General features: G+C 63.8%; 47 protein-coding genes and 1 riboswitch. Of the genes, 36 read left to right on the forward strand and 11 right to left on the reverse strand.

What is annotated here, in order from left to right:
• Positions 1–11 precede the first annotated feature (11 nt).
• Both QYE47_RS13260 and QYE47_RS13265 read right to left on the reverse strand, forming a co-directional pair.
• The gene (locus QYE47_RS13260) at positions 12–374 is read right to left on the reverse strand and encodes a hypothetical protein (RefSeq protein WP_070383963.1); all 363 of its coding nucleotides are present in this window, start codon (positions 372–374) and stop codon (positions 12–14) included.
• Positions 371–748, reverse strand: a complete 378-nt coding sequence (locus QYE47_RS13265) for a glyoxalase superfamily protein (RefSeq protein ID WP_010954367.1) — start codon at positions 746–748, stop codon at positions 371–373. The genes QYE47_RS13260 and QYE47_RS13265 overlap by 4 nt, the downstream gene beginning before the upstream one ends.
• A gap of 100 nt (positions 749–848) precedes the next feature.
• Positions 849–1,066: riboswitch (cobalamin riboswitch) on the forward strand.
• 99 nt (positions 1,067–1,165) lie between these two features.
• Here QYE47_RS13265 and cobW point away from each other — a divergent pair.
• The 4 genes from cobW (at position 1,166) to QYE47_RS13285 (ending at position 7,681) form a co-directional block, all read left to right on the forward strand.
• Positions 1,166–2,233 carry a cobalamin biosynthesis protein CobW gene (cobW, locus tag QYE47_RS13270; RefSeq protein ID WP_003247913.1) on the forward strand — a complete coding sequence of 356 codons (1,068 nt, stop codon included), beginning with the start codon at positions 1,166–1,168 and terminating at the stop codon, positions 2,231–2,233.
• Positions 2,234–2,236: 3 nt separating this feature from the next.
• Entirely contained in the window at positions 2,237–5,998 is a 3,762-nt protein-coding gene (cobN, locus tag QYE47_RS13275; RefSeq protein WP_110159710.1) for a cobaltochelatase subunit CobN, read from the forward strand.
• A gap of 1 nt (position 5,999) precedes the next feature.
• A complete protein-coding gene (locus QYE47_RS13280; RefSeq protein WP_070383961.1) occupies positions 6,000–7,013 on the forward strand; it encodes an ATP-binding protein in 1,014 nt (337 codons plus the stop codon).
• 77 nt (positions 7,014–7,090) lie between these two features.
• The gene (locus tag QYE47_RS13285) at positions 7,091–7,681 is read left to right on the forward strand and encodes a VWA domain-containing protein (protein ID WP_019437000.1); all 591 of its coding nucleotides are present in this window, start codon (positions 7,091–7,093) and stop codon (positions 7,679–7,681) included.
• A 106-nt stretch (positions 7,682–7,787) separates the two neighbouring features.
• Here the strand turns inward: QYE47_RS13285 and QYE47_RS13290 are convergent, their stop codons facing one another.
• Complete coding sequence (locus QYE47_RS13290; protein WP_014590766.1) at positions 7,788–8,054, reverse strand: hypothetical protein; 267 nt, start codon at positions 8,052–8,054, stop codon at positions 7,788–7,790.
• Between the two features lie 342 nt (positions 8,055–8,396).
• On the opposite strand from QYE47_RS13290, the gene QYE47_RS13295 reads away from it, so the two are divergent.
• A complete protein-coding gene (locus QYE47_RS13295; RefSeq protein ID WP_019437001.1) occupies positions 8,397–9,722 on the forward strand; it encodes a sigma-54 dependent transcriptional regulator in 1,326 nt (441 codons plus the stop codon).
• Between the two features lie 329 nt (positions 9,723–10,051).
• Here the strand turns inward: QYE47_RS13295 and QYE47_RS13300 are convergent, their stop codons facing one another.
• Together QYE47_RS13300 and QYE47_RS13305 are read right to left on the reverse strand one after the other, a co-directional pair.
• On the reverse strand, positions 10,052–12,052 hold the full coding sequence (locus tag QYE47_RS13300; protein ID WP_014590768.1) for a U32 family peptidase: 2,001 nt from the start codon (positions 12,050–12,052) through the stop codon (positions 10,052–10,054).
• A 214-nt stretch (positions 12,053–12,266) separates the two neighbouring features.
• The gene (locus QYE47_RS13305) at positions 12,267–12,647 is read right to left on the reverse strand and encodes a RidA family protein (RefSeq protein WP_004577524.1); all 381 of its coding nucleotides are present in this window, start codon (positions 12,645–12,647) and stop codon (positions 12,267–12,269) included.
• 136 nt (positions 12,648–12,783) lie between these two features.
• Here QYE47_RS13305 and QYE47_RS13310 point away from each other — a divergent pair, with 136 nt between their 5' ends.
• Positions 12,784–13,476 (forward strand): tRNA (adenine(22)-N(1))-methyltransferase TrmK, encoded by a 693-nt coding sequence (locus QYE47_RS13310; RefSeq protein ID WP_014590769.1) that lies wholly within the window; start codon positions 12,784–12,786, stop codon positions 13,474–13,476.
• Position 13,477: 1 nt separating this feature from the next.
• On the opposite strand, the gene QYE47_RS13315 is transcribed toward QYE47_RS13310, so the two are convergent.
• The gene (locus QYE47_RS13315; RefSeq protein WP_019437650.1) at positions 13,478–13,738 is read right to left on the reverse strand and encodes a DUF2790 domain-containing protein; all 261 of its coding nucleotides are present in this window, start codon (positions 13,736–13,738) and stop codon (positions 13,478–13,480) included.
• Positions 13,739–13,857: 119 nt separating this feature from the next.
• On the opposite strand from QYE47_RS13315, the gene QYE47_RS13320 reads away from it, so the two are divergent.
• Positions 13,858–14,790 (forward strand): LysR family transcriptional regulator, encoded by a 933-nt coding sequence (locus QYE47_RS13320; protein WP_014590770.1) that lies wholly within the window; start codon positions 13,858–13,860, stop codon positions 14,788–14,790.
• Between the two features lie 116 nt (positions 14,791–14,906).
• Here the strand turns inward: QYE47_RS13320 and QYE47_RS13325 are convergent, their stop codons facing one another.
• A complete protein-coding gene (locus QYE47_RS13325; protein ID WP_014590771.1) occupies positions 14,907–16,058 on the reverse strand; it encodes an acyl-CoA dehydrogenase family protein in 1,152 nt (383 codons plus the stop codon).
• A 16-nt stretch (positions 16,059–16,074) separates the two neighbouring features.
• A complete protein-coding gene (locus QYE47_RS13330; RefSeq protein WP_070383960.1) occupies positions 16,075–17,148 on the reverse strand; it encodes an enoyl-CoA hydratase/isomerase family protein in 1,074 nt (357 codons plus the stop codon).
• Positions 17,149–17,476: 328 nt separating this feature from the next.
• Here QYE47_RS13330 and mnxG point away from each other — a divergent pair, with 328 nt between their 5' ends.
• The 19 genes from mnxG to QYE47_RS13425 all read left to right on the forward strand — a co-directional run bounded on the left by mnxG (position 17,477) and on the right by QYE47_RS13425 (position 38,906).
• Positions 17,477–23,341: a manganese-oxidizing multicopper oxidase MnxG gene (gene mnxG, locus QYE47_RS13335; protein WP_070383959.1), complete on the forward strand. Its 5,865-nt coding sequence runs from the start codon at positions 17,477–17,479 to the stop codon at positions 23,339–23,341.
• Between the two features lie 18 nt (positions 23,342–23,359).
• The gene (locus QYE47_RS13340) at positions 23,360–25,336 is read left to right on the forward strand and encodes a cytochrome D1 domain-containing protein (protein ID WP_070383958.1); all 1,977 of its coding nucleotides are present in this window, start codon (positions 23,360–23,362) and stop codon (positions 25,334–25,336) included.
• A complete protein-coding gene (locus QYE47_RS13345; RefSeq protein ID WP_014590775.1) occupies positions 25,333–25,989 on the forward strand; it encodes an SCO family protein in 657 nt (218 codons plus the stop codon). The genes QYE47_RS13340 and QYE47_RS13345 overlap by 4 nt, the downstream gene beginning before the upstream one ends.
• A complete protein-coding gene (locus tag QYE47_RS13350; protein ID WP_014590776.1) occupies positions 25,986–26,651 on the forward strand; it encodes an SCO family protein in 666 nt (221 codons plus the stop codon). Before QYE47_RS13345 ends, QYE47_RS13350 begins: the two co-directional genes overlap by 4 nt.
• 194 nt (positions 26,652–26,845) lie before the next feature.
• Complete coding sequence (locus QYE47_RS13355) at positions 26,846–28,336, forward strand: ABC transporter substrate-binding protein (protein WP_237141823.1); 1,491 nt, start codon at positions 26,846–26,848, stop codon at positions 28,334–28,336.
• A gap of 12 nt (positions 28,337–28,348) precedes the next feature.
• On the forward strand, positions 28,349–28,990 hold the full coding sequence (locus QYE47_RS13360) for a SurA N-terminal domain-containing protein (protein ID WP_014590778.1): 642 nt from the start codon (positions 28,349–28,351) through the stop codon (positions 28,988–28,990).
• Positions 28,991–29,238: 248 nt separating this feature from the next.
• Positions 29,239–29,772, forward strand: a complete 534-nt coding sequence (locus tag QYE47_RS13365; RefSeq protein ID WP_019437656.1) for a response regulator — start codon at positions 29,239–29,241, stop codon at positions 29,770–29,772.
• Between the two features lie 183 nt (positions 29,773–29,955).
• Entirely contained in the window at positions 29,956–31,629 is a 1,674-nt protein-coding gene (locus QYE47_RS13370) for a GspE/PulE family protein (RefSeq protein ID WP_070383956.1), read from the forward strand.
• The gene (locus QYE47_RS13375; RefSeq protein ID WP_070383955.1) at positions 31,613–32,392 is read left to right on the forward strand and encodes a hypothetical protein; all 780 of its coding nucleotides are present in this window, start codon (positions 31,613–31,615) and stop codon (positions 32,390–32,392) included. Before QYE47_RS13370 ends, QYE47_RS13375 begins: the two co-directional genes overlap by 17 nt.
• A 1-nt stretch (position 32,393) precedes the next feature.
• Positions 32,394–32,936, forward strand: coding sequence for a pilus protein (locus QYE47_RS13380; RefSeq protein WP_014590782.1), 543 nt, complete (start codon positions 32,394–32,396; stop codon positions 32,934–32,936).
• The gene (pilO, locus tag QYE47_RS13385) at positions 32,923–33,486 is read left to right on the forward strand and encodes a type 4a pilus biogenesis protein PilO (RefSeq protein ID WP_014590783.1); all 564 of its coding nucleotides are present in this window, start codon (positions 32,923–32,925) and stop codon (positions 33,484–33,486) included. Before QYE47_RS13380 ends, pilO begins: the two co-directional genes overlap by 14 nt.
• Complete coding sequence (locus QYE47_RS13390; RefSeq protein WP_014590784.1) at positions 33,486–33,992, forward strand: hypothetical protein; 507 nt, start codon at positions 33,486–33,488, stop codon at positions 33,990–33,992. Before pilO ends, QYE47_RS13390 begins: the two co-directional genes overlap by 1 nt.
• The gene (locus QYE47_RS13395; RefSeq protein WP_014590785.1) at positions 33,989–35,854 is read left to right on the forward strand and encodes a secretin N-terminal domain-containing protein; all 1,866 of its coding nucleotides are present in this window, start codon (positions 33,989–33,991) and stop codon (positions 35,852–35,854) included. Before QYE47_RS13390 ends, QYE47_RS13395 begins: the two co-directional genes overlap by 4 nt.
• Complete coding sequence (locus QYE47_RS13400; protein ID WP_014590786.1) at positions 35,851–36,330, forward strand: type II secretion system protein; 480 nt, start codon at positions 35,851–35,853, stop codon at positions 36,328–36,330. Before QYE47_RS13395 ends, QYE47_RS13400 begins: the two co-directional genes overlap by 4 nt.
• Positions 36,331–36,335: 5 nt before the next feature.
• Positions 36,336–36,710, forward strand: coding sequence for a type II secretion system protein (locus QYE47_RS13405; RefSeq protein WP_003247965.1), 375 nt, complete (start codon positions 36,336–36,338; stop codon positions 36,708–36,710).
• Complete coding sequence (locus QYE47_RS13410) at positions 36,685–37,212, forward strand: type II secretion system protein (RefSeq protein WP_014590787.1); 528 nt, start codon at positions 36,685–36,687, stop codon at positions 37,210–37,212. The genes QYE47_RS13405 and QYE47_RS13410 overlap by 26 nt, the downstream gene beginning before the upstream one ends.
• Positions 37,209–37,610, forward strand: a complete 402-nt coding sequence (gene csgE, locus QYE47_RS13415; RefSeq protein ID WP_010954337.1) for a curli production assembly/transport protein CsgE — start codon at positions 37,209–37,211, stop codon at positions 37,608–37,610. The genes QYE47_RS13410 and csgE overlap by 4 nt, the downstream gene beginning before the upstream one ends.
• Positions 37,607–38,020: a curli assembly protein CsgF gene (locus QYE47_RS13420; RefSeq protein WP_014590788.1), complete on the forward strand. Its 414-nt coding sequence runs from the start codon at positions 37,607–37,609 to the stop codon at positions 38,018–38,020. The genes csgE and QYE47_RS13420 overlap by 4 nt, the downstream gene beginning before the upstream one ends.
• A 34-nt stretch (positions 38,021–38,054) precedes the next feature.
• Complete coding sequence (locus QYE47_RS13425) at positions 38,055–38,906, forward strand: CsgG/HfaB family protein (protein WP_014590789.1); 852 nt, start codon at positions 38,055–38,057, stop codon at positions 38,904–38,906.
• A 172-nt stretch (positions 38,907–39,078) separates the two neighbouring features.
• Here the strand turns inward: QYE47_RS13425 and QYE47_RS13430 are convergent, their stop codons facing one another.
• Positions 39,079–40,053: an RHS repeat-associated core domain-containing protein gene (locus QYE47_RS13430; RefSeq protein WP_081343610.1), complete on the reverse strand. Its 975-nt coding sequence runs from the start codon at positions 40,051–40,053 to the stop codon at positions 39,079–39,081.
• 918 nt (positions 40,054–40,971) lie between these two features.
• Here QYE47_RS13430 and QYE47_RS13435 point away from each other — a divergent pair.
• From QYE47_RS13435 to QYE47_RS13455, 5 genes are all read left to right on the forward strand, one after another.
• Complete coding sequence (locus QYE47_RS13435) at positions 40,972–41,403, forward strand: hypothetical protein (protein ID WP_081343609.1); 432 nt, start codon at positions 40,972–40,974, stop codon at positions 41,401–41,403.
• 305 nt (positions 41,404–41,708) lie between these two features.
• Positions 41,709–43,619, forward strand: a complete 1,911-nt coding sequence (locus QYE47_RS13440; RefSeq protein ID WP_070383953.1) for a sigma-54-dependent Fis family transcriptional regulator — start codon at positions 41,709–41,711, stop codon at positions 43,617–43,619.
• A gap of 1 nt (position 43,620) precedes the next feature.
• Positions 43,621–45,354, forward strand: a complete 1,734-nt coding sequence (locus QYE47_RS13445) for an ABC transporter ATP-binding protein (protein ID WP_019437661.1) — start codon at positions 43,621–43,623, stop codon at positions 45,352–45,354.
• Positions 45,344–46,021, forward strand: coding sequence for a S8 family serine peptidase (locus tag QYE47_RS13450; protein WP_014590792.1), 678 nt, complete (start codon positions 45,344–45,346; stop codon positions 46,019–46,021). The genes QYE47_RS13445 and QYE47_RS13450 overlap by 11 nt, the downstream gene beginning before the upstream one ends.
• Entirely contained in the window at positions 46,014–47,306 is a 1,293-nt protein-coding gene (locus QYE47_RS13455; protein WP_019437663.1) for a tryptophan 7-halogenase, read from the forward strand. The genes QYE47_RS13450 and QYE47_RS13455 overlap by 8 nt, the downstream gene beginning before the upstream one ends.
• A 134-nt stretch (positions 47,307–47,440) precedes the next feature.
• Here the strand turns inward: QYE47_RS13455 and QYE47_RS13460 are convergent, their stop codons facing one another.
• On the reverse strand, positions 47,441–48,754 hold the full coding sequence (locus QYE47_RS13460; protein WP_014590794.1) for a hypothetical protein: 1,314 nt from the start codon (positions 48,752–48,754) through the stop codon (positions 47,441–47,443).
• A gap of 140 nt (positions 48,755–48,894) precedes the next feature.
• Complete coding sequence (locus QYE47_RS13465; RefSeq protein WP_014590795.1) at positions 48,895–50,388, reverse strand: aldehyde dehydrogenase; 1,494 nt, start codon at positions 50,386–50,388, stop codon at positions 48,895–48,897.
• A 402-nt stretch (positions 50,389–50,790) separates the two neighbouring features.
• On the opposite strand from QYE47_RS13465, the gene peaA reads away from it, so the two are divergent.
• From peaA to QYE47_RS13490, 5 genes are all read left to right on the forward strand, one after another.
• Positions 50,791–52,356 carry a quinohemoprotein amine dehydrogenase subunit alpha gene (gene peaA / locus QYE47_RS13470; protein ID WP_014590797.1) on the forward strand — a complete coding sequence of 522 codons (1,566 nt, stop codon included), beginning with the start codon at positions 50,791–50,793 and terminating at the stop codon, positions 52,354–52,356.
• A 48-nt stretch (positions 52,357–52,404) separates the two neighbouring features.
• On the forward strand, positions 52,405–53,835 hold the full coding sequence (peaB, locus tag QYE47_RS13475; protein WP_014590798.1) for a quinohemoprotein amine dehydrogenase maturation protein: 1,431 nt from the start codon (positions 52,405–52,407) through the stop codon (positions 53,833–53,835).
• 1 nt (position 53,836) lies between these two features.
• Positions 53,837–54,160, forward strand: coding sequence for a quinohemoprotein amine dehydrogenase subunit gamma (gene qhpC / locus QYE47_RS13480; RefSeq protein ID WP_014590799.1), 324 nt, complete (start codon positions 53,837–53,839; stop codon positions 54,158–54,160).
• A 31-nt stretch (positions 54,161–54,191) separates the two neighbouring features.
• A complete protein-coding gene (peaD, locus tag QYE47_RS13485) occupies positions 54,192–55,313 on the forward strand; it encodes a quinohemoprotein amine dehydrogenase subunit beta (protein WP_014590800.1) in 1,122 nt (373 codons plus the stop codon).
• Positions 55,314–55,447: 134 nt separating this feature from the next.
• Positions 55,448–57,121, forward strand: a complete 1,674-nt coding sequence (locus tag QYE47_RS13490; RefSeq protein WP_014590801.1) for a fatty acid CoA ligase family protein — start codon at positions 55,448–55,450, stop codon at positions 57,119–57,121.
• Positions 57,122–57,392: the final 271 nt, after the last annotated feature.

The following is a 57,392-nucleotide window of genomic DNA, read 5'->3' on the forward strand; positions in this document are numbered from 1 at the left end:
CCGGTTGGGGCTCAGCGCTGCGTCTGCAAGCGCTTGGCCCAGTCTCCGCCATGGCCGTGCGCGCAGGCTTCTTCACTGTCGAATCGCACATGCCAGGCCGGATGGTCCAGCTGAATGCCGGCTTGCTCCAGCGCCAGAGCGGTAAGTGCCAACATGCGCGCCTTCGCATCACCGACCACGGCCGCTGCCTTGTCAGCCTCTTGCTCGAATACCCAGGTAATACGCAGGCTGCCCGGAAAGTCCTCGGGGTGGAGGCGATGGGTAAGCCAACTGAAGCCGACAATCTCCGCCTTGGCGGCTTCGCAGGCATCGGTCAGGCACGCGACCAACTCCCGCTCCAGGCGGCCCATTTCGCGTTTGCCCAGTGCCTTCACGGGTTGGCCTCGTCATCGATCTGCTGGCAAAAGCGCAGGCGGTTGCCGAACGGGTCCCACACCTGCATCTGCAGGCCCCAATCCAGGCGCTCGGCCTCGGGCCGGGCGAAACCGTACTGTTTACCCTGCAATTCACGCTCAAGCGCGTGCAGGTCGTCGAGGCGGGCGAACACGGTCGAGCCAGGGCAGGCATCGCCATGGTGCTCTGAAAGGTGCAGGATCAGGCCATCACGATGGATCTGCATGTACAACGGCAAGTCCGGGCTGAAGCGGTGCTCCCAGTCCAGGCTGAAACCCAGGAAATCGAGGTAGAACTCCTTGGCCTTGTCGATCGAGAATATGCGCAGGACAGGTATGGCGGGGGCGAGGGGCATGGTGCGTCCTTGTCCGTTGAAAAGGTGCCACTTTAGCGCAGTTGCTCCCCTTATGGTCGACCAGCCGGCAGCAATGGTTGACCACCCGCCAGCCACTGCGTAGCCTTGCCCACTTCGAGGTTCTTCGGCCTGGCCGAAGCTAAGACGGGAACGCGGTACAAGCCGCGGCTGCCCCCGCAACTGTAAGCACCGACAACGGATCGACACAGCCACTGCGCCAGCGCGCGGGAAGGCGTCATCCCGCCAGCCCGCTGTTCGACTGAACAGGGATATGGAACGGTGCAAGCCAGGAGACCTGCCTCGTCACGTTTTCGACTTTCAACCGGGCGGGGTGATCCGGTGGCGAACAAGCCCGGCCGGCCTGGCCTGCGGCTGTCGTCCTGCATGCCCGCGCCACACTGCCAAGGGCAATGCGACATGAAAACACTGGCCAAGCTCCCCGTCACCATCGTCACCGGCTTCCTCGGCTCGGGCAAGACCACCTTGCTGCGCCACATGCTCGACAACGCCCAGGGCCGCCGCATTGCGGTCATCGTCAACGAGTTTGGTGAACTGGGCATCGATGGCGAAATCCTCAAGCAGTGCAGCATCGGGTGCACCGAGGAAGAAGCCAGCGGCCGCGTCTACGAGCTGGCCAACGGCTGCCTTTGCTGCACCGTGCAGGAAGAGTTCTTCCCGGTGATGCGTGAGCTGGTGGCCCGCCGTGGCGACCTCGACCACATCCTCATCGAAACCAGCGGCCTGGCCCTGCCCAAGCCATTGGTACAAGCGTTCCAGTGGCCGGAAATCCGCAACGCCTGCACCGTCGATGCGGTCATCACCGTGGTCGACAGCCCGGCCGTGGCCGCTGGCACCTTTGCTGCCTACCCGGACCAGGTCGATGCCCAGCGCAAGCTCGACCCTAACCTGGACCATGAATCGCCCCTGCATGAGCTGTTCGCTGACCAGTTGGCCAGTGCCGACCTGGTGGTGTTGAACAAGGCCGACCTGATCGACGCCGAAGGCCTGGCCAAGGTGCGTGCCGAGGTGGCCGAAGAACTGCCGCCGGCGGTGAAAGTGATCGAGGCCAGCAGCGGCAAGCTGCCACTGGAGGTGCTGCTGGGCGTGGGTGCCGAGTCTGAGGCGCATATCGATGGCCGCCGAACCCACCACGATTCGCACCACGACGGCGACGATCATGACGATCATGACCACGACGCTTTCGACTCCATCTCCATCGACCTGCCGGAAGCCGACGAAAGCCTGCTGCTCGATGCGCTGACCCAGCTGGTGGTGGAGTTCGGTATCTTGCGCGCCAAAGGCTTCGCCGCCATCCCGGGCAAGCCGATGCGCCTGCTGGTACAAGGTGTGGGCACCCGTTTCGACAAGCACTTCGACCGCGCCTGGCGCGCCGATGAGCCGCGTATCACCCGCCTGGTGCTGATCGGCCAGGACCTCGATGCTGCCCAGCTGGAAGCGCGCCTGCGCCAGGCACTGGGCGCCTGACCCATGCACCTGCTGCGGACCCAGCCCGGTGGTTTCGTACCGGATGACAGCATTGCCGACCTCGGCCAGACACCCGCCGAGCTGGTGATTCTCTGCAGCGGCGATTCACACCTGGCCTTGCTCGCCGACACCGCCGAGCAATTGCCCGAAGACTTTCCCAGCCTGCGCCTGGCCAACCCGATGCAGGTGCAGAACCATGCCTCGGTCGACCTGTATGTCGACCAGGTGCTGCGCCACGCCAAGGTCATCCTGGTGTCGCTGCACGGTGGCGTTGGTTACTGGCGTTACGGCGTCGAACAACTGGTCGAGCTGGCCGCCCGTGGCGTGCAGCTGATTCTGGTGCCGGGCGATGACCGCCCGGACCCGGAGCTGACCAGCCTGGGCAACGTCCGCGGTGAGCAGGCCGAGCGGCTTTGGCATTACCTGCGCCAGGGCGGCAAGGCCAACGCCATCAACCTGTTCAACTGCCTGGCCAGCCAATGGCTGGGCCGCGACTATGCCTGGGACGAGCCGCAGCCTTTGCCGCGCACGGCGGTGTATCACCCCGCCAAGGGCAGCGCGACACTCGAGGACTGGTACCCACACTGGCACCCCGAGCAGCCAGTGGCGCCGCTGCTGTTCTACCGTTCGCACCTGCAAGCGGCCAATACCGCCTTCATCGACGTGTTCTGCCAGCGCCTGCAGGCTGCCGGCCTGAACCCGTTGCCGATCGCCGTGGCCAGCCTCAAGGAAAGCGCTTGCCTGGAACAGGTCGAAGCCTGGCTGGACGAGGTCGGCGCCGAAGTGCTGGTCAATACCACCGGTTTCGCCTTGTCCAGCCCCGAGCGCCCCAACCTGCGCCCGTTCCGCCGCGACATCCCGGTGCTGCAGGCCATCTGCGCGCAGGACAACCAGCCCGGCTGGGAAGCCAGCGAGCAGGGCCTGGGCGCGCGCGACCTGGCCATGCACATTGCATTGCCGGAGCTGGACGGGCGCATCATCACGCGCCCGGTCAGTTTCAAGGACATGGCCTGGCGCAGCGAGCGCAGCCAGTCCGACGTTGTCTGCTACCGCGCCCACCCCGAGCGCATGGACTTTGTCGCCGAGCTGGCCCGCCGCTGGGTCGAGCTGGCCCGCCTGCCCAATGCCCAGAAACGCGTGGCGCTGGTGCTGGCCAACTACCCGACCCGGGATGGCCGCATTGGAAATGGTGTCGGCCTGGACACGCCCGCCGCCGCACTCAACATCCTCAAGGCGCTGCAGGCCGAAGGTTACCCGCTGGCCAAATTGCCGGGCAGCGGTACGCAACTGATCCACCAGTTGCTCGGTGGGGTGACCAACGACCTCGACCACCTCGACCAGCGCCCCTGTGCCCAGAGCCTGAGCCTGGCCGATTACCAGGTGGCCTTCGAGCGCCTGCCGCAGGCCAACCGCCAGGCAGTGCTGGAACGCTGGGGGCCGCCCGAACAGGACCCGATGTTCCGCAGCGGCCGGCTGATGGTTGCCGGCCTGCGCTTTGGCTTGACCTTCGTCGGTATCCAGCCGGCGCGGGGCTACCAGGTGGACCCCAGCGCGGTGTATCACGACCCTGACCTGGTGCCACCGCATGGCTACCTGGCATTTCACTTTTGGCTGCGTCACGCATTTGCCGCCGATGCGGTGATCCACGTCGGCAAGCATGGCAACCTCGAATGGCTGCCCGGCAAAGGCGTCGGGCTGTCGGCGCAGTGCTGGCCGGACGCGCTGCTGGGCCCGCTGCCGAACATCTACCCGTTCATCGTCAATGACCCGGGCGAGGGTGCCCAGGCCAAGCGCCGTACCCAGGCGGTGATCATCGACCACCTGATGCCGCCGCTGACCCGTGCCGAAACCTATGGCCCGCTGCGCCACCTGGAACAACTGGCCGACGAATTCTACGAAGCGCAGTTGCTCGACCCAAGGCGTGCCCGCGAGTTGCAGCGTGACATCCTCGAACTGGTCAAGGCCAACCACATTGACCGTGAGTTGCAACTGGAAGGGCAACTGGACGATGCGGCGCTCTGGCTGCCGCGCCTGGATACCTACCTGTGCGACCTGAAGGAGTCGCAAATTCGCGATGGCCTGCACGTGTTTGGTCAGTCACCTGAAGGGCGGCTACGCCTGGATACGCTGCTGGCATTGTTGCGGGTTGAGCGTGGCGACGGCCGTGGCGGTAATGCCAGCTTGCTGCGGGCTTTGGCCAAGGCACTGATACCGGGCTGGGACCCGCTCGATTGCGACCTTGGGCAGCCGTGGCAGGGCATGCGCCCTGAACAGCTGCAGGCCATGAGCAATGAACCTTGGCGCACCTGTGGCGACACCCGCGAGCGCCTTGAGCTGCTGGCACTGCAGGTGATCGGGCAGGCGCTGGAAGGCACAGCACAGTTACCCGACCTGAGTGAGTGGCAACCGGTGCACGCTGTAGTGCAAGCCCTGCGTGAAGCGGTCGCACCCAGCCTGGACGCCTGCGGCACGGCTGAAATGCATGGCCTGCTGGCGGCACTGGCCGGGCGCTTCGTGCCCGCCGGCCCCAGTGGTGCGCCAAGTCGAGGGCGCCTCGATGTGCTGCCCACCGGCCGCAACTTCTATACCGTGGACGTGCGCAACCTGCCCACCACCACAGCCTGGCGCCTGGGCTTCGCCTCGGCCAGCCTGATCCTCGAGCGCCATCTGCAGGACCACGGCGATCACTTGCGCCAGCTCGGTCTGTCGGTGTGGGGCACGGCAACCATGCGCACCGGCGGCGACGACATCGCGCAGGCCATGGCGCTGATGGGCGTGCGGCCTGTCTGGGCCACCGGCAGCCAGCGCGTCGACGACTTCGAAATCTTGCCGTTGAGCCTGCTCGACCGCCCGCGGGTGGACGTGACCTTGCGCGTTTCCGGCTTCTTCCGCGATGCCTTCGGTAACCTGATCCGCCTGTTCGACGCCGCCGTGCAGGCCGTGGCCGCGCTGGACGAACCTGACGACCTCAACCCCCTGGCTGCCCGTGTGCGCAGCGAGCGGGCCGCGCTGCAGGCTCAAGGTGTGGATGCCGAGCAGGCCGCACGCCAGGCTGGCTGGCGGGTGTTTGGTGCCAAACCCGGCGCATACGGTGCCGGGGTGCAGAACGCCATCGACGGGCGTTTGTGGCACAGCCGCGACGACCTGGCAGAGGTCTACCTCAACCACGGCGGCTATGCCTATGGCGGCAGCGACGACGGCACCCCGGCCCGCGCCCAGTTCGCCCAGCGCCTGGCCAAGGTGCAGGCGGTGCTGCAGAACCAGGACAACCACGAGCACGACCTGCTCGATTCCAACGATTACTACCAGTTCCAGGGCGGCATGCTGGCGGCCTCGGAAACCCTGTCCGGGGCGGTGGTGGCCAGCTACCATGGCGACCACAGCCAGGCCGACCGACCGCGCATCCGTACCCTCAAGGAAGAGCTGAACCGGGTGATCCGCGCCCGTGCGCTCAACCCCAAGTGGATCGACGGGGTCAAGCGTCACGGCTACAAGGGTGCCTTCGAGATGGCCGCGACAGTCGACAACCTGTTCGCCTTCGACGCCACCACGCACCTGATAGACGACCATCATTACCAGGGGCTGGCCGATGCCTATGTGCTCGACCCGGCGACCCGCGATTTCATGCGCGAGCACAACCCCGAGGCCCTGCGCGACCTCACCGAGCGCCTGCTGGAGGCCCAGCAGCGCGGCTTGTGGCAGGCGCCGGGCGACTACCGCGAAGCCCTTGAGGAACAATTGCTCGACGGCGAGGAACAGGCTTGAAATGAGTGAACCCGTACAATTTCCGCTGGCGGCCGTGGTCGGTGCAGACGACCTCAAGCTGGCGCTGTGCCTGACCGCCATCGACCCCAGGATCGGTGGTGTGCTGATCGAAGGGCCGCGTGGCATGGCCAAGAGTACCCTGGCCCGTGGCCTGGCCGACCTGCTTGGCGAAGGCCCGTTCGTCACCTTGCCATTGGGCGCCAGTGAAGAGCGGTTGGTCGGCACCCTCGACCTGGATGCCGCGCTGGGGCAGGGCAAGGCGCAGTTTTCCCCGGGCGTGCTGGCCCAGGCCGACGGCGGTGTGCTGTATGTCGATGAGGTCAACCTGCTGCCCGACACCTTGGTCGATCTGTTGCTTGACGTGGCTGCCAGCGGCACAAACCGCATCGAGCGTGACGGTATCTCGCATCGGCACAGCGCCCGCTTCGTACTGATCGGCACCATGAACCCGGAAGAGGGCGAGCTGCGCCCGCAGTTGCTCGACCGTTTCGGCCTGAACGTGGCGCTGGAGGGGTTGCCGGAGCCCGAGGCCAGGCAGCAGATCATTCGCCGCCGCCTGGCCTTCGACAGTGACCCTCAGGCGTTCTGCGCACACTGGGCCCAGGCCCAGGCGCAACTGCGCGAGCGCTGCCAGGCGGCACGCCAGGCCCTGGCCGACATTGCCCTGGATGACCAGGCGCTGGCCTGGATCACCGAGCGCTGCTACGCCGCCGGCGTGGACGGCCTGCGCGCCGACCTGGTGTGGCTGCGCGCTGCGCGCGCCCACTGTGCCTGGCGGGGGGCTGCAGCTATCGAAGAAGTGGATGTCGAGGCGGTGGCCGAATTCGCCTTGCGCCATCGCCGCCGTATGACGCCCCAGGCCAACCCACCGTCGGCGCCACAGTCGCCTGTCCAGCAGCCTGGTGCCGGCAACCCGGGTGAACAGGGTGGGCAGGGCGACTGGGGGGCATTACCGGCACAGCCGGTGGCCAGCGGCGCGCGCCGTGAGGTGCCGAACTGGGCAAAAAAGCCCTGAGCATCCCCCAGCCACCAGCCAAAGGGGCGGATGCCAGAGCGGGCATAGGCAAGCAGAACGGTAGCCGCCGTGGCCTCGTGCGAAGTGCGGCGGCCGGCCGGGTAGCCTGGCTGCCAACCTTGCTCAAAGGACGGCCACGCCAGCGACAGGACCTGTGCTGGCAGCAGCGCCAAGGCAGGCCGGCAGAGTTGTGGCTGGTGATCGTCGATGCCTCGGCTTCAACCCGGCGCCATCAGGCGCTGGCGCAGACCAAAGGGCTGCTGGCGGCGTTGTTCGACCAGGCCTATCGCCAGCGCGCCCGCCTGGCCCTGCTGACTGCCAGCGGGCGCACGCCACAGTGGCAGCGCCACGGGCTGAAGGCATCCGCAGCCTTGCAACCCTGGCTGCAGGCCTTGGGAGCAGGTGGGGGCACGCCGCTGATCGCCGCACTGGAACAGGCGCGGCACTGGCTACAGGCGCGGCAGCGAGCCCACCCGCAAGAGGCCTTGCGTTGCCTGGTGTTCACCGACGGTCGCCTGCAGCACAGCAATACCGTGCAGCCGATGCCATGCGCCACGTTGTTGGTCGATATGGAACTGGCGCCAGTGCGCCTGGGACGCGCGCAGCGTCTGGCAGAACAATTGCGGGCCGATTACCAGCACTTGCAACAATTCAAGGTGGTGGATTGAACTGGCAGGTTGCGACACTCTGTCGCAATTGGGAAAGTTGCCACAACAGCAACAGAGAAGTTGTACAAGTGCGTGACCATGCACGCACTTGTTGTGCCGGCCGATATTACTTTGGCATCGACCACGGTTGCAGGTCGTAGCCCTTTTCAGACAATTCGGCGCGCACTTCTTCGATCAGGCTGGCCCACTGGGCCGGGTCGGAGTAGATGCGCGACGACACTTGCTTGGCGCCGATGCGGGTGCTGGTCCGGTCGATCACTGCCAGGCTCAGTTCACCAGTACCGTTGGGTGCATCCCAGGCTACGCACTGGAAAGGTTCGAAGGCGTGGTCGGCAATCAGCAGTGCTTCGTTGACACGGAGCGGGGCATTCATGGTTCGGTCTCTCTATGGTCCCAAACATCGAAGTGAAGTCCGCGTTGCTTCAAAGTCGCCTCATTGATCGCGAAGTGCAGCGCGGGGTTATGTCTACTGATGCTCGTTGTTCGTGGGTAAGTCACACATTGGCTGTAAATTTTTTTTTAAGCGTCGACGCAGTTCTTGCCGGCGTCGTCATGGGATGTCGATAAAGTGCGAAAATTCCCATGGCGGTTTGTAAAAAAATGATTCGGCAGACAGACGGTACTGGGCACCGTCAACTTCGTTGCTACTGTTAAACGGGCGCCACAACTTGCTGTTTTATTTCAAAAAACCAAAAACTGGCGCCAAGGATCGGTTATGCAGCAGCCTGCCGCTCAACGCCGTTTGCTTATCGTCGACCCCTGCGACGATTGTCACCGCTTGCTACCTGGTCTGCGCAACGCAGGTTGGGATGTGGACAGCTGTATGCTCGGGGCCGCGTTGGACCACACGTGCGATGTCGGGCTATTGCGCTTGCAGGCTTCGCACCTGAGGCACCCGGACGCGGTCAAGGACATGATCAAGCGCAGCAACACCGAATGGATTGCCGTGCTCAGCGCCGACCAACTGCGCATGCCGGCGTTCGGTGATTTTGTGTGTGAGTGGTTTTTCGACTTCCATACCCTGCCGTTCGACGTCTCCCGCGTGCAGGTAACGCTGGGCCGGGCCTTCGGCATGGCACGCCTGCGCGGCAAGGGGGCCGTCAAGGTCGATGAGACGACCCATGAGTTGCTCGGCGAAAGCCGGCCTATCCGCGAGTTGCGCAAGTTGCTGGGTAAACTGGCACCCACCGAATCGCCGGTGCTGATCCGCGGTGAGAGCGGCACCGGCAAAGAGCTGGTGGCGCGCACACTGCACCGCCAGTCGCAACGCAGCGAGCAGCCGTTCATCGCGATCAACTGCGGGGCGATCCCTGAGCACTTGATCCAGTCCGAACTGTTCGGCCATGAAAAGGGCGCCTTTACCGGTGCCCACCAGCGCAAGACCGGGCGTATCGAAGCGGCCGACGGCGGCACACTGTTCCTTGATGAAATCGGCGACTTGCCGTTGGAGTTGCAGGCCAACTTGCTGCGTTTTTTGCAGGAGAAGCACATCGAGCGGGTGGGTGGCAGCCAGCCAATACCGGTGGATGTTCGGGTGCTGGCGGCCACCCATGTGGACCTGGAGCGGGCCATCGAGCAAGGGCGTTTCCGCGAAGACTTGTATTACCGCCTGAACGTCTTGCAGGTGGTGACCGCGCCGTTGCGCGACCGGCATGGTGACCTGTCGATGCTGGCCAACCATTTTGCCCATTTCTACAGCGTGGAGACCGGGCGTCGGCCACGATCGTTCAGCGACCATGCCCTGGCGGCGATGGGGCGGCATGACTGGCCGGGCAATGTGCGCGAGCTGGCCAACCGCGTGCGCCGCGGGCTGGTGCTGGCTGAAGGGCGGCAGATCGAGGCGCAGGACCTGGGGTTGCAGCTGCTCGACCCGGAACAACAGCCGCTGGGCACGCTGGAAGAGTACAAGCAGCGCGCCGAGCGCCAGGCGCTGTGCGATGTGCTCAACCGGCACAGCGACAACCTGAGCGTGGCGGCCAAGGTGCTTGGCATTTCACGGCCGACGTTCTATCGGTTGCTGCACAAGCACCAGATACGCTGAGCGGCGCTCTTTGAAGCCGCTCTTACAGGGAAACCACAAGCCCCCTGTAGGAGGGATTTACCCTCGAAAGGGCCGGGCCTGCTGGCCAATGTCCACCCGCCGTTCACTGCTGTCGCCGCTACCGTATTCGCGGGTAAACCCGCTCCTACAGGAAAAGCACAAGCCCGTGTAGGAGCGGGTTTACCCGCGAAAGGGCCGGGCCTGCTGGCCAATGTCCACCCGCCGTTCACTGTTGTCGCGGCTACCGTATTCGCGGGTAAACCCGCTCCTACACCTGATCGGGGTGGACACACATCGGTTTAGCGGCGAAGAGGCCCTGCCCGGCGAACTCAGTGCGGTCCGCGCGGGATGGTCTTGAGCAAGTCTTCGGGGCTGATATGCCCCACCACCTGGGCCACCGCGCTGCCCGGGGTCGGCAGGTCGATGATATGGCTCTTCATCTTGCCTATCACATGCATCTCGCACGGCTTGCAGTCGAACTTCAGGGTCAGCACTTCGTCACCCTGAATCAGCTGCATCGGTGCCACCTTGGTACGCACACCGGTCACGCCCTTGGCCTGCTTGGGGCACAGGTTGAAGGAGAAGCGCAGGCAGTGCTTGGTGATCATCACCGGCACTTCGCCGTGTTCTTCATGCGCTTCATAGGCCGCATCGATCAGTTGCACACCGTGGCGGTGGTAGAAGTCGCGGGCCTTCTGGTTGTATACGTTGGCCAGGAACGACAGGTGCGACTCGGGGTACACCGGCGGTGGCGTGGTCTCGGCCTTGCGCCCGCCACGCGGATGCGCCTGCACGCGTGCTGCAGTCAGTGCCTCGATGGCTTCGCGGCGCAGGGCCTTGAGCTGCGAGTTGGGAATGAAGTACGCCTGCGGGGCATCCAGTTCGATGCGGTCGGCGTGGTACAGGGTGGTGCCCAGCTGGCCGAGCAGGTCATGCAACTGCTCCAGTGCCTGCTGCGGCTTGTTGGCTACGCCGAATGGGCCGTCCAGGGCCACCTGCACGCTCACGCCTTCTTCACTGCTCAGGGTAAGCATCAAGCGTTGCTCGCGCAGGACGGCGTGCCACTCCACGCCGACCCGGCGTTCGGAGGAGGTGCGTTGCAGGGCCTGTTGCCAGTTGTGGTCGAGGTTGCGCGACAGCGGGTGGTTGGGCCGCAGCTTGTGCAGGCCTTCGGGCATTTCGTTGGGCTCGACGCGATAGCGGTAGCGCTTGTGGCCGTCTTCTTCGAATTCGCCACGCGGTTCGGCGATGTTGGCGCGGAAGCCCACCACTTCGCGTTTGACCAGCACATTGAGGCCGTCGCCGTTGGTCAGCGGTACGTCGGTCACCACTTGCATGTCACGCTTGCCGACCTTTTCCACTACGCCCACCGGCAGGCCGGTGAAGGTTGGCGAGTCGAAAGCGCCGATATCGACCTTGCGGTCGGTCACGAAGTAGTCGGTGCTGCCGCGGTGGAAGGTTTTATCCGGGTCGGGCACGAAGAAATGTTCGGTACGGCCGCTGGACGCGCGGGCGTACTGAGGACGGTCTTCAAGGATGGCATCGAGCTCTTTGCGGTAATGGGCAGTGATGTTCTTCACATAGCCCATGTCCTTGTAGCGGCCCTCGATCTTGAACGAGCGCACGCCGGCCTCGACCAGGTCAGCCAGGTTGGCGGTCTGGTTGTTGTCCTTCATCGACAGCAGGTGTTTCTCGAACGCAACCACGCGGCCCTGGTCATCTTTCAGCGTGTAGGGCAGGCGGCAGGCTTGCGAGCAATCACCACGGTTGGCGCTGCGGCCGGTCTGCGCATGGGAAATGTTGCATTGGCCGGAGAACGCCACGCACAGCGCGCCGTGGATGAAGAACTCGATGGCGGCATCGGTTTCGGCGGCGATGGCCCGGATTTGCTGCAGGTTCAGCTCCCGCGCCAGTACCAGTTGCGAGAACCCGGCCTGGTCGAGGAACCTGGCCCGTTCCAGGGTGCGGATGTCGGTCTGGGTGCTGGCATGCAGCTCGATCGGCGGGATGTCCAGCTCCATCACCCCAAGGTCCTGCACGATCAGCGCGTCAACGCCGGCGTCGTACAGCTGGTGAATCAGCTTGCGCGCCGGTTCCAGCTCGTTGTCGTGGAGGATGGTGTTGATGGTGGTGAACACGCGTGCATGGTAGCGATGGGCGAACTCGACCAGCTCGGCGATATCGCTGACTTCGTTGCAGGCGTTATGGCGCGCGCCGAAGCTCGGGCCGCCGATGTAGATGGCGTCAGCGCCGTGCAGGATCGCTTCACGGGCGATGGCCACGTCACGGGCAGGGCTGAGCAGTTCCAGGTGATTCTTTGGAAGGGACATGTCGTTATATTTTCGGGCTGTCACGGTTTAGGCGGGCATTGTAGCGGTGAAACGGGCTGGCGGCATCATTGGGGTGCCGAGAGGTGCGGGATTGGCTGCGGGTACGCGCAACTGTGGAAGCGGCCTTGCGTCGCGAAAGGGCCGCAGAGCGGCCCCGGCGATTTTGCGGTCAATCAACGATGTCGGGGGCGCTGCGCACCCCGACAAGCGCAGCTCAGCGCTTGGCAGCCATCGCCGTCACTTCCACACGCATGCCTTCAAAGGCCAGCGAAGCCACACCCACCGCCGCACGCACCGGCCAGGGCTTGCTGAAGAAGCGCTGGTACACCTCGTTGAACGCCGCGCGGTCGGCCATGTCGGTCAGGTAGATGGTCAGGTGCAGCACGCGGTCCATGCCGCTGCCGGCCTTTTCCAGGGCCACTTTCAGCGCCTGCAGGGTGCATTCGCTCTGCTCGACGATGCCGCCCAGCTCCAGGCTGCCGTCGGCGTGGGTCGGGATTTGTGTGGTGACCAGCACGCCGTTGTACTCGGCAACGTCCGAGGAAATCGACTCGGCGTCCGGGTCCGGGGTGTAGATGATGTCTGCATGTGCCATGGTGTGTCTGCCTTGCAACGGAAGGAAAACGGCAAGCCTACGCGAGCGCACCAGCCCGGTCGAGGGTGCCTCGGCGTTTGAAATGCGCGGCGTTCGCCGTCAGAATCGCGGGCGATTGCAAAACCAGAGGTTTACGTTGAACGAACAGACTTTGTCCAGGCGCCTGGAGCGCGTGGCCGCCCATGTACCGCAGGGGGCGCGCCTGGCCGACATTGGCTCGGACCACGGCTACCTGCCGGTGGCCTTGATGCTGCGTGGCGTGCTCGAGGCCGCTGTAGCGGGTGAAGTGGCACAGACGCCATTCGCCTCGGCACAGCGCAATGTGCGCAGAAACGGCCTGCAAGAGCAGGTAACCGTGCGCCTGGCCGATGGGCTGGCAGCGGTCGAGCCGCAAGACCGTATCTCGGTGGTGAGCATCTGCGGGATGGGCGGCGACACCATGTGCGAGATCCTCGAGGCCGGCAAGCAGCGCCTTGGCGGCGTCACGCGCCTGGTACTGCAGCCCAATGGCGGTGAGCGCGAACTGCGCCAGTGGCTGGCGGGCAATGGCTACCAGATCGTCAGCGAGGAACTGCTGCGGGAAAACCGCTTCGATTACGAGATTATCGTCGCTGAGCCGGGCAGGGGGGTGTATAGCGCTGAACAGCTGTACTTCGGCCCCGTGTTGATGCAGGAAAAAAGCGAGGCGTTTGTGGTGAAGTGGCGGCGCATGCTGCGGCAGAAGCAGCAGACCCTGGCCAATTTCCAGCGGGCCCGCGATGCGGTGCCTCAGGCGAAGATCGACGATTTCAATCAGCAGGTGGGCTGGATCACCCAGGTACTGGGCTGACTCACTGCTGCGAGCAGTTGCCCATTTCCCGGTAGTCGATTTCGCGCTTCTGGCCCTGATGGTCGACGTACACCATGTGCGCGGTGCCAACCTGGCAGTCGGCGGCGTTGCTGGCCGGTGTGATGGAGATGACCTTGGCCACGTCCAGCGGCATGCCGTATTCATAGGTGCTGCTTGCGGGCTGGTTTTCGCCTGCACCGGCAAAAGCACCGAACGAGGTGAAGGCAGCGGTAATGGCAAGGACAGCGATCGAGCGTTTCATGACAGGCTCCTTTTTTAATGGATGGCTAATGATCTATTCATTGGTCATCCACAATAAATGGGCTAAACCGTGATAGATTCCTGCCTTTAATGCAGGAATAAAACAAGGAGCACCCCTTCATGGACATGCTGCATGCCATGCGTACCTTCACCCGTGTGGTGGAATGTGGCAGCTTCGCTGCAGCTGCCAATGCTCTGGATATTTCTGCAGCGCAGGTTTCGCGCATCGTAGCCGAGCTGGAGAACCAGCTGCAGACCCGCCTGCTGCATCGCACCACCCGGCGCTTGCGCATGAGCGAGGCGGGAGAGCGGTTTCTGGAGCGGGCGCGCCAGATCATGCTGTTGACCGAAGAAGCCGTGGGTGAAGCGCGAGGGGCGCACCTTACGCCTCGCGGTCATCTGCGTTTGCACTGCCCGCACGGCATGGGGCTGTTGCTGATGCCGCTGGTGGCTGGCTACAACACGCTATACCCGGAAGTGGTGATCGAGCTGACGCTGTCGCAGCGCAACCCCGACCCGCTGGCCGAAGGGCATGACGTGGTGATTACCGTGGACGGTGCCCTGCCGGATTCGCAACTGATCGCTGTGCCGCTGGGCAACATTTTCAGTATCCCCTGCGCGGCCCCCGGTTACCTGGATACCCACGGTGTACCGGAGCGCCCCGAAGACTTGCACGGCCATCGCTGCCTGCGCATGGCTTACCCGATGTACGAAGGCGACTGGGTGTTCCCGCAAGGGGTTGACCAGTGCGTGATCGCGCCAAACGACAGTTTCTCTACCAACGTTGCCGACGCCATGCTGGTGGCCAGCGAGCTGGGCATGGGCATTGGCCTGCTGCCGTTCTACACCGCCAGCGAGGCGATCGGGCAGGGGCGCTTGTGCCGGTTGTTGGCACCGTATCGGCTGCGGGAGAGTGCGCTGTATGCGATGTATCCGTCACGCCACTACCTGGACGCCAAGGTGCGCACCTGGATCGACTACCTCAAGGAGCAGCTGCCGGCGCTGTTCGAAGGGCATGCCAGGGTAGTGGATGATGCGCGGTATTGGCGCTGAGGCGAGAAGTTTGCCGCGGTGACATTCCTGTGGGAGCGGGCACGCCCGCGAACACCGGCAAAGCCGGTGCCAGGCACAGCGTCGCCCGCTCCCCCAAGAACCGCGTTGCATTTGCGTTACAGCGGATAGTTTTTCAATTCCCGTGCAATCAGCATGCGCTGGATCTCGCTCGACCCTTCATAGATCTGGGTAATCCGCGCATCCCGGTAGTAGCGCTCCACCGGGTAATCTTCCAGATAGCCGTATCCACCATGCACCTGGATGGCCATCGAGCACACCCGCTCGGCCATTTCCGAAGCGAACAGCTTGGCCTGTGACGCTTCCGACAGGCACGGCTTGCCGGCGCTGCGCAGGCGGGCGGCATGCAGAATCAGCAAACGTGCGGCGTTCACCTGCACCTGCATGTCGGCCAGCAGGTTGGCGATGCTCTGGTGTTCGTTGATCGGCTTGCCAAACTGTATGCGGTCACGCGAGTAGACCAGCGCCGCTTCGAATGCGGCGCGGGCGATGCCCAAGGCCTGGGCGGCAATGCCGATACGGCCGCCTTCGAGGTTGGACAGGGCAATGGCCAGTCCCTTGCCACGCTCACCGAGGATATTGGCGGCTGGAATGCGGCAGTTGTCGAAGGTCACTGCGCAGGTATCGGAGGCGCGAATGCCCATCTTGTGCTCGCTGCGGTCAACCTTGAACCCAGGGTTGTCGGTGGGCACCAGGAACGCCGACAGGCCTTTCTTGCCCAGCTCCGGGTCGGTCACTGCGAAGACGATCGCCAGGCCGGCACGGCGGGCATTGCTGACGAACTGCTTGGCACCGTTGATGACCCACTGGCCATCCACCAGCTCGGCGCGGGTGCGCAGGTTGTGCGCCTCGGAGCCGGCCTGTGGCTCGGTCAGGCAGAAGCAGCCAATCACCTCGCCGCTGGCCAGGCGAGGCAGCCACTGCTGTTGCTGTTCGGCGGTGCCGTAGGCCAGCAGCGGGCCGCAACCTACCGAGTTGTGGATGCTCATCATCGCTCCGGTGGCGCCGCAGCCGGCGGCGATCTCTTCCACGGCCAGGGCATAGGCGACATAGTCGGTGTAGCTGCCGCCGAAGTCCTCGGGCACCACCATGCCCAACAGGCCCAGTTCGCCCATCTTGCGCACCACGCCATCATCGATCCAGCCGGCCTTTTCCCAAGCCTGGGCATGGGGTGCGATTTCGCCACGGGCAAAGTCCCGGGCCATGTCGCGAATCATGATCTGTTCTTCGCTCAGTTCGAGGTCTTGCATCTGTGTACTCCCGGGCTCACAGGCCTTCGAAGAATTGTTCGACCCGCTGGCTTTGCAGCGCGGCCAGGGTCGGCGGGTTCCAGCGGGGCTGCTTGTCCTTGTCGATGATCAGGGCACGCACGCCTTCGATGATGTCGCCGTGCTGGAACCACTGGCGGTCCAGGTGCAGTTCCATGGCAAAGCAGTCGTCAATGCTCAGCTCGCGCCCCCGGCGCAGCATCTCCAGCGTAACCGCCATGGCCAGAGGCGAGCGGGTTTCCAGCTGATCGGCGGTGGCCACTGCCCAGGCGTGGCTGTCGCCAATGCTCACCGCACGCAGTTGCTCGACAATGGCTGGCAGGTCGGGCAGGGCGAAGAAGTGGTCGATGGCCGGGCGCAGCTTTTCCAGTGGCGCATCATCCAGTGTCTGGGTACCGAGCCTGGCCAGCAGGTTTTGCAGGTCCTTGAGCGGGTGGTCGCTGAAGTCGAGCTGGTCGAGGCCCCGGTCGAGGGCTGCGAGCTGGTCGCTGGCCAGGTACCAGTCGGCCAGGCCGCAGTACAAGGCGTCGGCCGCCTGGATCTGGGCACCGCTGACACCCAGGTAGATGCCCAGCTCGCCGGGGATGCGCGAGAGGAAGTAGCTGCCGCCCACGTCCGGGAAGTAGCCGATGCCGACCTCGGGCATGCCCAGCCGGCTGCGCTCGGTGACCACCCGCAGGTCGCAGCCCTGGGCCAGGCCCATGCCGCCCCCGAGGGTGAAGCCGTCCATCACTACCAGTATCGGCTTGCGGTAGCGGTGGATGACCAGGTCGAGGGCGTACTCTTCGACGAAAAAGGTTTCATGCAGCGTGTCGCCGGCCTTGAAGCTGTCGTGCAGCGAGCGGATATCGCCACCGGCACAGAAACCCTTGGGGCCTTCGCCGCGCAGGACCACGGCGCGTACGTGCGGGTTGTCGGCCCACTGGTCCAGGTGCTGACGCAGGCTGCGCACCATGTCCAGGGTCAAGGCATTGAGACCGGCTGGGCGATTCAGGGTCAGATGGCCGATCTGGTTACGGACCTCGGCCAGTACATGGTCGGTTGCTGCCGGGGTATGAGCGTGTGCAGTCATTGCGTTCTCCCTGCTTTGTTATTGATTTTCCAAGTGAAGTCTGGAGTTCGCTGGAGGATCGCAGGATCCTGGCATGCGAATTTGCCTTGCACAATCGACAATTGTGCAAGGGTACCGTGCGTTTTTACCTTGTGTGAGGCCAGCGTGCGCCTGTGGAGCAGCCTTTACCCCCACGGGATTTCGTCCCCCGATTCGGGGGAACCTGCTGGGGGATCCTCCCCAATCCGTTGCGGTTGATCATGCAACTTGCTGATAAACATGAAATTTTTCTTCTGGCACACACCTTGCTCCAGCTCCCCGCAGAGATCCTGTGTCCCGGAGGTGCAGCATGTCGACGCCGCTGAAAGGCCCCATCCTGTCATCACTTGTACTGGCCTTGCTTGGCTGGGAAGCAACCAGCGAGGCGGCTGTGCAGTGCCAGCGCACCCTGGTCGCCAACGTGGTGGCACTGGATCAGCCACTGATGTTCAACCGCCTTGGCGCGCAAAACGCCAACGGCATGATGTTTGCCCTGCGCGAGGATGTGGTGGACGACAAGCTCGTCCCGCTGAGCATGGGCGGGGCCGCAGTGCCGGGCAAAGTTACCCTGCGCCCGGACAAGCGCCCGCGGCCTATCGTGCTGCGCGTGGCGGCCGGTGACTGCCTGACGGTCAACCTGACCAACCTGCTGGCCTACCAGGCCAACCCCAACAAGCATGGCATCGACCACGAGGAAACCGAGGTCGAAGGAGAAGAAGAGGAAGGGCCGGAAATCGAAGTGGAGAACGAGGGCGGTGAGCACTTCGTGGCCGACGAGCAGGTCAGCGACCGCCACGTGGGCTTCCAGGTTAACGGCATGCAGGCCGTCAACAGCATTGGTGACATCGCCGCCAACACCGGGCGCAACGGCAATTTCCTGGTGTCGCCGGGCAATACCCGCAGCTACACCCTTTACGCCGAACGTGAGGGCGCTTTCGCGGCAACCAGCCAAGGCGCCACCTTTGGTGGCGAAGGTGGCGCCGGCAACGTCGCCAATGGCTTGTTCGGCCAGGTGGTGGTGGTGCCCAAAGGGGGGCGCACTTACCGCAATACCCTCACCGAAGAAGAAATGCGCCTCGCTACCACCGGGCGTACCGCCACCGGCCAGCCGGTGATCGACTACCAGGCGCGGTATCCGCAGGCCGAGCCCTGGCTGAGCGAGGGCAAGGCCGGCAAGCCGATCATCGCCATGACCGATGGCAACGAGATCGTCAACAGCGAAACCGATGCCATTGTCATGGGGCCTAACCCGGACGGCAGCTTCCCGCGTTCTACCTACCCGCTGGAAAATATCAACAAGCGCAACCCTGCGCTGCCCAATCGCCTGGAAGCCTTCCGCGATTTCGCCTCGCAGTTCGCTGACGAAGTGGCCGCCACCCAGGCTTTCCCCGCCTACTGGGCGGACCCGGTGATGGGCCATGTACTGGAGCCGACGCGCGATTCGTTCATGATCAACTACGGCTCTGGCGGCATGGGCGCCGAGGTGGTGGCCAACCGCCTGGGCGTGGGCCCGATGCACGACTGCCTGTCGTGCGCCTACGAAGAGTTCTTCCTCAGCGCGCATACCGTGGGCGATATCGGCACGCTGGTGGATGTGCCGGCCAACGTCGGCCTGGAGCATATCCGCCCAGGCGAAGTTCCACCGGCCAGCGCCATCGGGGTGAAAGCCAGCATGGCGCTGTACCCTGCCGAACCTGCCAACGTGCACCACAGCTACATCGGCGATTTCACCAAGTTCCGCAACACTCACAATGGCCATGAACAGCACATTTTCCACCTGCATGGTCACCAGTGGCTGTTCAACCCCAATGACGATAACTCCGACTATATCGACGCCCAGGGTATCGGGCCGGGCATTGGTTATACCTATGAAATTGCCAACGGCGGTTCGGGTAACCGCAACCGGGTAGCGGGCGACGCCATCTACCATTGCCACTTCTACCCACACTTCGCGCAAGGAATGTGGGCAATGTGGCGGGTACACGATACCTTCGAGGAAGGTACCCGGCTGGAAGTGAGCGGGCAGGGTGACAACGGTTTCCACGCTACGCCGTTCGCCCTGCGCAGTGGCAAGCCGGCAGCTGGCGCACGGGCCCTGCCGGATGGCGAAATTGTCGCCGGTACGCCAATTCCGGCCATCGTGCCGCTGCCAGGCAAGGCCATGGCGCCGATGCCGGGCAAGGTGGTGGTGGTGCCCAAGTTATCCGAAGCACTGGTCGCTGCTCACGACGATGACGAGGACGGCGAAGACGAGGGCGATGACGAGCATGCCAATGACGCCCCCGTGCGCAAGGCTGTCGGCTCACTGGCGCTGGTCGACCGCAGCGATGCCAACCGCAATGCCGATGGCAGCTTGAAAAACCCCGGCTATCCGTTCTGGATCGGTGGCATGGAAAGCAGTGTCGGTAACCGCCCGCCAACCCCGCCGCTGGACATGCTTGACCCGGCCCTGGCGCAACAGCTCAAGGACAGCGGCAAGGCCCTGTGGGCCAACCTTGACCCGAACCAGGTCGATGGCTGGGACGGTGGCCTGGGCCGGCATGCGCTGGACGGGGTGTCTGCCGGCGGCGAAGCGCAGACCACCACCACCAAGCTCGACTTCTCCAAGGTGGTGCACAAGGCCAAGCCGATCTACATGCCTGAAGAAGGTACCGATGTCGAACAGGCAGCGATGGAGTTCCACGCCAAGCCCGAACACCCAAGCTTCGCCTTGATCCCCGGCAGTCAGCCGGTAGCCAAGGCATTCCGCACCAACGGTGCGCTGCCTACGGCAGGCGCGCCATTCTACGAGCCCTGCATGGACGATAGGGGCAAGCGCCTGACCCAGACGTCCGGCATGGGCGAGTTTGTCAGCGGTGAAAGCCTGACCGGCATGAACTTCCGTGGCACCTCGACGTTCACCGCCGACCGGCCGCGCATCTACAAGGGCGCCAACATCCAGTTCGATGCGGTGTACAACAAGGTCGGCTACCACTTCCCGCAGGCGCGTATCCTTGCGTTGTGGGAAGACGCCTGGCCGATCATCACCAAGCAGCGCCCGCCAGAGCCTCTGGTGATGCGCATGAACACCTTCGACTGCGCGATGTACACCCACACCAACCTGATCCCGTCGGTCTATGAAATGGACGACTACCAGGTACGCACCCCCACCGACGTGATCGGCCAGCACATCCACCTGCCCAAGTGGGACCTGACCGCCGCCGACGGCTCGGCCAATGGCTGGAACTACGAAGACGGTATCCTCTCGCCCGGTAGCGTGGTGGAACGGGTGCATGCCATCCGTGCCTACAACGACTGCACCGAGGGTGACAGCCGTGACGGCACTGCTGCCTGCCCGAAAGCCAGGCAGCACCCGTACTTCGGCCGCTTTGGCCGGGCTGACTGGCTAGGCGCACGTACCGCCATGCAGCGTTGGTTTGCCGACCCCCTGGTGAACGTCCACAACGTGGACCGTGGGCTGGGCACCATCTTCACCCACGACCACCTCGGCCCATCGACCCACCAGCAACTTGGGCTTTACGCCACCGTATTGGCCGAACCTGCCGGCTCCACCTGGTTCCACGCCGAAACCGGCGAGAAGCTCTACAACCCGGCCACGCGGCAGGATGGTGGGCCAACTTCCTGGCAGGCGGTGGTGCAGACCGGCGACCATGATGGCGATGGCAAGAACGACAGTTACCGCGAGTTCTTCCTGGAGTACAGCGACTTCCAGCATGCCTATGAAGCCGGCGTGTATGTGGGGGCCGGTCCCGACGGCGTGCCAAATGGCCAGGCGTATCCGCCTACTGCCGACAGCTTCCGCTACGCCATCAACCCGCCCGTGCGGCAGAAGGCTTCCAACCTGCTCGAATCGGTGGTGGAGTCGCGCGGCGGCCTGAGCCCGGGCTGCCCAAGCCGGCCATGCCCGCAGGCGATCTCGGTGGATGACCCTGGCATGTTTGTCGTCAACTACCGGAACGAGCCCTTGGCGCTGCGCGTGTTCGACCCGAACAAGGTCGGCCCCGACGGCAAGCGCGGCATGCAGGCAGACGGCCTGGGTGGCGACCTCAGCTTCGCCTTGCAGAGCCGTACCGACCGTGCCATCCCAGCCATGAACATGGCGCCCTCGGCGATCACCTCGGCAGTCGGCCCCACCGGTGGCACCACGCTGTTCCCGCCGCACATCAACAAGGCCGGCAGCGAGCCTGGCGACCCGTTCACGCCGATGCTGCGCACCTATTCGGGTGATAACGTTCGCCTGCGCCTGCACGCCGGTGGCTATGAAGAGGAGCACAACGTCACCCTGCACGGCGTGAAATGGCTGCAGAACGGCTCGGGCTTTGGCGGCAGTTCGAACTCGGGCTGGAAGGCCTCGCAGATGATCGGCATTTCCGAGCAGATGGGCTTCATGTCGCCGGTGTCGATGATTTCCAGTTCCGCGGCTACCAACGGCGATTACCTGTATTCCATGGACGCGGCGCTGGAAGGCTACTGGAACGGCATCTGGGGGGTGATGCGCAACTACACCGCGCAACGCCAGGACCTGTTCCCGCTGCCAAACAACCCGCAGCCAGTGGCCATGCGCAACACCGTGAACTTCGACGGCATCTGCCCGAAAACCACGGCCAACGCAAACGGAATCGGTACGCGTCCCACGGTCAAGCGCAGCTATGAGATCGTTGCTGCGCTGGCCAACGACATCCTCGAAAACCGTAATGGCGTGAGCATCAATGACCCGGCCGGTGTCGGCCAGCATGTCGGCGCCCCGCTCAAGGCCAATGGCGGCACTTTGGTGTTCAACAGCCGCAACACCAGCATCCCGCAGGTGACGGTGGTCGACGAGGAGGACGGTACCACCTTCACCGTGGGCGGCCATAGCGCTCCGCTGCATGATCCTACTGCCGTACTGTACGTGCGCAAGGCCGACCTTGACCCGGTCAGCGGCAAGCTCAAGGCGGGTGTACCGGTAGAACCGCTGGTGCTGCGCGCCAATGCTGGCGACTGCATCAGCATTACCCTGGAAAACCGCCTGCCGCTGGTCATGCCGGACCTGCCCAGCACCGCAGTGATGCAGAACGTGGTCAAGCGCGACCGCTTCGACAGCGAGGGCTCCACCGCCTTCAACAACAACCTGATGCGGCCGTCCAGCCATGTCGGCCTGCATGCGCAGTTACTGGCCTACGACATCACCAAGTCCGACGGTGCCAATGTGGGCGCAAACCCGGTACAGACCGTGCCACCGCGAGCTGGCAACAGCGGTGCTTATCCAAGCCGGGTGTACCAGTACTACGCCGGCCACTTGGAGCGTGAAGGCAAGCCGACCCTGCAGCTGGGCCGCACGGTGGACAACATAAACACCACGCCTATCGAGTTCGGCGGCCTCAACCTGACCCCGTCGGATTTCATCAAGCAGCCGCAAAAAGGCCTGGTTGGTGGCATGAGCATTCTGCCGCAGACCGCCACCTGGACCGAGGACGCCGCCAGCCGGGCACAGGCCACGGTGAAGGTCAGCGGGCAGCCCGACTACCGCGACCTGGTGACCGTGTGGCAACGCTCGATGAACATGCGCTGGGCTGACGGCCGTCCGGTCGAAGGCATCGCCACCGAAGGGAACGGCGTGCCGGGGGATCCGAAGGACAACGGCAACATGGCCATGAACTACAAGACCGAACCGCTGTGGTTGCGCTTCGGCCTGGCGCCGGATGCACCCTTCGGCCATGCCGATGGCTTTGGCTTCGCCGATGTACCCAACGCGCACATGGCCTACAGCAATGCCTTGGTCGGTGGCGACCCGCAAACCCCGGTGTTGTACGCCAAGCCTGGCCAGCCGGTACGCAGCCATGTGCTGATGCCCAGTGGCGGCAGCCGGGGTATCACTTACCAGCTCGATGGCCACCTGTGGCCCCTGCACAACTACCAGGCCGAGAAGAACGATGCGGACGGTTACCCGATGAAACTGTCCGGTATCGGTTCGGTGCGCTTTGGCTACAACCCGATGGCCATGTACATCGGCGCGCAGGAAAGCGTACTGCCAGCGGCGCACTTCAGCTTCATGCTGCCGAGTGCCGGCGGGGCCAACGCGGTGGCGGGTGACTACCTGTTCCGCGACTACGCCGCCTTCGGCAACGTTTCGGGGCTGTGGGGGATCTTGCGGGTGACCAATGAAGCGCCGCCGGCAACGGCCCCGGCGCAGTGACGGAAGGGGAACGCGAGCATGAACAAAAAGACTCGCCCTGCTTACTTGGGGGTAGTGCTGGGGGTAGCGCTGATCGGCCTGGGCGTGGCGTACGAAAAGCTATGGTGCGACCCGCGCGAGTTGTTGCAGGAACGGGGCGGCTCGCAGGCCTTGCACCGGCTCAGCCGGGACGGCGTGACCGTGGAGTTCGAGGCCCGGCCATTGGCCGGCGGCGAGCTGAAGGAGGGCGGCTTCGCCAACATCCGCTTCAAGCTCAGCGACCAGACCAGTGGCCAACCGCTGTCGGGCATGGCCCCGGGGGCGTGGATCGACCCGGCACAGTCGGCCCCGGCAGGGGACCGCGAGCAGAGCTGCAAGGCGCGGGTGGCGCTGTTTCTCAAGAGCAGCATCGGGGCCCGGCCGCTGCTCGACCTGAACAGCTACTTCTTGCTGATGCTGAACAATGACGCCAGCCTGACAGTGATCGACCCGACGGTGTCGGTGGGGGGCGTGACCAGCACCATGGCCCGCATCGAGCTACCAGGGCGGCCCATGGACTGGGCGGCCACCAGCGACGACAAGCAGGTTTTCGTGTCGATACCCGAGCGGGGCAAGGTCTCGGTGATCGATACCGAAACCTTTACCCGCGTGGCCGACCTGGACGCCGGCGACCAGCCGCTGCGCGTGGCCTTGCAGCCGGACCAGCATCGGCTGTGGGTTGGCAACAACAGCAGCGACCCGGGCAAAGGCGGGGTAACAGTGATCGACGTGCCGGGGCGCAGCACCATGAAGCACTTCAACACCGGTACCGGGCACCACGAAATCGCCTTCAGCGCCGACTCGCGCTATGCCTACGTCAGCAATCGCGACAGCGGCACCCTGAGCGTCATCGACATCCCGGAAATGCGCCTGGCCAAGACCATCAAGGTGGGCCCGCACCCGCTGTCGGTCAGCTATTCGGCGTTGTCCCAGGCCGTGTACGTGGTCGATGGCGAGGAGGGCAGCGTACGGGTGTTCGATGCCCGCAGCCATCAGCTGCGCCACACGGTCCAGGCCGAACAGGGCCTGGGGCCGATGCGCTTCAGCCATGATGGCCGCTACGGCATCGTGCTCAATACCCTGGAGAACCAGGCCCTGGTCATCGACGCCAGTACCGACAAGCTGATCCACCACATCCCGGTGGCGGCCGAACCGTACCAGCTGACGTTCACCAAAGGCTATGCCTATGTGCGTGGCCTGGCCTCGCCGAAAGTGAGCATGATCAATCTGGCCAGCCTGGGCGAGGGGCGTTCGCCCATCGTGCAAGGCTTCGAGGCGGGCCCGGCAGCGCCGCGCCAGGCCGGTGACCTGCCATTGGCCCAGGGGCTGTCGGTATCGCGTGATGACAATTCGGTGTTCGTGGTCAACCCGGTGGACAACAACACCTACTTCTATGCCGAAGGCATGAATGCGCCGATGTCCGGCTACAACAACCGCGGCCACCAGGCCCGCGCCGCCATCGTCGTTGACCGCAGCCTGCGCGAAATGGCCCCCGGGGTGTATGGCTCGACGGTGAAGCTGCCCGCCGCCGGCAAGTTCGACGTTGCCTTCCTGCTCAACCAGCCGCAAATCATTCATTGCTTCAGCACCGAGGTGGCCGCAGGGAGCGATGCCAGCAAACGCAAAGGCGCGCGTGCCGAGTTCATCGGCCTCGACCAGCCGCTGCCGCAGCACAGCGACTTCACCGCGCGGGTACGGATTGTCGGTGACGACGGGCAGCCGCGCCTGGGCCTGAACGACTTGAGCCTGCGCTACTTCCTGGCGCCATCGTCAATGCCGCGCAACCTGCAGCTGCAAGAGGTGGGCGAAGGTGTCTACCAGGCGGCGCTGAACTTGCCTGAAGCCGGTGCCTGGTACCTGCATGTGCAGTCGCCCTCGTTGGGGCGCAAGTTTGCCGAAGAAAACTACACCAGCCTGCGCGTTCTGCCGGCTGCTGCAATCAACGCCTCCCAGACTGACGTGAGGAATGTGCGATGAACGCCAAGCCTGCTTGCACACTGTTGGCCCTTAGCCTGGCATTCGCCAGTCACCTGGCCATGGCCCACGCCGGTCACGAGCATGACGGCCATGCCGGGCAGCCCCCGGCGGCGCATCAGGAAAAGGCCAGTGTGCGTTTTGCCGATGTGTCGCTGCTGAACCAGGAAGGCATGCCGGTACGCCTGGAGAAGGACCTGGTGGGTGACCATCTGGTGGTCATGGGCTTCATTTACACCAGCTGCACCACGGTATGCCCGGTGGTGTCGTCGATCATGGGCAAGGTCCAGCAGCAGCTGGGCGGCCGGGTAGGCGAGGAGGTTCGCCTGGTGTCGATCAGCGTCGACCCTCAGCGTGACGACGCCAAGCGCCTGCAAAACTATGCCAAGGCATTCCAGAAAGGGCCGGGCTGGAGCTGGCTGACCGGTACCCCGTACGCCATCACCGAAACCCTGAAGGGGCTGGGCAGCTTCAACGCCGACCTCAGCCAGCACCCGCCGCTGATACTGGTGGGTGACGGGCGTAGCGGGCACTGGACGCGTTACTACGGCTTCACCGACCCGGGCGTATTGATCGAAGAAATCAACCGCCTCAGTGCGCGCCGGGTGCATGCCAAGAGCACTGCCATAGCCGACCATCACGAGGTGCAACCATGAGCACTGCAACCTCCCACCGCGCTGGCATGCGTGCATTCGACTGGCTGGTGTTGGCTGGCTGCCTGTGGATCCTCTCGTCGGTGGCGTTCGCCCACGAAGGCCATGCGCCGCAAGCCCCCGAGCCGCAGCCGGCACCGCAGGCGATGGCCAGTGGTGGCGGTACCCGCGACGCCAAGGCCTGGTTCACCGACACCGTGCTGAAGGACCAGAATGGCCGCGAGCTGCGCTTTTACAGTGACGTGCTCAAGGACAAGGTGGTGATGCTCAACGTGATCTTCACCCACTGCACCGATGCCTGCCCGCTGATCACCCGCAAGCTGCGCGAGGTGCGCGAGGCCATGGGGCCAGCGCTGGCCGGCCAGGTGACCTTCGTGTCGATCAGCAGTGACCCGCTGAACGATACGCCCGAGGCGCTGAAGGCGTTCGCCGCCAAGCAGGGGGTGGATGGGCCGAACTGGCTGTTCCTGACCGGTGACAAGGCCAATGTCGACCTGGTGCTTGGCCGTATAGGGCAGTTCCTGCCGAGTCCCGAGCAGCATTCGACGCAGCTGATTGCCGGTGATGTTGCAGGTAAACGCTGGAGCAAGATTCGCCCGGATGCACCGCCAGCGGCGATTGCCCAGCGCATGCAGCTGTTGACCCAGCCGCTGGCCGGTCGGTGAGTATCATGGGCCGCCTGGGGAATTGGCCTCTGTGGCATCACCTGTTGTGGGAGCGGCCTTGCGTCGCGAAAGGGCTGCGCAGCAGCCCCGGCAGTGGCAGCTTGAGCGCAGAAAGAGGGGAGCGCTGCGCGCTCCATTCGCGACGCAAGGCCGCTCTCACAGGGCTTGCGATATGGCTCACATGCGTGCTTGGCATGGCATCTTCGACCTCAGCCCTGGCCCTGGACCTGACCGACCACGAACAAGCCGGCAAACGCCTTTACCGCGAGGGCGTTTCCAGTAGCGACGCTCAATTGCAAGCTCGAGTAGGCGCCAGCGATATCACAGTCCCCGCCAGCGTGCTGCCCTGTGCCAGTTGCCATGGCAACGACGGCCGTGGCCGTGCCGAAGGTGGTGTTCGCCCGCCAGGCCTCGACTGGCAACGCCTGGCACTCGGCCAGGGCCCGCGCGAGGCCAACGGCCGTCGCTATCCGGCCTACACCGACAGCAGCCTGGCGCGGGCCATCCAGCAGGGCATTGACCCGGCTGGCAATCGCCTCGACCCGGCCATGCCACGCTTTGAGTTGACCTTGGCCGACCAGCGCAACCTCACCGCCTATCTCAAACGCTTGGCCGATGAACGCGACCCTGGTGTGGAGGAGGGCGTGCTGCGCCTTGGTACGCTGCTGCCTGCGAGCGGTCCGCTGGCCGAAGCCGGGCAGGTGGTGCGTGCCGTGCTGGAAGACGGCGTGGGTCAACTCAATCAGCAAGGCGGCATTCACGGGCGGCGCCTGGAACTGGTCGTACTAGACCCAGGTTCCGACCCGGTCAGTGCCGAACGCGCCTTGCAACAATTGCTTGAGCAAAAGCGGGTGTTCGCCCTGATCACGCCATTGGCGCCCATGCTCGACCAGCGCCTGACGACCTTGCTGGCGCCACAGAACGTGCCGATGGTCGGCAGCACCCCGCGCAGCGGCGGCAGCGCACAGGTCTTCGACCCGCTACCCGGCTTGCCCGAGCAATTGCTGAGCCTGGCAGCGCATGCCCGTGTGGCGCTGGGCTTGGCCCCGGATGGGTTACGTGTGGTGTATGCCGGTAACGAACAGGCCGCGCTGGCCGAGCAGGTGCGCGAGCGTTTACGACAGCAGGGCTGGGCGCCACCCGCTATCCAGGCGTTCGACGGCCAGGCGGTGGACGGGCAGGGTATCGTCTTCCTTGGCCGCGCCCAGGCCTTTGCCGAGTTGGCGGCGGCGTTGCAGGTGGCCGGCCGCGAGCCCTACCTGTTCGCTGCTTCCAGTCAGGTTGCCAGCGCTGTGGCGCGCTTGCCGGCGCAGTGGTCGCAGCGGCTGTTTCTGGCCTACCCCTACGTGCCTGAGGACTGGACCGAGCAAGGCCTGGCTACGCTCGCCGGGCTGCAGCAGCGCCAGGGCCTGGATCCGCGTCAGGCGTCATTGCAGGTCAATACGCTGTGCGCGTTGCGCCTGCTGAGCGAAGCGCTGAAGCAGATTGGTCGGGATGCCAGCCGCGAGCAACTGATCGCTGCGCTCGAAGGCCTGCACGATGTGCCCACCGGCCTGACCCCGGCACTGGGCTTTGGCCCTGGTCGCCGCCAGGGCATGGCAGGTGCCCATGTGGTGGCGGTGGCCCTGCCCGGACCGCGCTTTACTTCGGTCAGCCCCTACCGGCCAGTGCCGGCCAGCCCTTGAGCGGAGGTTGTCATGCGGATCGTGTGGTTGTGCCTGTTGCTGGTGCTGACCAGGGCGAGCTGGGCCGATGTACCGGCGGCGCGGGTCAATGGTGTCGAGATCGGGTTGATGCGCCTGGAGCGCTACTTCAGCGAGTACCTGGACGCCCAGGGGCGGGCGGTGACCAGCATCCGCAACCCAGGCCTGTACAAACGCCTGCGCGACCAAGCGTTGGACGAGCTGATCGACAAGGAGCTGTTGTGGCAGGAAGCGCAACGCCAAGGCATTGCCGTCAGCGATGAACAAGTGTCGGCGCAGGTTGGCGAGATAGAAGCGGCATTTGGCAGCCCGGCGTTATTCGAAAGGCGACTGGCAGAGGCGGGCTTCGACAGGGCGCAGTACACTGAATACACCCGGCATGAGATGGCGGCCCAGCAAGTGTACGCCCTGCTCAGCGCAGTCGACGCGCCGAGCCAGGGCGAAGTGGAGGCATTTTATGATGCCAACCAGGAGAGACTGCAAGGAGCGCAGAACCAAAGTGATAATCCATCGGTCATACGCGAACACGGCCTGGCCTTGGCCAGGGCAGCGCTCATCGGGCAGCGGGAGGCGCAGGCGCGCCAATCCGTGCGCCAACGTTTGCGCGAGTCCGCTAAAGTGGAAATCGCCGACTGAGGCCGTTGAGGGCGCTTCCCCCAATGCTGGGGAATTAAGGTTTGGCAATGTGCCATCATTTTCCCCGCTTTTGGGGAACGGGTTGGGTGTGCTTGTTCAGCGTCTGTCGGTTGCTGGCAGGCCCTTAGTAAAATCAGTGGTTTACAGTGGTGCAACATGATTATTCACGCCTGGCACGAAGCCTGCTCAAGTCTCTACAAGGGCGTACTTCGCAGACCGGGAAACCGGGCAGTTCTTGGGAGTCGACCTTGGTGAACAGAGTATTGGTAGTCGATGACGAACAGACTCTTGCGCAGAACCTGCAAGCGTACCTGCAGGCGCAAGGCCTGGAAGTTCATGTTGCCCACGACGGTGCCAGTGGTATCGAACAGGCTGAAAGCCTGGCACCGCAAGTAGTTGTGCTGGATTACCGCCTGCCCGACATGGAAGGTTTTCAGGTTCTGGAGGCTGTACGCAAGAACAGGCAATGCCACTTCGTGCTGATCACCGCCCACCCCACCGTCGAGGTGCGTGAGCGGGCCGCCGAACTCGGAGTGAGTCACGTCCTGTTCAAGCCGTTCCCACTGATGGAGCTGGCGCGTGCGATCTTCGACCTGCTGGGCATCGAGCGCCGGCGCAGGGCCACGGACAACCCGGCCGAAGGGTTTGTCGAACGACGCCAGAACAGGAACGAATCGTTCCCCCTGCAGTTGTACGATGGAAGCTGGGTGCTGGCCGACCGCCGCCGTAACGGCGCCAAGCCACCAGGGCCCGACGACGATCAACTGCTCACAGGGGAATAGCGGCGCCCGCACCCCTGGCCGAGCCAGCCTGCGACGCGCCCCTGAGCGGAGTCGCAGGCCATGCCAGAAGCATTCGATGCAACCTCGGAATCTGCAAAGCCTGCACTGACGTCTTCGCGGGCATGCCCGCTCCCACAGGATGTATGCAGCCCACAGACCTGTGATGTACCTGTGGGAGCGGGCATGCCCGCGAAGAACCCAGCAAAAATTTCCGCCTACCCCCGCGAACTGCTGGCCCAGGCCCGCCTGCAAGCCACTGACGAGCGCCTGCTCGACTGCCTGGAACGCCTGACCTGCGACACCCCCGACACCTTCACCCGGCGCCTTGGCCTGACCCTGCATTACCCGGTACTCGACAACCACAGCCTGCTGGCCAGCACCCCACGCTTCGACAAGGTGGCCTTGGCCCAGTGCCTCAAGCGCGAATGTGTGCTGATCGAGCAAGGCGGCCAGTTGCTGGGCGTGTTCGCCGACCCCTTCGACCCCGCTCGCCTGGCCTGGATCGACGACGTACTGCAAGGCGCGCCGCTTTACCTGGCCCACGCCGCCGACCTGGCCACCTTCCTGGCCCGTCATGAAGAAAGCTTCCACGCAGTCGATGCCCTTGACCACGACGCCGAAGCCAGCAGCGAGGGCGACCCGCTGCAACGCCTGTCGCTGGCCAGTATCAGCGAAGATCAGAGCCGCGTGGTCAAGCTGGTTAACTCCACCCTGTACGACGCCCTCAAGCTGCACGCCAGCGACATCCACCTGGGCATGACCGGCCAGGGCCTGACCATCAAGTACCGCATCGACGGCGTGCTCAACGGTGCCGGCAAGGCCAGTGGCAGCGCCTTCGCCGACCAGGTGATCTCGCGCATCAAGGTCATGGCCGAGCTGGACATCGGCGAAAAACGCGTGCCCCAGGACGGCCGCTTCAAGGTGGCCGTGGGCGACCGGCAAATCGACTTTCGGGTGTCGATCATGCCTAGCATCTTCGGTGAAGATGCCGTGCTGCGGGTGCTCGACAAGCAGGACTTGTCCGACCGGGTCAGCGGCGTGCAGCTGCAAGCTTTGGGCTTTGCCGACGAGACCTTGCGCGCCCTGCGCCGGTTGGCGGCAGAACCCTACGGCATGATTCTGGTTACCGGCCCTACAGGCAGCGGCAAGACCACCACCCTGTACGCCATGATCAGCGAGATCAACCATGGCGTGGACAAGATCATCACCATCGAGGACCCGGTCGAGTATCAATTGCCCGGCGTGCTGCAGATCCCGGTCAACGAGAAGAAGGGCCTGACCTTCGCCCGCGGCCTGCGCTCGATCCTGCGGCACGACCCGGACAAGATTCTGGTCGGCGAAATCCGTGACCCCGACACGGCCCAGATTGCCGTGCAATCGGCACTCACCGGTCACCTGGTGTTCACCACCATCCACGCCAACAACGTGTTCGACGTGATTGGCCGCTTCAGCCAGATGCAGGTCGACCCCTACAGCTTCGTTTCCGCGCTCAATGCGGTACTGGCCCAGCGCCTGATTCGCCTGGCCTGCCCGCACTGCGCCACGCCCTGCGAACACGATGACGACACCCTGTATGGCTCAGGCCTGACCCGCGAGGGGGTGGCCGGCTGGACGTTCGTCCGCGTCAAGGGCTGCGGCCACTGCCGTGGCAGTGGTTACCGCGGCCGCAGTGCCATTGCCGAACTGCTGCACCTGGATGATGACCTGCGGCAAATGATCGTGGAGCGCCGCCCGCTGGCGCAGATCAAGACGCTTGCCTGCCAGCGCGGCCTGCGCCTGCTGCGGGCCTCGGCCCTGGACCTGGTCCGCGATGGCCGCACCACCCTTGAGGAGATCAACCGTGTCACATTCATCTGACCGTTACTGCGCCGTATTGGGCGCCGAGGGTGTCGGCCTGGGTCGCTGGCACAAGAACCACCACCAATGGCTGGGCAGCCGCGCGTTCAGCAGCGACGTCGCCCAACCGGCCTGGGAAGCTGCCGTCGATGCACTTGCTGCGCTGTTGGCCGAGCATGCGGTACGTGGCGCCCAGTTGCGGGTGCTGCTGTCGGCCCGCTACAGCCGCTTCTGCCTGGTGCCCTGGAGTGACGCCATCGGCCACCCTCGCGAGCTGGACGCCTATGCCCGCGCTTGCTTCGAAAACCTCTACGGGCAGCCGTTGGACGACTGGCGCATCGTGCTGTCACCGGAGCCTGCCGGTGCCGCGCGCATTGCCACGGCGCTGCCCGAAGCCTTGCTGCAGCGGCTGCAGGCACTGGGCCGGGAAAGCCGCCTGAGCCTGCGCTCGGTGCAGCCATACCTGATGGCTGCCTACAACCGTTGCTGGTCACAGCTGGAGCAGGGTGACTTCCTGTTCGTGCTGGCCGAGCCGCGCCGCAGTGTATTGCTGCTGGCCGCCGGCGGTGCCTGGCAACAAGTGCTGGCGCAAGGCTGCGCTGACAGCGACCAGGCCCTGCAAGCGCTGATCGAGCGTACCTGTGAGCTGTACGGCGAGCACCTGCCGCGGGTGTACCTGCATGCCCCGGGCCGCTGCGACGTGCCGCAACTGGCGGCGGTGCAATTGTGCCAGCCAGCCAGCGAAGCCGACCCGCTGTGCGCCATGTGGCGGGCGGTGGCCTGACATGCGCCGCCTCGACCTGGAATTCCAGCCACGGCGCAGCGGCCCGCTGGTTTGGTCGCTGCTCGTCCTTGCCTGCGCCATGGTCGCCGGCCTGGTGCTGCTGCAGCAACGCTTGCAGACCGAGCAAGTGGCGCTGGAAGCCAGCGTCCATAGCCTGGAACTGCAACTGGGCCGCCGCCCGGCCATCGCACAACCCAAGAACAGCGCTGCCAGCCGGGAGCAGGCTGAGCGCCTGGCACAAATGCGCAGTGTGTCGCAGCAACTGCAACGCCCTTGGCAGCAACTGTTCGCCATGCTTGAAGCCATGCCGCAGGACGACGTCGCGCTGCTCGGCCTGACGCCGGATGCGCGCAAGGGCCAGGTGCGCATTGCCGCCGAGGCGCGCAACCTCGAAGCGATGCTGCAGTACCACCAGCGCCTGGAAGCCAGTGATGAGCTCAGCGACGTGTCGCTGCTCAACCACGAGGTACTCGCTGCGCGGCCCGAGCACCCGGTGCGCTTCACCCTCACCGCCACCTGGGAGACCGGCCATGCGCGCCCTTGAATCGTTCAGCAGCCTGATCCTCCAGGAGCGCCTGCGCGTTGTCGGCCCGGTAGGCCTGGCTGCCGTAGCCGTAGGCCTGCTCGCCATTGGCGTGGGGTGTGCCGGCGTGCTGCCGCAATGGCAAAGCGTACGCGAACTGCGTGCCACCGAAGCGCAGGCCAGCGAACAGGTAGGGCGTGTCAAGCGGGGTGAGCTGAAGATTGCGGTCCAGCCCGAGCAGCAGGCCCTCGACAGCCTGCGCCAGCAACTGCCCGGTCAGCCCCAGGCCAGCGAGTTGATCGAGCGTCTGTACCGTCTGGCCAGCGCCGAGCGCATCAGCTTGGCCCGCGGTGAATACGCGTTGGGTATCGACCCCAAGACCCAGCTGGCCCGCTACCAGATCGTGCTGCCAGTGCGCGGCAGCTACCCGCAGATTCGCGGCTTTATCAAGGGGCTGCTCAAGCAACTGCCGACGCTGGTGCTGGAAGACCTTGAGCTGCAACGCAAGCGCATCGGCGACAGCGAGCTCAATGCCCGCCTGCGCATGACCCTTTACCTGTCGAGGTCATGATGAACACACAACGTGCAGTCATCTGGGCCGGCTTCCTCGGTGTGAGCGCGGCGCTGGCCTGGGCACCGGACCATTGGTTTGGCCAGGACGATGGCGTCGCGGCCTTCGCGGGTAAACCCGCTCCTACAACAGAAAGCGCTGCGCCCATTGTAGGCGCGGGCTTGCCCGCGAAAGGGCCGGAACAGGCCTCCCGCGACCTGTTCCCAACCCAGCAATGGACCCAACCCAAAACCCTGGCCACGGTCACCGAACAACCCGTGATGACCGCACCTGTCGTCGCCGCGGCCCCGACGGCCCCGGAACTGCCTTTCCAGTTCATCGGCCGCATGGGTGACCGCGACGACCTGCAGGTCTTCCTGCAGAGCGGCGAAAAACTCTACGTCGTGCGCCAAGGCGACGTGATCGAAGACACCTATCGCCTCGATCGGGTATCGGCCAGCGAGCTGAACCTGGTCTACCTGCCTTTGCACCAGTCGCAGACCTTGTCTGTCGGGAGCGCACCATGAAGTCGTCAAAGCTGTGCAAGCCTGCTCCGTTTCTGCTCGTGGCGCTGTGCGTGGCCATTGCCGGTTGCGGCTCCAGTGCGGTTCGCCAGGACAGCGACCAGTTGATGAAAGAGGGCCAGTACGAGGCCGGCATCGCCCGCCTGGAAGAGGCCCTGCGCGACGACCCGCGTGATACAGAGCTGAATATCGCCCTGGCCCACAGCCGCCAGGCGGCGGTCGAGGCCTTGATTAGCCAGGCCGACAGCGACCGCGTCCGCCATGACTTCGCCAATGCCCGAATGGGCTATGGCCGGGTGCTCACCCTGGAGCCGAACAACCGCCGCGCCCAGGAAGGCATTCGCCAGCTGGAGCTGATCCGCACCCTGGACGAACGCGTAGCGCTTGGCCAGGCGGCGCTGCGCCAGGGCGACCTGTTCGGGGCCGAACGCTACATGCGCGAAGTCTTGCGTCTGGACCCGCAGAACCAGAAGGGCATGACCCTGCGCAGCGACATCGAAAACGTGCAGGCACGCACCGCGCAGCCGTACCCGCAATTGCGCAGCAAGCTCGAGCGGCCGGTCACCCTGGAGTTTCGCGATGCCAACCTGAAGACCATCTTCGAAGTGCTGTCGCAGGTGGCCGGCATCAACTTCATCTTCGACAAGGACCTGCGCCCGGACTTGAAGGCCACCATCTTCGTGCGCGAGGTGCGCATCGAGGACGCGATAGCGCTGCTGCTGGAACAAAACCAGCTGCGCCAGAAGATCGTCAACGACAACACCTTGATGGTCTACCCCGACTCGCCGCAGAAGACCAAGGACTACCAGGAACTGGTCATGCGCACGTTCTACCTGACCAGCATCGACGCCAACACCGCGTTGAACATGGTCAAGACCATGCTCAAGACCCGCGACGTGTTCGTTGACGAGCGCCTCAACACCCTGACCATGCGCGATACTCCGGATGCCGTGCGCATGGCCGAGAAGCTGCTGCAATCGCAGGACCAGTCCAACCCCGAGGTGGTGCTGGAAGTGGAGGTGATGGAAGTGGCCACCTCGCGCATCCTCGACCTTGGCCTGCAATGGCCCAACACCTTCGGCGTGCTGAGCGACGATGGCAACCCGGTCAGCGTGCTCGACCAGCTCAAAGGCATCAATTCCAGCCGCATCAGCATTGCGCCGGCGCCGCAGGCCAAGATCAACGCCCAGGACAAAGACATCAACACCCTGGCCAGCCCGGTGATCCGCGTCAGCAACCGCGAGCAGGCGCGCATCCACATCGGCCAGCGGGTACCGATCATCAGCGCCACCTCGGTGCCGTCGACTCAAGGGCCGGTCATTACCGAGAGCGTCACCTACCTGGACGTCGGCTTGAAGCTTGAAGTGCAGCCCACCGTGCACCTGAACAACGAAGTGGCGATCAAGGTGGCGCTCGAGGTCAGCAACGCCACCCCGCTGGAGGCCACCCGCCAGGGCACCATCCCGGTCCAGGTCGACACCCGCAACGCGCAGACCAGCCTGCGCCTGCACGACGGCGAAACCCAGGTGCTGGCCGGCCTGGTGCGCAACGACCACAACGCCAGTGGCAACAAGATTCCCGGCCTTGGCGACATCCCGGGCCTGGGCCGGCTGTTCGGCAGCAACAAGGACGACATGAGCAAGAGTGAGCTGGTGCTGGCGATCACCCCGCGCATCGTGCGTAACCTGCCGTACCAGAGCCCGTCGGACATGGAGTTTTCCACGGGCACCGAGTCGGCCATGCAGGTGCGCCAGATGGCGCCACTCCCGCCGATGGACGTACCTGGTAATGCGCCGACCACCGATGAACCGGTCGTGGACAGCCAGATGGCGGTCGCCCCGGTCAACGGGAGCCCACGGCCATGAACGCCCGGCGTCGCATGCACGGCTTCAGCCTGATCGAGGTGGTGCTGACCCTGGCACTGCTCGGGTTGCTCGCCAGCATGGCCGCGCCGCTGACCGAAACGGTGGTACGCCGCGGCAAGGAGCAGCAACTGCGCGAGGCGCTGTACCAGATTCGCGACGCCATCGATGCCTACAAGCGGGCCTTCGACGCCGGCTACATCGAGAAACGCGTGGACAGCAGTGGCTACCCGCCGAACCTGCAGGTGCTGGTAGAGGGCGTGCGCGATGTGCGCAGTGCCAAGGGCGCCAAGTTCTACTTCCTGCGGCGCATCCCGCACGACCCGCTGGTGGCGGCAAAGGATGAAGACGAAGGCGGCTGGGGCCTGCGCGCCTACGACAGCAGCCCCGACAACCCGCGCGAGGGCGAAGACGTGTTCGACGTTTATTCCAGGGCCCGCGGCAAAGGCCTGAACAATATCCCTTACGGGCAATGGTGACAGCCATGAAACGCAGCAAAGGCTTCACCCTGATCGAACTGCTGGTGGTGATGGCGATCATCGCCACGCTGATGACCATCGCCATGCCGCGCTACTTCAACAGCCTGGAAAGCTCGCGCGAGGCCACCCTGCGGCAAAGCCTGGCAGTGCTGCGCGAGGCGCTGGACCATTACTACGGTGATACCGGCCACTACCCCGATTCGCTGGAACAACTGGTGGAGCAACGTTACCTGCGCAACACACCGGTCGACCCGATCACCGAGCGCAGCGATGCCTGGCAACTGGTGCCACCGCCCGAGGGTGTGGCGGGCGGCGTGGCCGATATCAAGAGCGGTGCCACAGGGAGGGCGCGTGATGGCAGCCTCTTCGCTGAATGGTAAGGCCAACGGCGGCTTCACCTACCTGGGTGTGCTGCTGCTGATTGCGGTCAGCAGCGTGGCCCTGGCGGCCACCGGCACGATCTGGGCGAGCGCCGCCCAGCGCGACCGCGAACGCCAGTTGCTGTGGGTCGGCAGCCAGTATGCCCAGGCCTTGCGCAGCTACTATCGCGCCTCGCCAGGGCTGGCCCAGTACCCCCAGGATCTGGCCGACCTGCTGCAGGACAACCGCTACCCGCAGGCCAAACGGCACATTCGCAGGCTTTACCCTGACCCGATCAGCAACAGCGACGAATGGGGCCTGCTGCGCTCGATCGACGGCCGTATCACCGGGGTGTACAGCCGCTCGGACGCCACCCCTTTCAAGCGCAGTGGCTTCAGCGCCGAATGGAGCGGGTTCGAGGGGATGGAGCACTACAGCGACTGGCAGTTCGTCGCCGAACAGGCCTTTACCGAAAGTGCACGCGGTGTGCAGACGAATGCAGGCCCGGGAGACACGCCATGAAGCGCCTGGCTGCGCTGTGCCTGGGCCTGCTGCTGATGGCAGGGGTGACTACCTGTGCCAGGGCCGGTGCTGAAGACGAGATGCAGGGCTTTATCGTCGACAACACGATCTCGCACATCGGCCACGACTTTTACTACTACTTCGCCGACCGCCTGCGTGCCACCAGCCGTCTGGACTTCAACCTGGTGGTACGCGAACGCCCCGATGCCCGCTGGGGCAGCCTGGTGACGGTGGAGTTCGAGCGTGAAGTGGTGTACCGCCGCTTCCTGCCACCGAACACCACCGAGCTCAAAGACGAGGCCGTCGCCGCCGCCGACCTGGTCAAGCAGCAGATCATTCAACGCAAGCTGCAACGCCTGCTACAGGACACCACCGACTTGGAGAGGGACGAGCTATGAACCACCACATTCCACGTTGCATTGCCGCCTGCCTGCTGGCCAGCGCCTGTGCTGCCCAGGCCACCGAGCTGGTGTACACCCCGGTCAACCCGGCCTTTGGCGGCAACCCGTTGAACGGCACCTGGCTGTTGAACAACGCCCAGGCGCAGAACGACTACGACGACCCGGACCTCAAGGACCGTGCCTCGGCCTTTACCGGCACCACAGCCCTTGAGCGCTTCAGCAACCAGCTGGAGTCGCGGATGTTGTCGCAGTTGCTGGACAACATCAGCAACGGCAACACCGGCAGCATGGCGACCGATGCGTTTCTCATCGACGTCATCGACGATTCCGGGGCCTTGAGCATCAAGGTCACCGATCGTGCCACAGGAGAAATTTCGATCATTGAGGTCAGCGGCCTGAACCCCTGAGAGGGAAGGGCTTTTATGTTGGGGAGAGAACACCATGAAACGTCTGCTGAGCACGCTGCTGATCCTCACCGCCCTAGGCCTGCAAAGTGGTTGCAGCCTGCGCGAACCCATGTCGGCCGAACAGGACTCGGAAACCCCGACCCTGACCCCAAGGGCCTCGACTTACTACGACCTGATCAACATGCCACGGCCCAAAGGCCGGCTGATGGCCGTGGTGTACGGCTTCCGCGACCAGACCGGGCAATACAAGCCGACCCCGGCCAGCTCGTTCTCCACCAGCGTCACCCAAGGCGCGGCCAGCATGCTGATGGACGCCCTGAGTGCCAGCGGCTGGTTCGTGGTGCTGGAGCGTGAAGGGCTGCAGAACCTGCTGACCGAGCGCAAGATCATCCGTGCTTCGCAGAAAAAGCCGGATGTGGCGGAAAACATCATGGGCGAGCTGCCACCGCTGCAGGCCGCCAACCTGATGCTCGAAGGCGGCATCATCGCCTACGACACCAACGTGCGCAGCGGCGGCGAAGGTGCCCGCTACCTGGGGATCGACATCTCCCGCGAATACCGGGTGGACCAGGTCACCGTCAACCTGCGCGCCGTGGACGTGCGCACCGGGCAGGTGCTGGCCAACGTGATGACCAGCAAGACCATCTACTCGGTAGGGCGCAGTGCCGGGGTATTCAAGTTCATCGAGTTCAAGAAACTGCTGGAAGCCGAGGTGGGGTATACCACCAATGAACCGGCGCAGCTGTGCGTGCTGTCGGCGATCGAAGCGGCGGTGGGGCACTTGCTGGCGCAGGGGATCGAGCGGCGGTTGTGGCAGGTCGCGGGGGATCCAGCTGATGGCAAGGCCACGGTGGACAAGTTCTTGAGCCAGAATCTGCAGCCTTGATGAGTGTTAAGGGCCTTTAGGCGGGCATGATGTTAGCCTTAGGCTGCGCAAGGCACTTGGTCACTGAAGTTTAAGGTAGAGTTTGCTGTTCGCCAGGAAGATCTGCAACTGGCTCAGTAGCGGTAATGGATGCGGTGGCCGGGGCGATATACGATGTTTGCGTTCGGCTACGTTAACGCTTTGTCAGTGAAGGGCTAGGTTGTTGTCGGAGTATACGCAGTTTCCTGCCCAGGATACCGTGCATTCTGCGTAGGTCATTGTAGGGGAGTCCGGCGTCCGTCATAATGGATTCTATTTTTAGGTTGAGTGTTCGAGCCGTTACCCAGGCATCAAGTCCTGTGATTGTAACCCTTGATACTGCTTGTTTTTGATAGGCTACTAAGGCGTCTACCTCAGGAGGTGTAATACTGGTCGGCAGTGTGATATTTATGTCAGGGTGTGTTTCGGATCTTGGGGTGATGGCTCTCAATGTGGATTGAATTTCGTCAGGTGTTAAATTTTTAACGGTGTCGACTCCGCTGCCTGCTTGGTCGACTTTGCTGGTGCTTGAGGGCTTTCGTCTGATAAGGTCCTCGACAAAATCAAATTCCAAATCGTATGCGGGGTTTGTCTTTTTTATGGTTTTGCTTGCCGGATTTAGCTTGTATAGAGAAGTGGGGGATTTCTTTGTGCTTAGGTTGGATATCGGGGTACGCCCCGATTGATCTGAGTAATTTGTCGGATCATTGTTACAATAAGCGTAAGCGTTGATCCCGCCTTTAGCGAATGGACTCAGATCGTCAGGGGAACAGAAGCGCATGAGGGCAGTATTATAGGCACGGCGCCCACTGCCCATCAGGTATAAATGTGCAGATACTGATCGGGGTTGGCCGGTAAAACCCGTTAATTTGAGCGTGGGTTCTGGCGGTTGCTCGTAGCCGTATGAGGTGTAAGCCTGCGGTAAGGAGGTGCTTTCCGTACTGCGTGTTATGGGTGATCTGGCCATGTCAGAGCCTACAAGCGTGGTCGCTGTCTGATTGGCTTCACACAATAATTCGGCCAGTACTACGGAGCTGTCACGGAAGAACGTAGCGCTGGCAGCGCTTGTCAGCACCGAGTGTAAGTGCGTATGCATGTAGAAGTGCAGGAGGTGACGTTGACTGCTCATCGAGATTTACCAAGGTTTTGTTGGAGTATGTTCGAGAAATTCATTTTCAGCGACTGATAAATTTGACAGTTGACTTCCGATGAATTGGTGGTAGTGCAGCGGCCTGAAGTGCCAGGCTTCGGCCATCGTCTATTGAATTCGCGAAGAAGCAAATACTCGCCGAGTTTCCGATGAACGAAATCCCCTTCTTGAGCCAGAATCAGCAGCAAGTGCTCAGGTTCTAGGGTGTCTTCGCGGGCAAGCCAGTTCCTATGAACTGACGCTGCCTCAGACTTGGCGCGGGTTTGGTAGCGAAGATGCCGTGCAGGCGATTTATCTTCGACCTGATATTTTTGATAGTTGCGCCTGTGTTGGAGTAGGCCCATTATTCAGTAAAGGTTGGTTGGGAATGGGATAGGCAATGTTTAAATTTTTTTACAAGGGGCGGCGATTGGCTGCCAAGGTGAGTGCGGATAAGGCTTGTAGCGTGTTTGCTGATGTTGATTTGGTATTGGGAGAGATTTGCGAGGAAACGCATTTGCTTCTGGCTGCAGATCGAAAAAATTCCATACTTCGGGCCCGAAACACTCGATGCTATAGCCCTTATGGGTTTGATCAGGCTGCCTCCAGAGAATCACTCCTTGGTTATAATGGTGAGCATCGAGATGTGGCATCTGAATGCGATCTACTTGGTAGTGGGGTGCGTGCCTACAGTTCGATGTTAATGCGTTTTTTTCACCTGACGTGATGAGTCCATTTGGCGCGGGTGGGATCAACGCGTACGCATATTGTGCGGGAGATCCGATTAATTATCTCGACACTGACGGGCGAATGAAAGTACCAGTTATACCTTCCCCTTGGACATCTCGGCAACCTTACGGTGCAATCCGGCGGTCGCGTGCTATTCAACGTCCGCCTACGCCCACGACGCTGTCCGCTATGTCGGCGCTTGTTGACACGATACCGGTTAATGGCAGCCATCCACTTTCCTGGAAAATGGCTGGTAGGGAGACGTCAGGGGTGGCGGTGCCCGAGATGTTTTGGATAAGCAAAAAACACGAAGTGCCGCGCGCGGGGGAATTTGCGAAAAACATGGTTGCACAGGCGCGGAGACAAGGTGTGAAAAGTGAAAGTCAAATTTCTGATGAACTGCTGATAAGTGCGATTGAGCACAAGGTTTTAAATGGTGGAGGTAGCTTGAGTAAGTGGGGCGGGCGCGTTGCGCTGAGTCGGCTGAAATATGTTGATGACAACAGCGCGCAGGCTACCCTCAGGCGACTCATTAGTGAAGTGGTACGCTCCACGCATCCAGAATTTTATGATCCCCCTTTAGCGAAGCGACCGAATACGAGCTCAGTATTCACGTCGTAGGCTAAGTTTGGTTGATGGAGTGACGATCTCTTCCAACAGTGGGAGAGCCTGGTTTGATCGGGATTGCACGGGTATCAAGCTTGGCGCAAGCTCTGTTGGAGCGGGTTTACCCGCGAAGCGGCCGGTGCAGGCAACACAATCATTTGATTGACGCCGATACCCAGGGGCCTCCACTCAAACCGCGCGCCATGCCCCAGCCACGATGCGTTCACCAACCAGATGACGCCCAGCCATTTCTCCCGCACACTGCGGAAAATTCCCAAGCCCGTACCCCGTCACATCGCGGGGCACAGCCGGAGTAGAAAATGGCGCGACAACTTATAACAAACGCCCACGACCCGCTGCACGAATCCCGCGAGGCCCGCCTGAAGCTGGCCAGCGAAGGCGAACTACCGCTGGGCATGCTGCGCGACGAGATCGACGCCTCCTGGCGCCGCAGCCTGGGCCACGGCCTGGACTGTCTGCAGGGCGAACAGGTCGGCCTGGGCCTGGAGCAGGGCCATGACCTGCGCCTGCTGCTGGAGCGCAACCGCCTGCTGATCGATGCCGTTACCCCCGAACTCGACTACCTGGTCGCGCGCCAGGGCAAGGCTGGCATCGTCATCCTCGGCGATGCCCAGGCCAACGTGCTGGCCATCGAAGGCCAGAAGCACGTGCTGCAACGCGAAGGCCTGCGCGATCTGCACCCGGGCAGTTGCTGGAGCGAATCGCTGCGCGGCACCAATGCCATCGGCACGGCCGTGGTCGAAGGCCGGCCGACGCTGATCAACTGCGGCGAACATTACCTTGACCGCCTGAGCCCGTTCTCCTGTACCTCCGTCCCGCTGCGCGACCCGCGCGGCGAGGTGATCGGTGTGCTCGACATCACCCGCGAAGGGGTGATGGCGCAACCGCAGGACAGCCTGTCGACCCTTATGCTGGCGGCCGGCAACATTGAAAGCCGCCTGTTTGGCCAGTGCCACCCGGACCAGTTGGTGCTGGCCTTCCACAGCCGCCCGCAATACCTCAACAGTGCCTGGCACGGCCTGTTGGCCCTGAGCCTGGACGGCGAAGTGCTGGCTGCCAACGACAGCGCCTGCCAGCTGTTGCAGGTGCCGCGTCACGAACTGATTGGGCGGCGCAGCACCGACCTGCTGGGCGAACGTTCCCCGGCCTTTATCGCTCGCCTGTGGCAGGGCGGGGTCAGCAGCGTGCAGACCGCCAAGGGCGAGTTCTATTTCCGTGCCCTACAGCTGCCGCGCCATGGCCGGGTAACCCCCAGCACACCATCCAGCAAGCCGGCCTTGAGCAAACAGGCGCCTGCACTCGATGCTCTGGCCGGTGGTGATCAACGCCTGGCGCGCAACCTGCGCATGGCTCGCCAGGGGCTGGGCAATGGTTTGCCAGTGCTGCTGCTGGGCGAAACCGGTACCGGCAAGGAAGTGGTCGCTCGCGCCTTGCACCAGGCCAGCCGGCGTGCCGACAAACCGTTCGTGGCAGTCAACTGCGCAGCTATTCCCGAGGGGCTGATCGAGTCCGAGCTGTTCGGCTACCGTGAGGGCGCCTTCACCGGTTCGCGTCGTGGTGGCATGGTCGGGCGGCTGATGCAGGCCCATGGTGGCACGCTGTTCCTCGACGAAATCGGCGACATGCCGCTGGCCCTGCAAGCACGCCTGTTGCGGGTACTGCAGGAGCGCCGGGTAGCACCATTGGGGGCGGGTGACGAGCAGGACATCGACGTGGCGCTGATCTGCGCCACCCACCGCGACCTCAAGCGCCTGGTGCAGGAGCAGCACTTCCGTGAAGACCTGTTCTACCGGGTCAACGGCGTGTCGCTGCGCCTGCCGGCCCTGCGCGAACGTGAGGACCTGGCGGCGATCATCCAGGGCCTGCTGGACAAGGCCGATGCGCGTGGCGTAACCCTCGACCCGGCGTTGACCGCGTTGCTCGAAGGTTTCGATTGGCCTGGCAACATCCGTCAGCTGGAAATGGTGGTGCGCACCGCGCTGGCCATGCGCGAGGATGGCGAGCAGGTGCTGACCCTCGATCACCTCACCGACTGCCTGCTGGACGAACTGGCCAGCAGCGCAGCGCCCTCCGGCAGCCTCAAGGACAGTGAACTGGAACAGATTCGCGGTGCTCTGGCGCGCCACCAGGGCAACGTGTCGGCCGCCGCCGCGGCACTGGGTATCAGCCGGGCGACGCTGTACCGCAAGCTCAAGCAGTTGCGCGGCTGACGTGGGCGGCCTGTTCGCAAGGCTGGTGGATTCCAGCGACCCTGTACTCATGCGCCAGGCGTTGGCCTGGCTGTATGGTTTCGTGCGCCCCCATCGGCGCGCCATCGGCCTTTTGCTCAGCTTGTCGCTGGGTGCATCGCTGCTGGCGCTGGCGCAACCCTGGCTGGTCAAGACCCTGATCGATGAGGGGCTGCTGGCCAAGGATTACCAAACGCTTTGGCACATGGCGGCAATCATGATCGGCGCGGGCCTGCTGGGCACAGTGCTGGCCGGCGTCAACCGCTACCTGCACACGCGCCTGTCGGGGCGCATCCTGTTCGCCTTGCGCGACGACCTTTACCGCCATCTGCAGCAGTTGTCGCCGACCTTTTACGGGCGGCGGCGAATCGGCGACATTCTTTCTCGGCTGGATGGCGATGTGGCAGAGATCCAGCGCTTTGCCGTGGACTCGCTGTTCTCGGCGGTGTCGGCGGTGATCGGCCTGGTGGGCGCGGTGGCGTTGATGCTGATGCTGTCGTGGCAGTTGTCCCTGTTGCTGGTGCTGCTGGTGCCGATCGAGGTGCTGTGGCTGCGCTGGATGCGGCGTAAGGTGGAGCGCGAAGTGCGCAACTTGCGTGAGCGCTCGGCGGATGTGTCGTCTTTCCTGGTCGAGACCCTGCCGGCGATGAAGTTCATTCAGGCGGCCGGCCAGCAAGGCCGGGAAGCAGGGCGCCTGGACCAGCTTGGGCAAGGTTACATGCGCCAGTTGCTGAAGGTGCAGGTGACCGAATTCTTCACCCAGGCCATCCCAGGCACATTGACCTCGTGGTGCCGCGCCTGTGCGTTTCTGGTCGGTGGCTGGTGGGTGATCCAGGGCACCTGGCAACTGGGCGCGTTGATCGCTTTTTCTACTTACATGGGCATGGCGGTTGGGCCGGTGCAGAGCCTGCTGGGCTTGTACGTGGCGGTGCAGCGCATGGCTGTCAGCCTGGGAAGGGTGATGGAATTGAAGCAGGAAGCGGTAGCGGTACATCAGACCGCCAACCCGCAGCCCATCCCCGATGGCCCCGGCGAGTTGCGCCTGGAGACGCTGAGCTTTGCCCATGAGGGGCGCCAGGGAGCGGTACTGAACAACGTGCAGGTGAGCATCCCGGGTGGCCTGAAAGTCGCCATCAGCGGTGCCTCCGGGGTGGGCAAGTCAACCCTGATCGACCTGTTGCAGCGCTTCTACGACCCGGACGCCGGGCGCATCCTGCTGGACGGCGTCGACCTGCGCGACCTTGACCTGGCTGCGCTGCGCAGGCGAATCGCCGTGGTCAGCCAGGACATCGTGCTGTTTCGTGGCACCCTGGCGCAGAACCTGGCTTATGGCGTGCCCGAGGCCAGCCGTGATGAACTGGAACGGGTGGTGCGCCTGGCGCGGCTGGACAGCCTGGTCGACAGCCTGCCGCTGGGCCTGGATGGCTTGCTGGGCGAGCGTGGCCAGCAGTTGTCCGGGGGGCAGAAACAACGCATCGCCATTGCTCGTGCAGTGTTGCAGGCCCCGGCGATTCTGGTGCTGGACGAGGCCACTTCGGCGGTGGATGAGGCCACCGAACGTGAAGTGATCGCGGCCATCGACCAACTGTTCGCCGGCCGCACGCGCATCCTGATCAGCCACCGGGCTTCGACCCTGGCCGATGCCGACCTGCATCTGCAACTGCATGACGGCCAGTTGCAGGTACTGGCGCAGGAGGTGGTCAAACATGGGCACTGACGTGCGCGTTGGTATCATCGACAGCGGCTGTTCGCCGCAGCAGGCCAACGGCTTGCTGGACGGCCGCCGTTTCTGGCTGGAAGACGGCCAGTTGCGCGAAGGTGAAATGCTCCCCGACCAACTTGGGCACGGCAGTGCGGTGTTCGCCAGCTTGCAACACCAGGCTGGTCCTGTGTCGGTGCTGGTGGCCCAGGTGTTCAGTGTCCAGGCCAGCACCAGTGCGTTGCAGGTGGCTGCCGCATTGCTGTGGCTGGTGGAGTCGGGGGCCACGCTGGTCAACCTCAGCCTGGGCTTGCAGCAGGACCGGCCCGTGCTGCACCAGGCCTGTGCCGAGGCTTTGGCCGCAGGTGTGCTGTTGTGTGCATCCAGCCCGGCGCAGGGGGGGCCGGTTTACCCGGCCAGCTACCCAGGCGTCATTCGGGTCACCGGCGATGCCCGCTGTGCACCGGGCCAGTGGTCGTGGCTGGGTACGCGACAAGCGGATTTTGGCGCTTACGTGGGCGCGGGTGAGCGGGCGGGTGCGAGCCTGGGTTGCGCGGCGTTGAGCGGGAAGATTGCCGCCTTGCTGCGTGATGCCCAGGGAATGGACCGCCAGCAGGTGCATGACTGGTTGCGTGAGCATGCGGCCTTCAACGGGCCCGAGCGACGGGGGCCCAGCCATGGTTGAGCCGCGCATTGTGGTGCTGGGCGCCGGCCCTGCGGGTGCCGCCACGGCCATTGGCTTGCGGCGGCTGGGTTACACCGTGACGGTGATATCGGAGTGGCGCCGTTTCGCGGCAGTTGAAGGCGTTTCGCAGCGGGTGCTGGAGGGCTTGCGTCACGCAGGCCTGGGCGGGGCCTTGAGCCAGGCGGCCATGCCGGCCACCCGCCAGGTGCACTGGAACGGCCAGCACCTGCACATGAACCAGGAGTTTTTGCTCGACCGGCAACGTTTTGACCGGGCGCTGCGCGAAGACCTTCAGCGCGCAGGCGTGAGTGTGGTCGAGGGGCGGGTGCGTGAGGTCGTGCAGAGGGGCGGTCATCATGTGCGTCTGGACGATGGGCAGGTGCTGACCGCTGATTTCCTGGTCGAGGCCCGAGGCCGTCAGGCGCCCCTGGCCGCAGACCGCCTGCGTGGGCCTGAAACGGTCAGCCTGCTCAATGTCTGGCAGGGTAGCCCCGGTGCGCCTGCGTCGGCGGTGGAGAGCCTGGAGGATGGCTGGGCGTGGATGGCACGGCTGGAAGATGGACGTTGTTACTGGCAAGTCACCCAGGACGCTGCCGGGCTGCCGGGAAAGGCTGGGTTGGCAGCGTACTGCGTGACGTTGCGGGGCCGTAGCGCGCTGGTCGCTGAACTGTTCGACGATCAGGCATTGATACCAGCACCGGTGCATGCACGCAGCAGTACCGCCATTCTGGCGGGTGAGTGTGTCGGGCAGGACTGGATCCGGGTGGGCGATGCGGCGATGGCCGTTGACCCGCTGTCGGGCAACGGGATTTTTCAGTCGCTATCTTCGGCATTGCAGGCGCCGGTGGTGATCAATACGTTGCTGCGCAGGCCTGAGCGGGCCGAGTTGGCGCGGCAGTTTCACCAGCAGCGGGTCGAGCAGCTGTTCTTGCGTTTTGCCCGTATTGGCCGGGATTTCTATGCCCAGGAACAAAACCGGGTGGGGCAACCGTTCTGGTCACGCCGCCAAGGCTGGCCGGATGCGCAACCCCTGCATCAGGCGGCTGATTGGCAAGCGGTGCGGGTTGAGCGGCGGCCTGTACTGCGTGATGGGCTGGTGGATGCGGCCGAGGTGGTGGTGACAGCGGACCAGCCGTTGGGGGTGTGGCATTTGCAGGGGGTGGAACTGGCGCCTGTGGTGCGAAAAATACGCAGTGGCCGGCCTGTTGAGGCGGTGTTGTCGGGGCTTGCGGGTGAACAGCAGAGGATGGTGCGGCGGTGGCTGGGGGAGCAGGGGTTGGTTTGAGATTGCCGGGGCTGCTTTGCAGCCCATCGCAGGCAAGCCAGCTCCCACAGGTACAGTGCAATTCTGCATCTTGCGCATACCTGTAGGAGCTGGCTTGCCTGCGATGGGCCGCAAAGCGGCCCTGTGATTTCCAATCAGAAGAAGGTCCCGACAATCAACTGCAGGTATGTCCCGGTATCCCGCCCACCCAGCTGCGTACCGCCATTGGCCGCACTGCGCTCCGGCTTGTAGAACCCCACCACCGGGCTGATCAGCAGGTGGTCGTTGACCATCCATTCCACATACAGGTCCAGCTCGCGCCCGCCAAGGTTGCCCTGGTCGGTGTCCAGTGTGTCGAAGTCGAAGTACAGTGCGCCGACGGTCAGGTTGTCCCGTGGCTTGCCCTTCAGCGCTACATGGTGCACCTGGCTGTTCTTGTTGAAGGGCCCGGCATAGTTGGCTGCCACTTCACCCTGGAACCATGTGCCGTAGCCCCGGCTCAGGCCATAGAACAGCGGGTCGAAGCCTTCGGAGAAGCGGCTGTAGCGGTAGGTGGCGGTGGGTGACCAGGGCAGTTGGGAGAAGGTCCAGTTGCCCTCCAGGTACCAGGCATTCTCGCGCCCGCCGGTCTTGTCCTGAGTCACGTACTCGGCGGCCAGCTCCAGGTCTTTGACGCCCAGGTTGCCGCGCCCGCGCAGGCTGGCGGTGTCCATGCCGTCGCGGTGTTCCAGGCCCATGATCTGTGCGTAGCGCGGGTCCACGTCGAGGCCGCGGATCCAGCTCAGGCCGACGGTGCCGGTATCGGCGACGTGCTCCAGGTTGGCGACCGCCAGGGAAGTGTCGGCCTGGTAGTGGTTGTCGGACTTCAACCACATCAGGTCGCCGCGCCAGCCCTGGTTGCCGCCCAGGCGCAGCACGGCGGTGCGGTCGAAGGCCTTGCGCGCGGCCAGGTAGTAGGCACCGCCGCGGTCGAAGTTGGCCCCCAGGTCGACCTTGCCCAGATTGACCGGGTCACCCTGGATGAGGAACCCATCACCCAGGGTGACGATCTGGCGGCCACCGGAAATGTCTACGCCATCTTCGCCCAGCGCCGGAAACAGGTTGGCCGAACGCCAGCCCAAATACAGGTCTTCGATGGCGGTGCGGCGTTCGTCACCCAGGGTCAGGCCGGCGGCGTCGCCATCGCCCCAGGTGGCGGAACTGAGCAGGCTGAAGGCGCCGTAGAGGGTGCCGCTATCGGCCAGGGTCTGGCTGCCGCTGAGGCCGTATTTTACGTAGCCTTCCTGCCAGGCGGTGCTGCCGGGCTGGCGGTTGCCGGCCTGGTTGAAGCTTTCATCGTTATGGAAGACGCCGAACAGGGCTTCGAGGTTGGCGTTGAGGGTGGTGCCATCGTGGTTGTACAGCTCGTAGGCTTGGCTGGCGGGGGCGGTTAACAGCAGGGCCAATGTGCAGGCGAGTGTGTGCCTCATGGGTTTGCTCCATGGTTTTTATTGTTGTTTTTTTTGTTGCCTGTGCCGGCCTCTTCGCGGGTGAACCCGCTCCTACAGGGCATGTGATACCTGGTGTAGGAGCGGGTTTACCCGCGAAGAGGCCGGTACAGGAAAAAGGATCAGAGCTTGATCAACACCGATTTCAGCTCCGTGTAATGCTCGATGGCCGCTGAACCCATCTCACGACCGACGCCAGACATCTTGTAGCCACCAAACGGCAGCGCCGGGTCCAGCGCGCTGTGGCAGTTGACCCACACCGAGCCGGACTTGATGCGCGGGATCATGCGGTGCACGGCGGCCAGGTCGTTGGACCAGATGCTTGCACCCAGGCCATAGGGGTTGTCGTTGGCCATGCCGATCACTTCGTCGATGTCATCGAATGGCATCGCCACCAGTACCGGCCCGAAGATTTCTTCCTGTACCAGTCGGTGACGCTGGTCCACATCGACAATCACCGTCGGCTTGACGAAGTAACCAGGCCCGAAACCTTCTCCCCCGCAGGCGATGGTGGCGCCCAGTTCGCGGCCAAGCTCGATGTAGCCGGTGACGCGGTCCTGCTGCTTGGCTGAAATCAGCGGGCCCATCTGCACCGCCGGGTCCAGCCCGTTGCCCAGCTTCATGGCATTGGCAATCCCGGCAATGTCGGCCACCACATTGTCGAAGTGCTTGCGGTGCACATACAGCCGCGAACCTGCGCAGCACACCTGGCCCTGGTTGAAGAAGATCGCCGTGGCCGCACCGGCTGCGGCTTCCTGCAGGTTGGCGTCGGGCATGACGATGGTCGGCGACTTGCCGCCCAGTTCCAGGGTGACGCGGGTCATGTTGTCCATGGCCGCCTTGCCGATCAGCTTGCCGACCTCGGTGGAGCCGGTGAAGGTCAGTTTGTCTACGCCGGGATGGCGGCTGAGCGCGGCGCCGGCGTTCAGGCCAGTACCGGTAACCACGTTGAACACGCCGGCCGGGTAGCCGGCCTCGTCGACCAGCTCGGCCAGCTTGAGCACGCTCAGTGGGGTTTCATCGGCAGGCTTGAGCACCACCGTGCAGCCAGTGGCCAGTGCCGGGCCGAGCTTCCAGCAGGCCAGCAGCAGTGGGAAGTTCCAGGCAACGATGGCGCCAACCACGCCCACTGCCTCGCGACGCACAAAGCCGTGGAACTGGTCGTTGGGCATCAGCGGCATGGACGCTTCGACGGTGCTACCCTCGATCTTGGTGGCCCAGCCTGCCATATAGCGCAGGAAGTCGATGGCCAGTTGCACGTCCATCACCTGGGCCACGGCGGCGCTCTTGCCATTGTTCAGGCATTCCAGTTCGGCCAGCTCACGCGCATCGCGTTCCATCAGGTCGGCCAGGCGCCACAGCAGGTTCTGCCGCTCGCGCGGGCGCATGCGGCTCCAGGGCGAGTCGTCGAAGGCCTGGCGCGCAGCGCGCACGGCGCGGTCGACATCTTCGGCCTCGGCGGCCGGCACTTCACCCAGCACCTCGCCGGTGGCCGGGTTGCGGAACGACAGGGTGCGACCGCTGGCGGCGTCCTGCCACTCGGCACCGATGCGCATCTTCAGCTTGCGTTCGAGAAAGGCGCGGGTGGCGGGCAGGATGGGCAGTTCGGAAAGCATGGGGCTGTGCCTCTTGTCATTGGATGTGACGGGCACTGGCGCAATGGCCGTGCCAACCTGGGCAGATGGCCGCAAAGCGTTGTGGGTGTTGGGTTTTGCCTGAGCGCAAGGTTGCGATTGCCGGGTTGCGCTGTTGCACATTGAGACTGTGTGAGACGGTGGTGAAACAGTGGCTGTTCGGCCTCTTCGCGGGCCTGTCTCAACATGAAACACCCTGTCGCGAAATGGCACGCTGCAAATGGCCATCCCGGCTCCTGGCCAAGCCCCGAAAACCGCTTAACAGGTTGAAAGGGAACGTTTTTACCCTAACTGGCACAGTTCCTGTATCACAACCGTCACATGCACACCTGCTGTACCAAAGCGTGCGAAAACGATAAGAACAACAACCGTGGAGGTCTGACCTTGAAGACGACTCGACTCCGGCGGCATGCGGGCAAACTGGCGCTGGTCGCCGCCGCGCTGCTGAGCACCCAGGCCATGGCGGCCGAGCAGGGCCCGAGCCTGTTGCAGAACAAGTGCATGGGGTGCCATATCCCCGAGGGCAACGACACCTATAGCCGCATCAGCCACCAGCGCAAGACACCGGAAGGCTGGCTGATGAGCATCGCCCGCATGCAGGTGATGCATGGCCTTCAGATCAGCGACGACGACCGTCGCACGCTGGTCAAATACCTGGCCGACAAACAGGGCCTGGCGCCCAGCGAAACCGATGGCGTGCGTTACGCCATGGAGCGTCGGCTCAATACCGTCGAGCACTTCGACACCCAGCTCAGCGAGACCTGTGGCCGTTGCCACTCGGGTGCCCGTGTCGCCTTGCAACGGCGCCCGGCCAAGGAGTGGGAACACCTGGTCCACTTCCACCTTGGCCAATGGCCTTCCCTTGAATACCAGGCCCAGGCGCGTGACCGCGACTGGCTGCCGATCGCCCTGCAGCAAGTGGTGCCGGACCTTGCCAAGCGCTTCCCGATGGACAGCGCGGCCTGGGACGAATGGCAGAAGGCCAAACCCAAGGCGGACGTACTGCCGGGGCAGTGGGCATTCAGCGGTCATATGTTGGCCAAGGGCGATGTACGTGGGGTGATGAGCGTCACGGCCGGAGAGGGCGATACCTTCAAGGTCGAGGTCAAGGGCGCTTACGCCGACGGGACACCGTTCAACGGCAGAGGCTCGGCCATCCTGTACAACGGTTATGAATGGCGGGGCAATGTGAAGGTTGGCGATGCCAACCTGCGCCAGGTGTTCGCCGCGCTGGATGGCGAAATGAAAGGCCGTATGTTCGAAGCCGATCACGATGAGCGCGGCCTGGACTTCAGCGCTGTAAAAGAAGGCAAGGCGCAGTTGCTGGCGGTACAACCGGCGTTCATCAAAGCCGGAGGCGAAAGCGAAATCACCCTGGTTGGCAGCGGCCTGACTGGCAAGCCGCACCTGGGCGCCGGGGTGGAAGTGACCGAAGTGCTGGAGCAGACCCCGACCCTGGTAAGGGTCAAGGCCCGTGCCGCGGCCGATGCCAGCCCAGGGCTGCGCGAGGTGGCGGTAGGTGCGCTCAAGGGCGTGAACCTGGCGGTTTACGACAAGGTCGACGAAGTGAAGGTCGTGCCGGCGTTCTCCATCGCGCGCATTGGCGAGAACGGCGCCTCCGTACCGAAAGTGCAGGGGCGGTTCGAGGCCGAAGCCTGGGGCAAGGATGCCAATGGCCAGCCGCTGCGTATTGGCTACCTGCCGGCCAGCTGGAAGGTCGAGCCGTTCAACGAGCGTGCTGTCGAGGATGAAGACGTCAAGTTCGCCGGGCAGATGCAGGCCGACGGTGTGTTCGTGCCAGGCGGTGCCGGGCCCAACCCTGAGCGCAAGATGATGACCAACAACGCCGGTAACCTGAAGGTCATCGCCACACTGGCCGACGGTGGCCAGACCGGCGAAGGGCACATGATCGTCACCGTACAGCGCTGGAATAACCCGCCGCTGCCGTAACGGCAGGCTGCAACGGTTTTCCAACGGATCGATTATCGGGAGGTCGCCATGGGCGTACTACTGAATCTGGTCGAACGCAACCTGCACGAAGTACAGGTTGATGCCGACCGCATGCTGTTCCATATCCCCAGCAGTTCGCTGTTCACCGCTGACGCGGTGACCGGCGGCATCATCGACACCTTGCGCCAGCAAGGCTGCTCGGCCGAGGAGCTGATGCAGCGCCTTGGCCAGCAGTTTGCCGGCGACGATATCCAGGACACCCTGCGCGAGCTGATCGCGCTGGAGCTGGTCAGCGACGGCTCGCCGCTGACCCCGGAAATCGCCCTCAGGCAAGTCGAGCGCACCGCGCTTAACACCGTGGTGCTCAACGTCAACACCGGTTGCAACCTCAGCTGCACCTACTGCTACAAGGAAGACTTGGACAAGCCTTCCGCCGGCAAGAAGATGAGTACCGCCACCGCCGAAGCCTCGGTGGAGATGCTGCTCAAGGAATCACCCAACGAGCAGCGCTACAGCGTGGTGTTCTTCGGTGGCGAACCGCTGTCCAACCGGCCGTTGATCGAGCACATGGTGGCTTACTGCGAGCGACGGTTCGCCGAAGCGGGCAAGCAGGTGGAATTCATCATGACCACCAACGCTACTTTGCTGACCGAAGAAATCATTGATTGGCTCAACGCTCACCGCTTTGGCCTGTCGATCAGCATCGATGGCCCCAAGACCGTGCATGACCGCAACCGTATCACCGTGGGCGGGCAGGGCACCTATGCCGTGGTGCGGCGCAAGGCCGACCTGCTGCTGTCGCGCTACACCAGCCGGCCGGTGGGCGCGCGGGTCACGCTGACCCGTGGCATTACCGACGTTGAAACCATCTGGAACCACCTGTTCAACGAAATGGGTTTCGCCGAGGTCGGCTTTGCCCCGGTTACTTCTGGCGACATGGCTGACTTCAACCTCACTGGCGACGAGCTGGTGCAAGTCTTCGCCAACATGAAGGCACTCGGCCGGCGCTACCTGGAGGCGGCACTGGAGCACCGCAACATCGGGTTCTCCAACCTGCACCAGTTGATCACCGACATCCACGAAGGCCACAAGAAGGCCCTGCCGTGTGGCGCCGGGTTGAAGATGCTGGCGGTGGACCACGAGGGTGAGCTGAACCTGTGCCACCGCTTCACCGGCTCCAGCCTGCCCACCTTCGGTAACGTGCACCAGGGCGTGAAGCAGGCGCAGCTCAACGACTTTCTGTCGCAGCGCCTGGACCGCAGCAACACCGGCTGCGAAAGCTGCCGCATCCGCAACCTGTGCTCCGGCGGCTGCTACCACGAAAGCTATGCGCGCTACGGTGACCCGCAGCACCCGACATACCACTACTGCGAACTGATGCGCGACTGGGTGGACTTCGGCATCGAAGTCTACAGCCGCATCATGGCCGCCAACCCGGCCTTCATCGATCGCTATATCACCCCGCGGAAGGCGCACTGACATGAAGCACTTGAAGCCCCTGAACAACAAGGCGCGCATCCTGGAGCAGGCCGCCGCCGAAGACCGTGTCGAAGAAGTGATGGCCATGAGCGCGGTGGCAGGCTGCACTGCCACTACCGACCCGGGCTGGGAAGTTGACGCCTTTGGCGGCGTGAGCTCGCTGTGCCAGCCGATGGAGGCCGACCTGTATGGCTGCTCCGACCCTTGCTGGTGGCCGGCCCAGGTGCCGGACATGATGAGCACCTACCAGGACTGGAACGCCCAGGCGACCAACTCGGCAGAGGACTGGCGCAACCTCGGCACCGTGTTCCCTAAAGACAAATGACGGCCCAACAAGAATGACAAGGGGAAACCGCATGAAAGCTGGACGCTGCGCGCCATTGGCGCTCACCATCGCCGCCATGGCTTGCGCCGGGCTGGCACAGGCCGACGACACTGGCCCGGCACTCAAGGCTGGCCACGAATACATGATCGTGACCAACTACCCGAACAACCTGCATGTGGTCGATGTGGCCAGTGACACGGTCTACAAGAGCTGCCGGATGCCGGACAAGTTTGGCCCTGGCACCGCAATGATGGCGCCGGACAATCGCACCGCCTACGTGCTCAATAACCATTACGGCGACATCTACGGCATCGACCTGGACACTTGCAAGAACACCTTCCACGCCAACCTGTCCAGCGTAGCCGGTGAGGTCGGCCGGTCGATCTATTCGTTCGCCATCAGCCCTGACGGCAAAGAGGTGTACGCCACGGTCAACCCGACCCAGAGGCTGAACGACCATTACGTGGTCAAACCACCGCGGCTGGAGGTGTTCAGCACCGCTGATGGCCTTCAGGCCAAGCCCGTACGTACCTTCCCGATGCCGCGCCAGGTGTACCTGATGCGCGCCTCCGACGATGGCAGCCTGTACGTTGCCGGGCCGGACATTTACAAGATGGACGTGAAGACCGGCAAGTACACGGTGGCCCTGCCGCTGCGCAGTTGGAACCGCAAAGGCTACAGCGCCCCGGACGTGCTGTACTTCTGGCCGCACCAGAGCCCGCGCCATGAGTTCACCATGCTGTACACCATTGCCAGGTTCAAGGATGACAAGCAGGACCCGGCCACCGCCGACCTGCTGTATGGCTACCTGAGCATCGACCTGAAGACCGGCAAGACCCACACCCAGGAGTTCGCCGACCTGACCGAGCTGTACTTCACCGGCCTGCGCTCGCCCAAGGACCCGAACCAGATCTACGGCGTGCTCAACCGCCTGGCCAAGTACGACATCAAACAGCGCAAGCTGATCAAGGCGGCTAATCTGGAGCACACCTACTACTGCGTGACGTTCGACAAGAAGGGCGACAAGCTTTACCTGGGCGGCACCTTCAACGACCTGGCGGTGTTCAACCCGGATACGCTGGAAAAGGTAAAGAACATCAAGTTGCCGGGTGGTGACATGTCTACCACGACGCCGCAGGTGTTCGTTCGCTAAACCGGGGTGTGCTTCTTCGCGGGTAAACCTACAAAGGGCGGCGCCACATTTGAGGCCGGTGGAGGTTTTTGTAGGAGCGGGTTTACCCGCGAAGAGGCCAGCACAGAAAACACAAGAACAACAAGAGAACGCCCATGCCCCAGCCAAGCTACACCCAGGGCAACCAGGACAAGCCCCTGCTTACCCAATGCATCGGTGACGCCTTCGACGCCACCGTGGCCCGCTTCCCCGACCGTGAGGCGCTGGTGGTTCACCATCAGGCCCTGCGCTACACGTGGCGGCAACTGGCCGACGCCGTCGACCAGCACGCCCGCGCGCTGATGGCCCTGGGCGTGCAGCCCGGTGACCGCCTTGGCATCTGGGCACCCAACTGCGCCGAGTGGTGCATCACCCAGTTCGCCAGCGCCAAGGTTGGCGCGATTCTGGTCAATATCAACCCGGCCTACCGCTCCAGCGAACTGGACTATGCCCTTGGCCAGTCCGGCTGCCGCTGGGTGATCTGTGCCGACGCATTCAAGACTTCTGATTACCACGCCATGCTGCAGGGCCTGCTCCCGGGCCTGGCCAGCAGCCAACCGGGTGCGCTGATCTGCGAGCGCTTCCCCGAACTGCGTGGCGTGGTCAGCCTGGCGCTGTCGCCACCGCCGGGGTTTCTGGCCTGGCACGCATTGCAGGCCCGTGCCGAGGTTGTCAGCGGCGAGGCCCTGGTCGCGCGCCAGGCACAATTGCGTTGCGACGACCCGATCAACATCCAGTACACCTCAGGCACCACCGGCTTCCCCAAGGGGGCCACCCTTAGCCACAGCAATATCCTCAACAACGGGTACATGGTCGGTGAAAGCCTGGGCCTTACCGAGCACGATCGGCTGGTGGTGCCGGTGCCGCTGTATCACTGCTTCGGCATGGTCATGGCCAACCTTGGCTGCATGACCCACGGCAGCGCACTGATTTACCCCAGCGATGCCTTCGACCCGCTGGCCACGCTGCGTGCAGTGGCGCAGGAAAAAGCCACTGCGTTGTATGGCGTGCCGACCATGTTCATTGCCGAACTGGACCATCCGCAGCGTGGTGAATTCGACCTGTCGAGCCTGCGCACCGGAATCATGGCCGGTGCGACCTGCCCGATCGAGGTGATGCGCCGGGTGATTGGCGAGATGCACATGGCCGAAGTGCAGATTGCCTATGGCATGACCGAGACCAGCCCGGTGTCCTTGCAGACCGGTGCTGCTGACGACCTGGAGCGTCGCGTGACCAGCGTCGGTCGCACCCAGCCTCGACTGGAGAGCAAGGTGGTGGACGCCGAAGGCAACACTGTCCCACGTGGCGAGATCGGCGAACTGTGCACCCGCGGCTACAGCGTGATGCTGGGTTACTGGAACAACCCCAAGGCCACCGCCGAGAGCATCGACGCAGAGGGCTGGATGCACACCGGCGACCTGGCGGTGATGGACGAGCAGGGCTATGTGCGGATTGTCGGACGCAGCAAGGACATGATCATTCGCGGCGGCGAGAACATTTACCCGCGTGAGCTGGAGGAGTTCTTCTTCACCCACCCGGCGGTGGCCGATGTGCAGGTGATTGGCGTGCCGTGCAGCAAGTACGGTGAAGAGATCGTGGCCTGGGTGCGGCTGCACCCTGGGCATGCTGTCAGTGAGGTAGAGTTGCGTGAGTGGGCGAGGGCAAGGATTGCGCACTTCAAGGTGCCCCGGTATTTCCGCTTTGTCGACGCGTTCCCGATGACGGTGACGGGCAAGGTGCAGAAATTCCGGATGCGCGAGATCAGTGTCGAAGAGCTGTCTGCCAGATGACCTTTTACGCGCGCAAGGTGAAAGCAACAGCCTTGTGCGCGGTAGCCTGTAGGAGCGGGTTTACTCGCGAAAGGGCCGGCCCTGCTGGCCAATCCCCACCCGCCGTTCACTGTTGCCGCCGCTACCGTATTCGCGGGTAAACCCGCTCCTACGCCGGATCGGGGTGGACACAGGTCGGTGGTTGGACACAGGCCGTCGTAGGAGCGGGTTTACCCGCGAACACCGGCAGAGCCGGTGCCATCCACCGCGGTGGTTTCTTCGCGGGCATGCC

It is taken from the genome of Pseudomonas sp. 2,4-D, assembly GCF_030418155.1.
Lineage (GTDB): Bacteria > Pseudomonadota > Gammaproteobacteria > Pseudomonadales > Pseudomonadaceae > Aquipseudomonas > Aquipseudomonas alloputida.

What these genes read in the sequence shown, in the direction of transcription:
- QYE47_RS13330 (WP_070383960.1), bottom strand. Translation starts at nt 17,148, where the DNA reads ATGACTGCACACGCTCATACCCCGGCAGCAACCGACCATGTACTGGCC.
- QYE47_RS13370 (WP_070383956.1), top strand. Translation starts at nt 29,956, where the DNA reads ATGCCCGCGAAGAACCCAGCAAAAATTTCCGCCTACCCCCGCGAACTG.
- QYE47_RS13305 (WP_004577524.1), bottom strand. Translation starts at nt 12,647, where the DNA reads ATGGCACATGCAGACATCATCTACACCCCGGACCCGGACGCCGAGTCG.
- QYE47_RS13345 (WP_014590775.1), top strand. Translation starts at nt 25,333, where the DNA reads ATGAACGCCAAGCCTGCTTGCACACTGTTGGCCCTTAGCCTGGCATTC.
- QYE47_RS13390 (WP_014590784.1), top strand. Translation starts at nt 33,486, where the DNA reads ATGAACACACAACGTGCAGTCATCTGGGCCGGCTTCCTCGGTGTGAGC.
- QYE47_RS13395 (WP_014590785.1), top strand. Translation starts at nt 33,989, where the DNA reads ATGAAGTCGTCAAAGCTGTGCAAGCCTGCTCCGTTTCTGCTCGTGGCG.
- peaB (WP_014590798.1), top strand. Translation starts at nt 52,405, where the DNA reads ATGGGCGTACTACTGAATCTGGTCGAACGCAACCTGCACGAAGTACAG.
- QYE47_RS13425 (WP_014590789.1), top strand. Translation starts at nt 38,055, where the DNA reads ATGAAACGTCTGCTGAGCACGCTGCTGATCCTCACCGCCCTAGGCCTG.
- QYE47_RS13340 (WP_070383958.1), top strand. Translation starts at nt 23,360, where the DNA reads ATGAACAAAAAGACTCGCCCTGCTTACTTGGGGGTAGTGCTGGGGGTA.
- QYE47_RS13430 (WP_081343610.1), bottom strand. Translation starts at nt 40,053, where the DNA reads ATGAGCAGTCAACGTCACCTCCTGCACTTCTACATGCATACGCACTTA.
- QYE47_RS13465 (WP_014590795.1), bottom strand. Translation starts at nt 50,388, where the DNA reads ATGCTTTCCGAACTGCCCATCCTGCCCGCCACCCGCGCCTTTCTCGAA.
- cobW (WP_003247913.1), top strand. Translation starts at nt 1,166, where the DNA reads ATGAAAACACTGGCCAAGCTCCCCGTCACCATCGTCACCGGCTTCCTC.
- QYE47_RS13350 (WP_014590776.1), top strand. Translation starts at nt 25,986, where the DNA reads ATGAGCACTGCAACCTCCCACCGCGCTGGCATGCGTGCATTCGACTGG.
- QYE47_RS13300 (WP_014590768.1), bottom strand. Translation starts at nt 12,052, where the DNA reads ATGTCCCTTCCAAAGAATCACCTGGAACTGCTCAGCCCTGCCCGTGAC.
- QYE47_RS13455 (WP_019437663.1), top strand. Translation starts at nt 46,014, where the DNA reads ATGGTTGAGCCGCGCATTGTGGTGCTGGGCGCCGGCCCTGCGGGTGCC.
- QYE47_RS13295 (WP_019437001.1), top strand. Translation starts at nt 8,397, where the DNA reads ATGCAGCAGCCTGCCGCTCAACGCCGTTTGCTTATCGTCGACCCCTGC.
- QYE47_RS13265 (WP_010954367.1), bottom strand. Translation starts at nt 748, where the DNA reads ATGCCCCTCGCCCCCGCCATACCTGTCCTGCGCATATTCTCGATCGAC.
- QYE47_RS13490 (WP_014590801.1), top strand. Translation starts at nt 55,448, where the DNA reads ATGCCCCAGCCAAGCTACACCCAGGGCAACCAGGACAAGCCCCTGCTT.
- QYE47_RS13400 (WP_014590786.1), top strand. Translation starts at nt 35,851, where the DNA reads ATGAACGCCCGGCGTCGCATGCACGGCTTCAGCCTGATCGAGGTGGTG.
- QYE47_RS13440 (WP_070383953.1), top strand. Translation starts at nt 41,709, where the DNA reads ATGGCGCGACAACTTATAACAAACGCCCACGACCCGCTGCACGAATCC.
- QYE47_RS13320 (WP_014590770.1), top strand. Translation starts at nt 13,858, where the DNA reads ATGGACATGCTGCATGCCATGCGTACCTTCACCCGTGTGGTGGAATGT.
- QYE47_RS13355 (WP_237141823.1), top strand. Translation starts at nt 26,846, where the DNA reads ATGGCATCTTCGACCTCAGCCCTGGCCCTGGACCTGACCGACCACGAA.
- QYE47_RS13460 (WP_014590794.1), bottom strand. Translation starts at nt 48,754, where the DNA reads ATGAGGCACACACTCGCCTGCACATTGGCCCTGCTGTTAACCGCCCCC.
- QYE47_RS13410 (WP_014590787.1), top strand. Translation starts at nt 36,685, where the DNA reads ATGGCAGCCTCTTCGCTGAATGGTAAGGCCAACGGCGGCTTCACCTAC.
- mnxG (WP_070383959.1), top strand. Translation starts at nt 17,477, where the DNA reads ATGTCGACGCCGCTGAAAGGCCCCATCCTGTCATCACTTGTACTGGCC.
- csgE (WP_010954337.1), top strand. Translation starts at nt 37,209, where the DNA reads ATGAAGCGCCTGGCTGCGCTGTGCCTGGGCCTGCTGCTGATGGCAGGG.
- QYE47_RS13380 (WP_014590782.1), top strand. Translation starts at nt 32,394, where the DNA reads ATGCGCCGCCTCGACCTGGAATTCCAGCCACGGCGCAGCGGCCCGCTG.
- QYE47_RS13450 (WP_014590792.1), top strand. Translation starts at nt 45,344, where the DNA reads ATGGGCACTGACGTGCGCGTTGGTATCATCGACAGCGGCTGTTCGCCG.
- QYE47_RS13315 (WP_019437650.1), bottom strand. Translation starts at nt 13,738, where the DNA reads ATGAAACGCTCGATCGCTGTCCTTGCCATTACCGCTGCCTTCACCTCG.
- pilO (WP_014590783.1), top strand. Translation starts at nt 32,923, where the DNA reads ATGCGCGCCCTTGAATCGTTCAGCAGCCTGATCCTCCAGGAGCGCCTG.
- cobN (WP_110159710.1), top strand. Translation starts at nt 2,237, where the DNA reads ATGCACCTGCTGCGGACCCAGCCCGGTGGTTTCGTACCGGATGACAGC.
- QYE47_RS13405 (WP_003247965.1), top strand. Translation starts at nt 36,336, where the DNA reads ATGAAACGCAGCAAAGGCTTCACCCTGATCGAACTGCTGGTGGTGATG.
- peaD (WP_014590800.1), top strand. Translation starts at nt 54,192, where the DNA reads ATGAAAGCTGGACGCTGCGCGCCATTGGCGCTCACCATCGCCGCCATG.
- QYE47_RS13280 (WP_070383961.1), top strand. Translation starts at nt 6,000, where the DNA reads ATGAGTGAACCCGTACAATTTCCGCTGGCGGCCGTGGTCGGTGCAGAC.
- QYE47_RS13360 (WP_014590778.1), top strand. Translation starts at nt 28,349, where the DNA reads ATGCGGATCGTGTGGTTGTGCCTGTTGCTGGTGCTGACCAGGGCGAGC.
- QYE47_RS13420 (WP_014590788.1), top strand. Translation starts at nt 37,607, where the DNA reads ATGAACCACCACATTCCACGTTGCATTGCCGCCTGCCTGCTGGCCAGC.
- qhpC (WP_014590799.1), top strand. Translation starts at nt 53,837, where the DNA reads ATGAAGCACTTGAAGCCCCTGAACAACAAGGCGCGCATCCTGGAGCAG.
- QYE47_RS13325 (WP_014590771.1), bottom strand. Translation starts at nt 16,058, where the DNA reads ATGCAAGACCTCGAACTGAGCGAAGAACAGATCATGATTCGCGACATG.
- QYE47_RS13290 (WP_014590766.1), bottom strand. Translation starts at nt 8,054, where the DNA reads ATGAATGCCCCGCTCCGTGTCAACGAAGCACTGCTGATTGCCGACCAC.
- QYE47_RS13435 (WP_081343609.1), top strand. Translation starts at nt 40,972, where the DNA reads ATGTCGGCGCTTGTTGACACGATACCGGTTAATGGCAGCCATCCACTT.